The organism is Streptomyces cellostaticus (assembly GCF_023630175.1).
Lineage (GTDB): Bacteria > Actinomycetota > Actinomycetes > Streptomycetales > Streptomycetaceae > Streptomyces > Streptomyces cellostaticus_A.
The window spans coordinates 288,358-345,482 of the sequence record NZ_JALLIN010000001.1; the positions used below are offsets into that span (position 1 = coordinate 288,358).

The 57,125-nt window shown below is 71.5% G+C and carries 49 protein-coding genes and 3 pseudogenes (2 of these 52 only partly in view); 24 read left to right on the forward strand and 28 right to left on the reverse strand.

Annotation, left to right across the window (positions count from 1 at the left end; all coding sequences use genetic code 11):
• Both MXD57_RS00775 and MXD57_RS00780 read right to left on the reverse strand, forming a co-directional pair.
• A protein-coding gene (locus MXD57_RS00775; protein ID WP_250399334.1) for an SDR family NAD(P)-dependent oxidoreductase crosses the window boundary here: on the reverse strand, positions 1–366 show its start. 603 nt of this gene lie to the left of the window's left edge; 366 of the gene's 969 nt are visible here — the first part of the coding sequence; its start codon is at positions 364–366; the stop codon falls past the left edge of the window.
• 679 nt (positions 367–1,045) lie between these two features.
• A complete protein-coding gene (locus tag MXD57_RS00780; RefSeq protein ID WP_250399264.1) occupies positions 1,046–1,654 on the reverse strand; it encodes an NAD(P)H-dependent oxidoreductase in 609 nt (202 codons plus the stop codon).
• Positions 1,655–1,786: 132 nt separating this feature from the next.
• On the opposite strand from MXD57_RS00780, the gene MXD57_RS00785 reads away from it, so the two are divergent.
• Positions 1,787–2,206, forward strand: coding sequence for a winged helix-turn-helix transcriptional regulator (locus tag MXD57_RS00785; protein WP_250399265.1), 420 nt, complete (start codon positions 1,787–1,789; stop codon positions 2,204–2,206).
• Positions 2,207–2,762: 556 nt separating this feature from the next.
• Here the strand turns inward: MXD57_RS00785 and MXD57_RS00790 are convergent.
• The gene (locus MXD57_RS00790) at positions 2,763–4,178 is read right to left on the reverse strand and encodes an MFS transporter (protein WP_250399266.1); all 1,416 of its coding nucleotides are present in this window, start codon (positions 4,176–4,178) and stop codon (positions 2,763–2,765) included.
• Between the two features lie 237 nt (positions 4,179–4,415).
• Between MXD57_RS00790 and MXD57_RS00795 the strand changes: the two genes are divergently transcribed.
• Together MXD57_RS00795 and MXD57_RS00800 are read left to right on the forward strand one after the other, a co-directional pair.
• The gene (locus MXD57_RS00795) at positions 4,416–4,769 is read left to right on the forward strand and encodes an ArsR/SmtB family transcription factor (protein WP_250399267.1); all 354 of its coding nucleotides are present in this window, start codon (positions 4,416–4,418) and stop codon (positions 4,767–4,769) included.
• A gap of 305 nt (positions 4,770–5,074) precedes the next feature.
• Positions 5,075–5,412, forward strand: a pseudogene (locus tag MXD57_RS00800) (DUF1348 family protein); the annotation flags it as partial.
• 130 nt (positions 5,413–5,542) lie between these two features.
• On the opposite strand, the gene MXD57_RS00805 reads toward MXD57_RS00800, so the two are convergent.
• The 3 genes and pseudogenes from MXD57_RS00805 to MXD57_RS00820 all read right to left on the reverse strand — a co-directional run bounded on the left by MXD57_RS00805 (position 5,543) and on the right by MXD57_RS00820 (position 9,029).
• Positions 5,543–7,045 (reverse strand): MFS transporter, encoded by a 1,503-nt coding sequence (locus MXD57_RS00805; protein WP_250399268.1) that lies wholly within the window; start codon positions 7,043–7,045, stop codon positions 5,543–5,545.
• A gap of 525 nt (positions 7,046–7,570) precedes the next feature.
• A pseudogene (locus MXD57_RS00815) lies at positions 7,571–7,666 on the reverse strand (IS481 family transposase); the annotation flags it as partial.
• Positions 7,667–7,862: 196 nt separating this feature from the next.
• Positions 7,863–9,029, reverse strand: a complete 1,167-nt coding sequence (locus MXD57_RS00820; RefSeq protein ID WP_250399269.1) for a GDSL-type esterase/lipase family protein — start codon at positions 9,027–9,029, stop codon at positions 7,863–7,865.
• 558 nt (positions 9,030–9,587) lie between these two features.
• On the opposite strand from MXD57_RS00820, the gene MXD57_RS00825 reads away from it, so the two are divergent.
• From MXD57_RS00825 to MXD57_RS00865, 9 genes are all read left to right on the forward strand, one after another.
• Positions 9,588–10,640 (forward strand): AfsR/SARP family transcriptional regulator, encoded by a 1,053-nt coding sequence (locus MXD57_RS00825; RefSeq protein WP_250399270.1) that lies wholly within the window; start codon positions 9,588–9,590, stop codon positions 10,638–10,640.
• Positions 10,641–10,677: 37 nt separating this feature from the next.
• On the forward strand, positions 10,678–12,969 hold the full coding sequence (locus MXD57_RS00830) for a TOMM precursor leader peptide-binding protein (RefSeq protein ID WP_250399271.1): 2,292 nt from the start codon (positions 10,678–10,680) through the stop codon (positions 12,967–12,969).
• Complete coding sequence (locus MXD57_RS00835; RefSeq protein ID WP_374114634.1) at positions 12,959–14,905, forward strand: TOMM precursor leader peptide-binding protein; 1,947 nt, start codon at positions 12,959–12,961, stop codon at positions 14,903–14,905. Before MXD57_RS00830 ends, MXD57_RS00835 begins: the two co-directional genes overlap by 11 nt.
• Positions 14,906–14,981: 76 nt before the next feature.
• Positions 14,982–16,568 carry a SagB family peptide dehydrogenase gene (locus tag MXD57_RS00840; protein ID WP_250399272.1) on the forward strand — a complete coding sequence of 529 codons (1,587 nt, stop codon included), beginning with the start codon at positions 14,982–14,984 and terminating at the stop codon, positions 16,566–16,568.
• An 89-nt stretch (positions 16,569–16,657) separates the two neighbouring features.
• Positions 16,658–19,441 carry a lantibiotic dehydratase gene (locus MXD57_RS00845; RefSeq protein WP_250399273.1) on the forward strand — a complete coding sequence of 928 codons (2,784 nt, stop codon included), beginning with the start codon at positions 16,658–16,660 and terminating at the stop codon, positions 19,439–19,441.
• Positions 19,438–20,598: a lantibiotic dehydratase C-terminal domain-containing protein gene (locus MXD57_RS00850; protein ID WP_250399274.1), complete on the forward strand. Its 1,161-nt coding sequence runs from the start codon at positions 19,438–19,440 to the stop codon at positions 20,596–20,598. Before MXD57_RS00845 ends, MXD57_RS00850 begins: the two co-directional genes overlap by 4 nt.
• Positions 20,599–22,154: 1,556 nt before the next feature.
• Positions 22,155–23,111 carry an ABC transporter ATP-binding protein gene (locus MXD57_RS00855; RefSeq protein ID WP_250399336.1) on the forward strand — a complete coding sequence of 319 codons (957 nt, stop codon included), beginning with the start codon at positions 22,155–22,157 and terminating at the stop codon, positions 23,109–23,111.
• Positions 23,108–23,860, forward strand: coding sequence for an ABC transporter permease (locus tag MXD57_RS00860; protein ID WP_250399275.1), 753 nt, complete (start codon positions 23,108–23,110; stop codon positions 23,858–23,860). The genes MXD57_RS00855 and MXD57_RS00860 overlap by 4 nt, the downstream gene beginning before the upstream one ends.
• Positions 23,857–25,815: a TOMM precursor leader peptide-binding protein gene (locus MXD57_RS00865; protein WP_250399276.1), complete on the forward strand. Its 1,959-nt coding sequence runs from the start codon at positions 23,857–23,859 to the stop codon at positions 25,813–25,815. Before MXD57_RS00860 ends, MXD57_RS00865 begins: the two co-directional genes overlap by 4 nt.
• A gap of 89 nt (positions 25,816–25,904) precedes the next feature.
• Here the strand turns inward: MXD57_RS00865 and MXD57_RS00870 are convergent, their stop codons facing one another.
• Positions 25,905–26,078, reverse strand: a complete 174-nt coding sequence (locus tag MXD57_RS00870; RefSeq protein WP_250399277.1) for a thiazolylpeptide-type bacteriocin — start codon at positions 26,076–26,078, stop codon at positions 25,905–25,907.
• A gap of 195 nt (positions 26,079–26,273) precedes the next feature.
• Here MXD57_RS00870 and MXD57_RS00875 point away from each other — a divergent pair, with 195 nt between their 5' ends.
• The gene (locus MXD57_RS00875) at positions 26,274–27,611 is read left to right on the forward strand and encodes an amidohydrolase (protein ID WP_250399278.1); all 1,338 of its coding nucleotides are present in this window, start codon (positions 26,274–26,276) and stop codon (positions 27,609–27,611) included.
• Between the two features lie 38 nt (positions 27,612–27,649).
• Here the strand turns inward: MXD57_RS00875 and MXD57_RS00880 are convergent.
• A pseudogene (locus tag MXD57_RS00880) lies at positions 27,650–28,076 on the reverse strand (ISKra4 family transposase); the annotation flags it as partial.
• A gap of 32 nt (positions 28,077–28,108) precedes the next feature.
• Between MXD57_RS00880 and MXD57_RS00885 the strand changes: the two are divergent.
• Positions 28,109–28,393 carry a hypothetical protein gene (locus tag MXD57_RS00885; RefSeq protein ID WP_250399279.1) on the forward strand — a complete coding sequence of 95 codons (285 nt, stop codon included), beginning with the start codon at positions 28,109–28,111 and terminating at the stop codon, positions 28,391–28,393.
• A gap of 265 nt (positions 28,394–28,658) precedes the next feature.
• On the opposite strand, the gene MXD57_RS00890 is transcribed toward MXD57_RS00885, so the two are convergent.
• The 4 genes from MXD57_RS00890 to MXD57_RS00905 all read right to left on the reverse strand — a co-directional run bounded on the left by MXD57_RS00890 (position 28,659) and on the right by MXD57_RS00905 (position 30,775).
• A complete protein-coding gene (locus MXD57_RS00890; protein ID WP_250399280.1) occupies positions 28,659–29,051 on the reverse strand; it encodes a type II toxin-antitoxin system death-on-curing family toxin in 393 nt (130 codons plus the stop codon).
• Positions 29,048–29,242: a ribbon-helix-helix protein, CopG family gene (locus MXD57_RS00895; protein WP_250399281.1), complete on the reverse strand. Its 195-nt coding sequence runs from the start codon at positions 29,240–29,242 to the stop codon at positions 29,048–29,050. The genes MXD57_RS00890 and MXD57_RS00895 overlap by 4 nt, the downstream gene beginning before the upstream one ends.
• Positions 29,243–29,724: 482 nt before the next feature.
• Complete coding sequence (locus tag MXD57_RS00900) at positions 29,725–30,477, reverse strand: hypothetical protein (RefSeq protein WP_250399282.1); 753 nt, start codon at positions 30,475–30,477, stop codon at positions 29,725–29,727.
• 13 nt (positions 30,478–30,490) lie between these two features.
• The gene (locus MXD57_RS00905; protein ID WP_250399283.1) at positions 30,491–30,775 is read right to left on the reverse strand and encodes a hypothetical protein; all 285 of its coding nucleotides are present in this window, start codon (positions 30,773–30,775) and stop codon (positions 30,491–30,493) included.
• Positions 30,776–31,420: 645 nt separating this feature from the next.
• Here MXD57_RS00905 and MXD57_RS00910 point away from each other — a divergent pair.
• Both MXD57_RS00910 and MXD57_RS00915 read left to right on the forward strand, forming a co-directional pair.
• On the forward strand, positions 31,421–31,813 hold the full coding sequence (locus MXD57_RS00910) for a hypothetical protein (protein ID WP_250399284.1): 393 nt from the start codon (positions 31,421–31,423) through the stop codon (positions 31,811–31,813).
• A gap of 5 nt (positions 31,814–31,818) precedes the next feature.
• Entirely contained in the window at positions 31,819–32,487 is a 669-nt protein-coding gene (locus MXD57_RS00915) for a nucleotidyl transferase AbiEii/AbiGii toxin family protein (RefSeq protein ID WP_250399285.1), read from the forward strand.
• Positions 32,488–32,609: 122 nt separating this feature from the next.
• On the opposite strand, the gene MXD57_RS00920 is transcribed toward MXD57_RS00915, so the two are convergent.
• From MXD57_RS00920 to MXD57_RS00930, 3 genes are all read right to left on the reverse strand, one after another.
• Positions 32,610–33,485, reverse strand: a complete 876-nt coding sequence (locus MXD57_RS00920) for a hypothetical protein (protein WP_250399286.1) — start codon at positions 33,483–33,485, stop codon at positions 32,610–32,612.
• Between the two features lie 630 nt (positions 33,486–34,115).
• Complete coding sequence (locus MXD57_RS00925; RefSeq protein WP_250399287.1) at positions 34,116–35,444, reverse strand: class I SAM-dependent RNA methyltransferase; 1,329 nt, start codon at positions 35,442–35,444, stop codon at positions 34,116–34,118.
• A 123-nt stretch (positions 35,445–35,567) separates the two neighbouring features.
• Positions 35,568–37,616: an APC family permease gene (locus MXD57_RS00930; RefSeq protein ID WP_250399288.1), complete on the reverse strand. Its 2,049-nt coding sequence runs from the start codon at positions 37,614–37,616 to the stop codon at positions 35,568–35,570.
• 161 nt (positions 37,617–37,777) lie between these two features.
• Here MXD57_RS00930 and MXD57_RS31425 point away from each other — a divergent pair, with 161 nt between their 5' ends.
• The 3 genes from MXD57_RS31425 to MXD57_RS00940 all read left to right on the forward strand — a co-directional run bounded on the left by MXD57_RS31425 (position 37,778) and on the right by MXD57_RS00940 (position 39,367).
• Entirely contained in the window at positions 37,778–37,900 is a 123-nt protein-coding gene (locus tag MXD57_RS31425) for a hypothetical protein (RefSeq protein WP_284504892.1), read from the forward strand.
• A gap of 127 nt (positions 37,901–38,027) precedes the next feature.
• Positions 38,028–38,699, forward strand: a complete 672-nt coding sequence (locus MXD57_RS00935) for a potassium channel family protein (protein ID WP_250399289.1) — start codon at positions 38,028–38,030, stop codon at positions 38,697–38,699.
• Entirely contained in the window at positions 38,699–39,367 is a 669-nt protein-coding gene (locus MXD57_RS00940; protein WP_250399290.1) for a potassium channel family protein, read from the forward strand. Before MXD57_RS00935 ends, MXD57_RS00940 begins: the two co-directional genes overlap by 1 nt.
• A gap of 128 nt (positions 39,368–39,495) precedes the next feature.
• On the opposite strand, the gene MXD57_RS00945 is transcribed toward MXD57_RS00940, so the two are convergent.
• The 7 genes from MXD57_RS00945 to MXD57_RS00975 form a co-directional block, all read right to left on the reverse strand.
• Entirely contained in the window at positions 39,496–40,257 is a 762-nt protein-coding gene (locus MXD57_RS00945) for a DUF3159 domain-containing protein (protein ID WP_250399291.1), read from the reverse strand.
• Positions 40,258–40,260: 3 nt separating this feature from the next.
• Positions 40,261–40,659: an OB-fold nucleic acid binding domain-containing protein gene (locus MXD57_RS00950; RefSeq protein ID WP_250399292.1), complete on the reverse strand. Its 399-nt coding sequence runs from the start codon at positions 40,657–40,659 to the stop codon at positions 40,261–40,263.
• Between the two features lie 117 nt (positions 40,660–40,776).
• Positions 40,777–41,466, reverse strand: coding sequence for a response regulator (locus MXD57_RS00955; protein ID WP_250399293.1), 690 nt, complete (start codon positions 41,464–41,466; stop codon positions 40,777–40,779).
• A complete protein-coding gene (locus tag MXD57_RS00960) occupies positions 41,463–44,009 on the reverse strand; it encodes a sensor histidine kinase (RefSeq protein WP_250399294.1) in 2,547 nt (848 codons plus the stop codon). Before MXD57_RS00960 ends, MXD57_RS00955 begins: the two co-directional genes overlap by 4 nt.
• A gap of 398 nt (positions 44,010–44,407) precedes the next feature.
• A complete protein-coding gene (locus MXD57_RS00965; RefSeq protein ID WP_250399295.1) occupies positions 44,408–45,169 on the reverse strand; it encodes a DUF3710 domain-containing protein in 762 nt (253 codons plus the stop codon).
• Between the two features lies 1 nt (position 45,170).
• A complete protein-coding gene (gene dut, locus MXD57_RS00970) occupies positions 45,171–45,722 on the reverse strand; it encodes a dUTP diphosphatase (RefSeq protein WP_250399296.1) in 552 nt (183 codons plus the stop codon).
• Positions 45,719–46,303, reverse strand: a complete 585-nt coding sequence (locus MXD57_RS00975; protein WP_250399297.1) for a PaaI family thioesterase — start codon at positions 46,301–46,303, stop codon at positions 45,719–45,721. Before MXD57_RS00975 ends, dut begins: the two co-directional genes overlap by 4 nt.
• 57 nt (positions 46,304–46,360) lie before the next feature.
• On the opposite strand from MXD57_RS00975, the gene MXD57_RS00980 reads away from it, so the two are divergent.
• Positions 46,361–46,825, forward strand: a complete 465-nt coding sequence (locus MXD57_RS00980; protein ID WP_250399298.1) for a DUF3093 domain-containing protein — start codon at positions 46,361–46,363, stop codon at positions 46,823–46,825.
• Between the two features lie 5 nt (positions 46,826–46,830).
• Here MXD57_RS00980 and MXD57_RS00985 read toward each other — a convergent pair whose 3' ends face one another.
• The 4 genes from MXD57_RS00985 to MXD57_RS01000 all read right to left on the reverse strand — a co-directional run bounded on the left by MXD57_RS00985 (position 46,831) and on the right by MXD57_RS01000 (position 50,355).
• The gene (locus MXD57_RS00985; RefSeq protein ID WP_250399299.1) at positions 46,831–47,748 is read right to left on the reverse strand and encodes a hypothetical protein; all 918 of its coding nucleotides are present in this window, start codon (positions 47,746–47,748) and stop codon (positions 46,831–46,833) included.
• Positions 47,749–47,761: 13 nt separating this feature from the next.
• The gene (locus MXD57_RS00990; RefSeq protein WP_005481602.1) at positions 47,762–48,058 is read right to left on the reverse strand and encodes a DUF4193 domain-containing protein; all 297 of its coding nucleotides are present in this window, start codon (positions 48,056–48,058) and stop codon (positions 47,762–47,764) included.
• Positions 48,059–48,450: 392 nt separating this feature from the next.
• Positions 48,451–49,695 carry a sensor histidine kinase gene (locus tag MXD57_RS00995; RefSeq protein WP_250399300.1) on the reverse strand — a complete coding sequence of 415 codons (1,245 nt, stop codon included), beginning with the start codon at positions 49,693–49,695 and terminating at the stop codon, positions 48,451–48,453.
• Between the two features lie 6 nt (positions 49,696–49,701).
• Positions 49,702–50,355, reverse strand: a complete 654-nt coding sequence (locus MXD57_RS01000; protein ID WP_003993508.1) for a response regulator transcription factor — start codon at positions 50,353–50,355, stop codon at positions 49,702–49,704.
• A gap of 425 nt (positions 50,356–50,780) precedes the next feature.
• Here MXD57_RS01000 and MXD57_RS01005 point away from each other — a divergent pair, with 425 nt between their 5' ends.
• Positions 50,781–50,957, forward strand: a complete 177-nt coding sequence (locus tag MXD57_RS01005; RefSeq protein ID WP_250399301.1) for a hypothetical protein — start codon at positions 50,781–50,783, stop codon at positions 50,955–50,957.
• 136 nt (positions 50,958–51,093) lie between these two features.
• Here MXD57_RS01005 and MXD57_RS01010 read toward each other — a convergent pair whose 3' ends face one another.
• Both MXD57_RS01010 and MXD57_RS01015 read right to left on the reverse strand, forming a co-directional pair.
• Positions 51,094–51,909, reverse strand: a complete 816-nt coding sequence (locus tag MXD57_RS01010; protein ID WP_250399302.1) for an inositol monophosphatase family protein — start codon at positions 51,907–51,909, stop codon at positions 51,094–51,096.
• 344 nt (positions 51,910–52,253) lie between these two features.
• Positions 52,254–53,384, reverse strand: a complete 1,131-nt coding sequence (locus MXD57_RS01015; RefSeq protein WP_250399303.1) for a ferrochelatase — start codon at positions 53,382–53,384, stop codon at positions 52,254–52,256.
• Between the two features lie 195 nt (positions 53,385–53,579).
• Here MXD57_RS01015 and MXD57_RS01020 point away from each other — a divergent pair, with 195 nt between their 5' ends.
• The 3 genes from MXD57_RS01020 to sepH all read left to right on the forward strand — a co-directional run.
• Positions 53,580–54,818 (forward strand): MFS transporter, encoded by a 1,239-nt coding sequence (locus MXD57_RS01020; protein WP_250399304.1) that lies wholly within the window; start codon positions 53,580–53,582, stop codon positions 54,816–54,818.
• A complete protein-coding gene (locus MXD57_RS01025; protein WP_250399305.1) occupies positions 54,778–56,097 on the forward strand; it encodes a D-arabinono-1,4-lactone oxidase in 1,320 nt (439 codons plus the stop codon). Before MXD57_RS01020 ends, MXD57_RS01025 begins: the two co-directional genes overlap by 41 nt.
• A 403-nt stretch (positions 56,098–56,500) precedes the next feature.
• On the forward strand, positions 56,501–57,125 hold the 5' portion of the coding sequence (gene sepH, locus MXD57_RS01030) for a septation protein SepH (protein ID WP_250399306.1). Its footprint extends 419 nt past the window's final position; the window shows 625 of its 1,044 coding nt (coding positions 1–625); its start codon is at positions 56,501–56,503; the stop codon falls past the right edge of the window.

Sequence of the window (57,125 nt, forward strand, 5' to 3'; positions counted from 1 at the left end):
GGGACCGACCCGGGTTTCGGGGCACGCCATGATGCCGGCGCTGTTGATCAGCATGTCCAGCGCCCGGCCGGAGGCGAGAAGGCGTTCGGCGAACGCATGGACGCTTTCGAGGTCGGAAAGGTCGAGTTCCTCAACCTCGACACCGTGGAGGGCGGCGACCGCCTCTCGTGCCGATGCCTGCCTCCGCGCCGGAACGATGACATGCGCTCCTGCCTTGACCAGTGCCCGGGTGGTCGCCAGGCCGATACCGGAGTAGCCACCCGTGACGAGGGCGAGTTGACCGCCGAGGTCCATCCCCGCCAACACGTCGTCGGCCGTGCTTCGCGAGCCGAAGCCCGACTGGATCTTGTGTTGTGGAGTGCTCATGTCTCTTATACTAGAAATCGGCGTGCATGCCGCGACCAGGGCGCGCTGACGGACGCCGTCGGATGACGGCGTCTGCGACGAATTCACCGGCGGACGGCTGGATGTCACTTTGCTCTTCCTTTCTCCAGCCGGTCGGAAGTCCGTGAACCTCAGACCGGTCATGTGGGCTGTGCTTCGTGCCCCGCACCCCCAGCCGACCTTCACCTCGCTCATGCGGGCGGAAGGCCGGACGGAGGCGCCGTCGTGAAGCGGGCCCTGCGGATCGACTCCGGATAGTGACGCCGTGCGGGCCTTGCGCAACAGCGCAAGCCTCCACCGGTTGCTGTGCGTGGGCCGCTGCCACCAGCGCCGCAGCCACGGGAGACATCCGCCGACGTGGACCCGACGATCGGTGATCGACATGGCATCGCACTGGAGCACGCAGGGATACCGGGATCCGGCGGGCGGTCCCACGCGACGGATCCCGCGACCTGCGCGGCGACATCCGTCAGAGCCCCACCATCCGGTACTGCGAGGTGCCCCTCCGGCACTTCACGCCGCCCCGGGTCAGAGCCGCTGCGTGGTAAGGAAGACCGCGGCGCACGTCGCGCCGGGAGCCCCGAGGCGTCGAGCGCGTCCGGCCTCGGGGTTCCGGCGCTCGACGCGGGCCGGCCCTTGCGCCACGGGGCTCGGCAGGACGTCAGGCAGCCGGCGCCGCGGCGGCGGCGAACACCGTATTCAGGTGAGCGTCCCAGTTGGCCAGGTCGGAGTCCGTCTCAGGGTTCTTCATCACGTCGAAGGCAGCGAACGTCGGCAGCGGCGAGAGGCCTACGAATCGCGCGTTCAGGTGCATGGGGAAGAGCATGTCATCGACCGAAGCACCCCGGAAGAACGGCTCCTGGGCGTCGTCGAACGCCTCACGCGGAGCGTTGAACGTCACCGACATCATGTAGCGCCCGTTGGTGAGTGATCCCCCGGTTCCGTAGTTGGCCTTGGGATTCTCAGCGACACGACCGTCGTTGGCACACATGCGGCCGTCCAAACCCGCGGTGTAGACCTCGTCGATGTACTTCTTGAACGACCAGGGCACGCCCATCCAGTTCACGGGGAACTGCATGATCACGTTGTCGGCCCATTGGTGGCGCGCCACTTCGGCCTCGACGTCGTACCCCTTGGCCACCTCGGTCACCTGTATCCGATGACCGAGCTCCTGCAACTGAGCAACGGCTCGTTCAACGAAGGCACTGTTCAGCCCACCCTCGGAGAAGTCGTAAGGCTGGTGCCCATTGATGATCAGGGTCTTCTGCACGGTTCAATCCTTATTGCGGCTTCGTTTCACCCGAACCCCGGGCTGGCCCGGGACCGGCAAGTACCAACCGTGCGACACGCGGAAACGAAACGCAACCAGTATACTTTTTGTAACCTGAGAGGTGGTGTGATCATGGGAGCAACGATCGAGCATGACGAGCGAGGCAGGGCGAGGGTTCACGACCCCTGTCTCAGCCCCTGCCCCATCGAACTGGGCATGCGGATCCTGGGGGGCAAGTGGACGGGATCGATCCTGTGGCACCTCAAGGACGGGCCGGTGCGCTTCAACGACCTGTCGCGCATGCTCGACGGCGCCAGCAAGAAGATGATCTCCGAGAGGCTTCGGCAACTCGAGAGCCGGGGGTTGATCACACGTGAGGTGAAGGACACCGCGCCGGTGTCGGTCCACTACGAGATCACGCCGTTCGGCCGCAGTGCCCTGGGGTTCCTTGACGAACTGCGCCGCTGGTCGGAAACCTTGCCGGAATCTCTAGCCGAGGTAGCGAGATCGGGCTTCATTTCGCCTGAGCAACCCGCTGCCCCAGGAGCTTGAGCCACTGAGCGTGGATAGCTGCCGAGAGGCAGCACCGCGACCTGCGCGCCTCATGGACAGGGCGGCGAAAGCGCCACCGGCGCCTTCGCCGTCCCACCTGCTCCGGCGCCCCCTTCCACCGACCTGCCACGTCGGGCGACGGACGGGCGCGGTGCGTCCAGGGTTCACGCTGTGCTCGGATACGACGCCATGCGGAAGCAGCCCTGGGCGCACGACCCGTCCGGTGGCTGCGGCCACCTTCCCACCACCGACGCCACCCCTTCAGGAGTGGCGTGATCGGACAAGAAATGCCGACAGGACGTGTCATCGCGGTGCGCATGCCACCTCGCACACCGCCGCACGCTCCACGACGGCACCGCGAAGCCGCAGCGCCTCGTGAGTTCGCCGAGAAGGCGCCGGGTGACAGCACTTCTCTCGCCGCGGACCTGCTGGCGGACGGCTTCTAGAGGTACTCGGCCATGAGGTGGGTTACTCGCGTCGGCAGTTGATCAAGAGAAGGCCTCCGGGCGGGGTGGAGATGCATGGAGGACCACCAAGCGCGTGCGGCCCGTGGACTTCACCGTGGGCCACGAGCGGGACTCAGTGAGCACGCGTCGGTGCTGGCGGTCGCAGGGGCTCGGGCCGGTAGCGCATCGCCGCTCGGCGCCGGTGCCGGATAGGAATACGGCCGACGCAATCCGAAAGCGCTCAGCGCCGCGTTGATCGCGAGGGCTCCGACGGCCGCGACCAGGGCAGAGCGCAGCCCGGAGAGGAAGCGGTCGGAGGACGCCTCGCCGACCAGCAGGCCCATCACGGCGACCCCGATCAGCCCGCCCAACTGCCGTGATGCGTTGAGGACACCTGAGGCGATGCCGGCGTTGGCCGGGTCCACGGAGCCGAGCATGGCGTTCGTCATGGGTGGGACGACCAGGCCGATGCCGAATCCCGCGACGGCGAACTGAGCAGCGATCTGTGCATACGCTCCCGAGCCGAGGACCGGCACGGTGGCCAGGTAGCCGACGGCGGCGAGGGTGTTGCCGGTGATCAGCACAGTACGGGCGCTGTAGCGCTTGATCAGCGGGCCGCAGGACAGGTTCGCGATCATGATGGCGGCCGTCATCGGCAGGAATGCCAGGCCCGCGACGATGGGCGAGTAGTCCCAGGCCTGCTGGAAGAAGAGGCTGAAGACGAAGATCAGGCCGTAGAAGGCGAAGTTGAGCAGCACACCGATGAGCGAGGTGGCACTGAAGGCCCTCCGCCGAAACAGGTGCAGGGGAAGCATCGCATCGCGGCTGCGGCGCTCTACGGCGATGAAACCGACAAGCGTGACCACGAAGATGGCGAGGCAGGTCAGAACAGTGACCGAGATCCACCCCTGGGCGTTGGCCTCGACGATGCCGCCTGTGAAGGCGCACAGACCGACCACGGCGAGAAGTTGGCCGGGGAGGTCGAGCGAACGACGCACGACAGCATCACGGGCGGGGGCGGGCCGAGCACAGGCCCGTATGAGCACGATACCGAGGACTGCGATCGGGACGTTGACGTAAAAGATCGAGCGCCAGCCGAACGAGTCCACCAGGAGCCCGCCCACGACCGGGCCGAGCGCGAGCGCGAGTCCGCCAGCCGCGGCCCACAGGCTCACGGCGCGGGTGCGCTCGGCGGAGGCGGGAAAGTTACTGTTCACGATGGACAGGGACGACGGCACGATCAGTGCGGCGCCGACCCCCTGGATCACGCGTGCGGCGATGAGAGCGACGAGCGAGGCGGCTGCTCCACAGGCCAGCGAGGTCACGGCGAAGAGCGCGAATCCCATCATGAAGATCTGCTTGGGGTCATAGCGGTCACCCATGGCGCCGGCAGTCAGGAGGAAGGCTGCGAAGGTGAGGGCGTAGCCGTTGATCACCCATTCCAGCCCCGACAGGTTGCCGCCGAGGTCCGCGGTGAGAGTCTTGGCGGCGACGTTCACAACACTGACGTCCAGGATGACCACCACGAAGCCGAGGCAGGCTGCGAGTAGCGTCGGGCCCGGTCGGGCCTTGTGGGCTCGAGTCTGTGCCACAGGTCTTCCCTTCAGGCGTACCGGCGGGGGCGGGAGCGGGGCGATGGGTCACCGGCTCGAATAGACTGTTCGACGATGGGCGAAGAGTCCGAGTGTACGTAAGCCATCGAACACTTTGCAATCCGTGCACCACGCACACGGGCCGAGCGAGTCGAGACGGAGCGACCAGCCATGGCGGCACAGACCCAACGGCAGCCCACCGCGAGCTACCGCACCCCGCCAGTCCACATGGACCCTGGCGAGGTTGCCCTGGAGACGGCACTGCTGGCCCTCGCCGACCCCGTGCGCCAGATTCTGGTGCGGGAGCTGGCGCAGGCCGGTGACTGGGAGCGGCAGTGCGGCAGCTTCGACGTGCCGGTCACGAAGGCGACTCTCAGCAAACACTTCGCAGTGCTGCGTGAGGCTGGGCTGCTGGAGCAGCGGGACGCCGGGGCGAAACGACTCAACCGGCTTCGGAGAGCCGAATTCGACGCCCGCTTCCCCGGCCTGCTAGATCTTGTTCTCCGTCACGAGGGCGCCTCATAGATGCGTTGATCACGCCGGGTGTATCGATCACGAGGGTTGCCGACAACGCCGAGGCCTCGATCACGGCGAAGAGCTGCGGTGTGTGGAGGCGACGCTCGGTCGGACGGGGCCGGCGGTCCACCAGGACGAAGCGGGCCGACGGCACCCCGGGGCCGGCACCACCCCACCGGGGACGGTCCGCCCCGCCGGCATCCGTGCGGTGCGGCACCGCCGGACGGTCGTCGGCGGCCGCCGGGGATCAAGGCGCTCCGACCGGCGCCGCGACGGCTGCGCGGGCGTCGTCGGCCGGGGCCGGGTCGCCGCTGATGCCAGTCGTCACGACGGCTCCAGATCGCCCGCCGTTCACGCGGGAGACCGCGCTGCGGAAGGTCCAGGCGACTGAGAACGCATGGAACACCCGCGGCCCCGGCGGCTGACATCCGCGTGCACCCGGACTCGACGCGGCGGAACCGGGACGTGTTCATCGGCGGCCGTGCGGAGATCGTCGCCTTCCTGATGCAGAAGTGGTGCGCGAACCGGACCACGCGCTGCGCAGGAGCCTCTGGGGGTTCCACGAGAACCGGATCGCTGTCCGATTCCAGCACGAGTGGCACGATGCGGGGGCAGAAGGTGGCGCAGTCACGGCAACGAGCTGTCGGAGTTCGCCGTGGGCCCGGGCGGCGCAGCGCCCTCCGAGGCCGCCGCGCTCATGCAGGACACCGCGCCCGCCGCCTCCGGCCGGCTCCCGCTGCCGCACGCCGCCAAGGGAGCGCGGCCCCGGGTGCGGCCGCCCCCTACCGGCGCGCCCCGCGGCGTGGCAGCGGCACGAGAGCCAGTCCCGCCACGATGAGCGGCAGGAAGCTGACCAGCAGCATGGTGAGTTGCAGCGCCTGGGTGAAGTCCAGACCGAGGTGGAGTCCGGAAGCCTGACGGAGCAGGTTCGGATCGTAGACGCTGCCGCCGACGTTCTGTGCCATCGCACTGCTTACGGCATCCACGGTCTGCTGCGCCTCGTTCACGGACAGATCGCGTGACTGCGCGTCCGCCAGCCAGCTCCGCTGGAAGAAGGAGTTGAAGAGCAGGAGGTAGACGGTGGGCCCGAGTGCCGAGCCGGTCATCCCGAAGGCCATCTGCACGGAGGCCACCGTGCCGGACCGCCCCGGCGGTGCCTGGGCGAGGACCGTCTCGGACACCGCTGTGGAGGTGACCAACGCCCCCAGGTTGGTCAGCCATGTGGCCAGTACGAGCAGCCACAGCGCCATCGTGGGGCTGACGGTGCCGGCCAGCAGCAGACCGCTCGCCGCCATCGCGAGCAGACCGGTGACCATCACCGGCCGGGGACTGTGCTTCCCGACCAGGCGCCCGGCCATGATCACGGCGCCGGCGACGAGAAGCGTGCCGGGCAGGTACAACAGGCCGATCTTCTCGGGGGACAGCCTCAGCACCACACTGCCGAACTGCCCCAGAACCAGGCTGAGCCCGACCCCCAGGAAGTTCAGAGTGAGGGCCGCCGCCAGGGCCACACTGAACGGTGCGCTGCGGAACAGCGCCAGATCCAGCGCGGGTTGGGCGGTGCGGCGGGCATGCAGCACGTAGAGCACGACGGCGACCGCACTGATCACCAGCGGTACCCAGGTCTGGGGCCGGGAGACGCCGTTCTGCGCCGCGGCGAGACCGACGACCAAGGTCAGCAGGGCCGCTCCGATCAGGCTGACACCGGTCACGTCCACGGGGCGCCCCTGCTGGGCGGGGGTCGGCGGCACATACCGGGCCGTCAGCCACAGCGAGACCAGGGCGAGCGCAGGGGCGATCAGGAACAGGAACCGCCAGCCGACGGCCGCCACCGCCCAGCCCGTGAACGCGGGGATCACCCCGCACAGGACCATCTCGACGCCCATCAGGACACCGATGGCCGCCGGCCGTTGCTCCTCGGTCACCGACACCTTCAGCAGGGCCAGCGACACACCCAGCAGCATGGTCATCCCCAGCCCGTCCAGGAACCGCATCGCCAGCAGGAATCCGTAGCCGGGGGAGAACGCGGAGAGCACGTTGACGACCGTGACGACCACCAGTCCCCGCATCAGCAGCCGCTTGAGTCCCACGGTGTCCGCGAGGCTGCCCGCGGCGAGGACGGAAGCGGCCATCACCAGCGTCGCGGCTCCGCTCAGCAGCCCGACGGCCTGGGGCGGCACCTGCAGCGCCCGGTCCACCTGGGCCAGGTTCAGGCTGAGGACCAATGGGTCGACCACCGTGACGGTGAAGGCGAGGGAGAGCCCGAGGACGATCGCCAGAGGCATTCCCCTGGCAGGCGGCCCGACCGCCGGCACGGCAGTACCGCCACTGCTTCCACGTCCCATGCCGGTCGACGCTAGCCGGGTGGCAGCGGACCGTCCGGCTTGCCCGGTCCAACACGCGCGGAAGCCAGACGATCGGGTCAGCGGGGAAACCGGCCCAGCCGCCCGGCCCCGGGCTCCGGGACTGCACCGTGCGCAAGTCGGACCGCTCCGGACGGGCCCGGAAGCGTACGGAGCTCGTGCGGGTCGAGGGGCGGGTGGTGGCGAGTGGGAGGTCGAAGCGGGTGTGTGTTCGTGGCGCGTGACGACTGCGGCGGCGTCGGTGCGGGCCGTGCACCCTTGCCCTGACGTCTCATCAGAACAAGCGTCAAATGAGCGTCAGCCCATGAACAGAGACTTCCCGTCCTCACCGCCCCCCCCTGCTGCCCCACCTCGCATACCCGCTGCTGGCTCTTGGCTGCCGTCGCTGAGGCCCGCGCCGGGCTTGCCGAGGGCGGCATCCCGATCGGCGCCGCGGTGCGCGGAGCTGTTGCGGCCGCCCTGGGCCCTGCCGTGGACCTTGTGTCCGCCGCCGTCGGGGATGTTGCCCAGCTTCTTGATGTCGACGTGGATCAGTTCGCCGGGCCGTCGACTCCTCGGCCACGGCGTCGACTCATCCGGCCGGGCGGCCGGTACGCCACTGGTACCGCACCGGCACTCCGTGAGCTCCTGACGCCCTGCCGCGGTGAGTTCACCCGAACGGCCGTCACCGCGTTCGACCTTGGTCCGGCGATGGCCATGGGAGCATCTCCTGTTCATGACCATGCGTCCGCGAGAGGCTTCAGGTGACGGTGGTCAGGTACATACCCGTCGCGTCGCGGCCAGGGGTGTTGTGGCAGGCGTAGTTTCCGGACGCCTGCGCGTAGATCAGCGTGAGACAGCTACCCAGGGCGCGCTGGGCGTAGTAGTTCGGGTGGAACGACTCCTGGGCGGTCCCTTGCAGCGCGCCACTGACCAGGAAACGTGCCCACTCGCTGGTCGCCGCCGAGGGCCCCTGTCCCGGTGTCGCCAGTCGGGACGTCTTCGAACAGACCTCGCGACCTTGCAGCATGTCCTGCAGGTCGAGGAACTGGACCTGTTCCGCCTTGGCCACGGCCTTCAGCCGGGCGGAGAACTCGGGGACGAACGTGTCGCGCGCCCAGTCTGCGTCCGCGTTCCAGAACGGGCAGCCACCGGTGGTCACCCGGGTCCAGCCGCTCTGCGAGTAGCGGTTCTCGGAACTGCGGGGGATCGGCGAGGGTGCCGACTGCAGGACGATGCGGTAGTCGGCCGTGGAGTAGCCGGCGGCGGACATCACCGCACGGATCTCCTCGATCGACTTGGTGACTCCGGTCATCGCGGCGCCCATGCGGCCTGCCACGGCTCTCTGCTGGTCGTCGTGGCAGTAGGAGTACCAGACGATGTAGTCCTCGGCACAGGTAGCGATGACGTCGGCGAAGCCCAGGTCGTTGCCGCCGATCGAGAGAGTGATCAGCTTGACCCGGTCGTTCGCGGCGACCTTGGCCAGCTGGTCGGCTTGCGGCGCCTCCCCTTTCAGGGGTTGTCCGCCCCGCGCGGACCGGAAGACGTTGGCCGTGGTGGCACCGGAGCAGGCCAGGTTGACCTGCACATCACCGATTCCGGTGATGCTGTTCACCTCGGCGGAGTCGGAGCGGTCGCACCCGCTGGAGTAGGTGTTCCCGTACACGAGGGCCGGGTCGTAGCGGCCGGCGGTGTAGGCGCGGTCAGTACCGCTGCGGCTGCCGGTCTGCGTGTTGCTGTTGCCCCGCCACCGGCCGGCCTCTCCGGAGATGTAGCTGTCCCCCATCGACACCACGGCGACGGGCCCGCCCCCCGGGCTCGCGTGTGCGGGGCCGGCGCCGGCGGCGAGCAGGCCCGTGACGGTCAGGAAGGCTGTGACGAAGGCGGCGGCAGGCCGCCAGGGTCTGAGACGGAATGTGGGCACCATGAGACTCCTGAATCGCAGCCGTGCCGAGCACGGAGGTGGGCATGGGCGACGAGCACGCCGAGGAAGATGAACGCCGGCCGAGCGCCAGGGGAATGTGGCACGCGCCGCTTAGTTACCGCAAGGTAGCTGCAGTCACTTTCTTGCCCTCTCAACGAACCGCCGGCCCCCGTGCGGCTCTCCTCGCTGCGCGGACTCCTTGGCGGCCCCACACGCTCTCCCCTCGACACAGGCGCGCCCGGAATGCCGCGTGGAGGCAGGTGACCTGGCCGCACCGACTGCTGGTGGCGGCACGGGGAGCGGCCGATCGCGCGGCCTGCGGTCGGTGGCGTGCTTGAGGCAATCGGGGTGAAGCCCTGTCCGGGCGCATGCGCGGTGGCCCTCCGCGCCGACCCGTGGCTCCACAAGTAGCCATCAGCTTCGCGCCGACCTCTGGACGGCGAGGCCCGACCGATTCTAAGTTCACCCTCGAAGGTTGACTTGTGCATGACCAAAGCCTGAGTGTGAGCCGGGCACTGGTCGAGCACAACCGTTGGTGCAGGCTCCCCAACACGAGAGGCTGTGGTGAAGACCGAGGCCCAGGCGCCCGACGGCGCCGCTCCCGAGCCGTTAACCGCCACCGTGCTGCCCGCTCGCCCCCGGTTCCTGGTGCTGGGCCTGTTGGCCATCACCGACGGCCGCGAGACCGTCGTGCTCCAGCCCTCCAAGCCGACGTCGCTGCTCGCCGCCCTGCTCCTGCACCCCGGTGCGGTCGTCTCCGTCGAGCTGCTGCAGCGTGCGGTCTGGGGGAACCGGCCGCCGGCCGGGGGGAGGTCGGCACTGCACACATGCGTGCTGCGGCTGCGCCGGCTCTTCGCGAAGTACGGCGTCGCCGACCACGCCATCGAGGCCGTACCCGGGGGCTACCGGCTGGACGCGGACGCCGACACGCTCGACCTGCTCCGGTTCCGCGGTCTGCTGGCCAGGGCCTGCGCCAGCGACGATCCGAAGTCCGCGCTGTGCCTGGCGCGGGCCGCGCTGCGGCTGTGGAAGGGGCCACTGCTCGCCAACGTCCGCTCCGACGAACTACATCGCGACCACGTCCCGCGCCTGGCGGAGGAACGCCTCCTCGCCGTCGAGCGGGTGTTCGACGGCGAATTACGGCTGGGGCGGCACCGGGAGATGATCGCCGAGGCCCGCGAGGCGGTCCATGCCGACCCCGGGCACGAAGGGCTCTCCGCCCTGCTGATCAAGGCACTGTACCGCTCCGGGCGGCGTGCCGAAGCGCTCGCCGAGTACGGCCGGATCCACAGCCACCTCGGCAAGGAGCTCGGCCTGGAGCCCGGGCCGCTGCTGCGCGGGCTCCAGCTGGCCGTCCTGCGAGGCGAGCCGCCCGGCGAGCCACCGGCGTCTCCCGAAGCCGTCCCGCCGCCCGGGCTTGGCAGGGCCTCTCCCCCGGCTCCGGGCGCGCTGATCCTGCGCCGCCTGGTCGAGGCCGGGCTGCTGGAGGAGGAGACCTCCGGCAGGTACCGGGTCCACGACCTGCTACGGCTCTTCGTCCAGGCGGCCGGCACCAGCCTTGCCGTCTCCGCGCCGCCCGGCCCGACCGAAGTCCCCCCGTCGCCCGCCGGTTGAAGGTCCCCCTGCCTGTCCCCCGGAGGATTCACACGCCATGGCCCACGCACCCTCGTCCGACGAGGAGATCGCACAGTCACGTCCCCGGATACGCAGGGATGTTCTCTTCACCCAGACCCCGAACGGTGTGCTGTTCCACAACGCCCACGGGGGGTTCAACGTCGTCACCCAGTCCGCCTACCGCTTCGCCACGCTGGTCGTGCCTCACCTCAACGGTGAGCGGAGGGTCGAGGAACTGTGCGCCGGCCTCGGGGAAATGCACCGCGACATGGTGGTCCGACTCGTGCGCGCGCTCTACGCGCGTGGTTTCGCCCGGGACGTCAAGTCCAGACCGGCGGCCGACGTGCTTCCCCCACAGATCACCGCGCGTTTCGCCCACCAGCTCGGCTACCTCGACCACTACGCGGACGAGGCGCCGGTACGGTTCCTGCGCTTCCGCTCCACCCCGGTCGCCGTGCTCGGCGGCGATGCGCTGGCCCGGTGGGCCGCGCTCGGGCTCCTCCGCAACGGCTGCGCCACCGTGGCCGTCACCGAACAGGCCCCGTCGCAGGGCGTGCTCAGCCGCGAACTGCACGGCGTGGAAGGCACCACCGAGCTCGACGCCGAGGCCGCCGACCTCGCGGCGGCCGACTGCTCCGCGCGCCTTGCCCGACTGCCGCGTCCGGCCGACGGGAGGTACGGCTGGGCCGACCTCGAGGGGTGGGACACCGTCCTGGTCACCGGTGTGGAGGGGCCCCGCCAGATGCTCCGGCTGCTCGCCGAGGGCGTGCCCGCCGGACGGCGGCTGCTCGGCGCCTGGACGTTCGGCAACCGCGCCGTGGTCGGACCGGTGATGACCGCCGGCACACCCGGCTGCTGGTGCTGCGCCGCACTGCGGCTCGGCGCGGCGGCCGACGCCGCCGACAGTGCGGCGCTCTGGGCCTCGACGGGCCCTGCCGCACCGCTCGGCGTGCCCACGCCCGCCCTCGCCGGCCCACTGGCCGGGATGCTCGGCAACCTCCTGGGCTTCGAGGTGTTCCGCCTGGTCACCGAGGCCCTGCCGGCCGAGACTCTCAACCAGGTCGTCGTCCAGGACCTCGACTCCCTCGACGTACTGACCGAACCGCTGCTGCCACACCCTCGCTGCCCGTTCTGCGGCACCGAGGACACGGGTGCGACCGGCGACGCCACGCCCGGCGGTGACCTCCTGCGCACGCCTCACAGCGACGACCGACCCGCCGCTCTCCCCTCCGACGGCACCGCCGACGAGGACGCAGGCAGGGCCGCTATCACCGCGCTGGAGCGGCGCGATGTGCTCGTGCGCGAGGCGGCCGGCGTGTTCACCGCGTACGCCGACGACGATTGGGAGCAGACGCCGCTGAAGGTCGGCACCGTCCGTCTGGGCATCGCCCCGGGCCAGGTGCGCCGGGTGTCCGCCGCCGACGTCCATCACGTGGCCGGTGCGCGCCTGGAAGCCCTCTTCCGTGCCGCCGAGGTCTACGCCGAGCACGTGGTACCGCCCCCGGTGCTGGACGCCGACGCGCTGGAGAGGGCCGTCGGCACGTGGCGGCGGGTCGCACCGGCCGAGTTCGCCGTGTCCAGTGGACTGGCCGTGACCGCCGACCGGATCACCCACTGGAGCGCGGCCACTTCCCTGGTGGACGGAGGGAGGGTGCTGGTGCCCGCCGGAGCCGTCCGCACCCTCGGCGGCTGGAACGACCAGGGCCTGTTCGAACGGACCTCGGCCGGCACCGGCGCCGCCGGCAGCCCGCGCGGCGCGCTCGCCCGTGCCCTGCGCACCGCCCTCACGCTTGACGCGCTGCGCGGTGCGGTCCGTCGCACGGCCTCGGTGACCGTCGTGGACCCGGCCTCGCTCACCGGAGATCCCGCACTCCTCTTCCTGCTTCGTTCGGCGAAGAACCTGGGTGTCACGCCGGAGATCCTCGACCTGACGGCAGCGGGCGGCGGGCACGGTCTGCCGGTCGCGATGGCGCGTCTGACCGACGCGGCGACGGGCGGGGTGCGCTGGGCCGCCGGCAGCGGACTGCGCCCGCGCGAGGCCGTGCTGGAGGCGCTGCGCGACCTCCTCGGCACCGAGCAACTGCGCCGGGCCGGTGCGGAACCCGACACCGGCGACCCGCTCTGGGCCGACCTGGAGGCCGCGACCCTGGTCGCCTCCGATGTCGTACCGCTGCCGGAGGCCGCGACCGGTTGGGCTGCCGTACTGGACCGTCTTGCCGCGGCGGGCCGGGACGCGTTCGCGGTACCGGTGGCCGCTACCGACCTCGCCGTCGGCCAGATCCACACGGCGCGGGTCCTGCTGACCGGCGAGGCGTGTCGTGCCCGCTGAGACCGTCACGGCGCCACGATCCCGCTCCGGTGCGCGGGGCCCGTGGGACGCGGTGTGCGCCGATCTCACCGCCGGCCTGACAACCGCCCTTGCGGGCCGGTATCCGGCAGCGCCGCCTGCCGTGGTGGTCCCGCTCGGCGTCCGGGACGAACTGGCCGCCGAACCCCGGGAGTACGCGCCGGGTGCCGCACCGGTCGGCCTCTACGGGCACCACGCGGTGGTCGGCCCCGTCGCCTTGCCCGGCACACCCGGGTGTCCGCAGTGTCTGGCCCGCCGCTGGCAGGCCGTGCGTGCCGGGTTCCTGCGGGAAGCCCTGGAACGGGGCGGCGAGACCCGCGCCACCGGGACGCCGCCGTGGCGGGTCGGCTTCGGGGTGGACGCCCTCGCGGCCCTCGTGGCCGAGGCGGGCCGGCGGCCCCGCGCCGAACGCGGCCGCCCGTGGGTCTGGCTGCTGGACCTGGAAACCCTGCGTGTCGCCCGGTACCCGCTGGTGCCCGACGGCGAGTGCCCGACCTGCGCGGTGCTGCCCGAGGACACCGCGGAGGCCGCCCGGATCGTCCTGGAACGCAAGCCCGAGCACGCCCCGGGCAGCTTCCGGCTGCGTCCGCCGGGCGCGTACGACCTGCCGCTGGAGGCGTTCGCCAATCCCGTGACCGGGATGCTCGGGCCGTCCGTCGTCCCCGACCTGGCGTCCGCATCGACCTCCTCCGTGGTGGGCGCGTTCACCACTCGTTCCGGTGCCTACCTGCGGGAGTGCTACTGGGGCGGGCACACCGGCGCCTACGGTGCGAGCACACGGGTCGGGCTGCTGGAGGGGCTGGAGCGGTACGCCGGGATGCGGGCTCGGGCGAAGCGGACGGTGATCACGGCTGCCCTCGACGAGTTGGGCGACACGGCGGTCGACCCGCGTGTCACCGGCCTGTATTCCGACGCCTTCCACGCCTCCGAGACGGACGCGCCGCGCTTCGCACCGGACCGGCCGGTGGACTGGGTGTGGGGGTGGTCGCTGCGCGACTCCCGGCCGGTCCTCGTACCGGAGATCGTGGCGTACTACCACGCCCCGGGCGGCGCCCGGCAGCGCTTCGTGCAGGAGAGCTCCAACGGCTGTGCCTCCGGCGGCAGTCCGGTGGAGGCCGTGCACCACGGGCTGATGGAGGCCGTAGAGCGCGACGCGTTCCTGCTGGCCTGGTTCGGGCGGGCCCGGCTGCCCGAGATCGACCCGGCGAGCAGCACCACACCGGCGACGCGGGCCATGGTCGACCGGCTGGCGATGTACGGCTACCGGGCCCGGTTCTTCGACACCCGCATCACCTTCCCCGTGCCGGTGGTGACCGCCGTCGCCGAACGGATCGACGGGGGGCCGGGCTCGCTCTGCTTCGGCGCGGGTGCCTCGCTCGACCCGGAGGCCGCGCTCGCGGCGGGCCTGTGCGAGATCGCCACCGACTGCGTCAATCTGCGCCGCCGCACCGACCGCGAGGAGGGCAGACTGCGCCGTATGGCACGCGACTTCGGCGAGGTGCAGGTGCTGCATGACCACCCACTGCTGTACGGGTTGCCCGAGATGCGCCGGTACGCCGACTTCCTGCTGCACGGCCGGGACGACGCGGAGCGGGTGCCGCTCGCCGCGCTCGCACCGGGTGCCGCGGCGTTGCATCCCTCCTGCGCTCTGCGGGACAAAGTGGAGGCCTGCGTCACCGCCGTCGCCGAGCGCGGCTTCGACGTGGTGGTGGTCGACCAGACAGCGTACGAGCAGCGCGCCCTGGGTCTGTACACGGTGAAGGTCCTGGTGCCCGGTCTGATCCCGATCGACTTCGGCTGGCGCCGGCAGCGCGGCCCGCTGATGCCCCGCGTCCGCACGGCGCTGCGCGAGGCCGGGCTCCGCGACGACGACCTGTCCCCGGAGGACCTCAACCCGGCCCCCCATCCCTTCCCCTGACGATCCGTACCAGCCACCCGGGCGCCGGGTCCCGAGCGGCCGGCGTCCACCAGAGGAGCACAAGAAGGGAGTGATCATGGGATTCGCCCATGAGTACGCGACCGCGGTGATGCGGCGGGGCAGGAACCCCATGGAGCCGGCCGACTTCGTCCCCGACTGGGCCGACCGCCCCCGCAAGGGCAAGTTCTTCCCCGGTGCCCCGTCCTTCCCGCTGCCCGACGGCGGCTGCGCCGACGATGCGACGCTCGGCCGGGGTCTGTTCGGGGAGCGCGGCACCGGGGCGTTCACCCTGCCGCTGCTCGGCGCGATGCTCCGCGACTCCTACGGCCTCACCGGCCGCCGCCTCGCCGTGCAGGCCAACAGCGACCTGGGCTCGCTGCCGTTCCACGCCCAGGCGAACTGGTCCCGCGGTACCGCGTCCGGTGGCGGCCTGTACCCGATCGGCATTCACTGGGCGAGCGGCGCCGGTGGTCCCCTCACACCGGGGGTCTACCACTACGACACCCCCCACCACCGTCTCGACCGGCTGCTGTCGGGAGACGTCACGGGTGAAGTCCGGGCCTGCCTGAAGGACTTGCCCGGAGCAGCCGAAACCGACCAGTTCCTGGTACTGGGAGTGACCTTCTGGCAGAACTCCTTCAAATACAACAGCTTCGGCTACCACGCCATCACCATGGACATCGGCGCCCTGCTGCAGACCTGGCGGATGTGGTCCCGGGCGCACGGCATCCATCTGGGCAGCGCCCTCTGGTTCGACGAGCCCCGGCTCGGCCGGCTGCTCGGGCTGGACCCGGAGGAGGAAGGAGTGTTCGCCGTCGTACCGTTGCCCTGGTCGGGGACCGCCCCCGTGCCCCCGCCCTCGGCCCCCGGTACACGCGTTCGCCGCACCCCCGCCGAGAAGTCCCGCCGGGTCCGGTTCTTCCCGACCCTGCGCCGTGTGCACGAGGCCACACTGGAGGGCGCCGCCGACCGGCCCGCCGCGCACACCCTCGACCCCGCCCTGGCCCTTCCCGCGGGTCCGGGCGACCGTGTGCCACTGCCCGCGCCCGACTCGCTGAACATCCCCGTGCGGCGGGCCCTGCGTGAACGCCGCAGCAGCTTCGGCCGGTTCACCGCCCACGTACCGCTCGACGCCGCCCGGCTCGCCGCCGCGCTCGCCGCGGCCGTCGCCGCCAGCACCCTGGACAGCGACACCGAGACGTCCGGCGGAGCGCCCCTCACCCGGCTCTTCGTCTTCGTCAACCACGTGGACGGCGTCCCCGCGGGTCTGTACGTCCACGACCGGGACACGGGCGAGCTGGTGCTGGTGAAGGCCGGCAGTTTCGGCCTCTTCCTCCAGGAGAACTACTTCCTGGCGAACTACAACCTGGAGCAGGCGGCCGCCGTTCTGGTGCCGGTGGCCCGTACACACGCCGTACTGGACGCGGTCGGCGATCGCGGCTACCGCCTGGTCAACGCCTCGGTGGGCGCCACCGCCCAGGCCGTGTACACCGCCGCGTCCGCCACCAGGACGGGGTGCGGGGTCGCGCTGGGCTTCGACTGCGTCTCCTACGCGGAGCAGTTCGCGGTGGGCGAGCAGGACGAGGTCCCGCTTCTGATCATGATGATCGGCAACGAGCGGCCCCACCCGGCCGACTACCGCTACGAGATCGTCGCCCCATGACCCGGAGTCCTCGTCCCCTCCCCGGCACGCCCGGAAGCCGGGCGCACGCTCCCCGGTTCGCGGCGCGCCCCACACGAAAGGCGCACGGCATGCGTCCGGCCTCCGGCACCACGCAGGGAACCCCCGACACGGCCGACGCGCCCATGACCCTGCATCATCGCTTCATGCTGCGCGTCGCCGGGCTGCCGGTCGGCATCGTCGAGGCGCTGCGCGCGCCCGAGGCCGCCGACTGGGCCGCGCGTACCGCCGCCGAGGAAGACCGGCTCCGCGCGCTCGGCGCCCGGCTGAGCGACCCGCTCTCGCACGCGGTCGGCGCCGCGGCCGACCCGGCGCTGCGGCGCCGTCTGCTCACCCTGCGCCGGCAGGTGTTCAACAACCGGCTGCCCGGCGACCTCGACGCGGCCCGCGCTCTTGCGGCCGGACTCGTCGGCGGTACCGGAGCGGATCTCACCGCATGGCTCGACGCCCGCGTCCGCTGGGCGCAGCTGCGGACCGAGGGCGACACCGTGCTCCGGGGGTCGCTCGCCCGGACCCGGGCGGCCCTGCGCGATATCGCGCGTGACGACCGCCTGCGCCAGGGCCTGTTGCTGGCCTCGCCGACTCTGGAGGAGCGGCTCGACGCGTACGCCTCCGCCCCGGCCGCCACACCCGGAAAGCGCGCTCGCAAGATGGAGCGCTCGCTGCTGTCCTACCTCTACCGCACGGCCTGCAAGACGAGCCCGTTCAGCACACTCACCGGCATCGCCCTCGGCACGTTCGAGGCGGCCGGGCCAGCCGACGGACCGGCGCCGACCGTGGTGGACGACGACTGGAGGGGCCATCCCCGTCTGAACGTCGTCGTCCTCACCCGCCTCGCCGACCTCATCGCCGCCGACCCGGTGCGCCGCGCGGATCTCCCAGTCAGCCTCTCGTCCGGCTGGAAGCTCGACGAGGACCGCGTCCGCTACGTCCAGCGGGCTGTCGCCGCCGGCGACGACAGCGCACCGGTCAGCTTCGACGCCGCCCAGGACCGCCTGTTCTTCCTGCGCCGCCAGGGTGCCCTGGACGGGATGCTGGCACTGCTGCGGGACCACGAGGGCACACTGCGCCACGGCGACCTGGCCCGCTGGCTGGCCACCGCGACCGGCGCCGGGGTCGAGGAGGCCGGGCAGTACCTCTCCGCCCTGCGCGACCTCGGCATGCTGCAATTGCCCAGCCTCGCCACGAGCGTGCACGGCGGTGACCCGCTGGGCGCCTTCCAGCGGTCGCTGCGCGCGGTACACCGCCCCTGGGCGGACGAGATCGCCGCACGCCTGGACAGCCCGGCCGACGCCCTGGCCCGCTACCCCGGGTCGGACGCCCCCACCCGGCGTGCCCTGCTGGCCTCGCTCCGCGCCGACCTGCTCTCCCTGCAGGCCGGCCTCGGCGCAGAACGTCCGCTGCTGCCGCAGACGTTGCTCTACGAGGACGTGTCCGCCGGGACCACCACCGCCGACCTGGGTGAGTGGGCCGCACTGGCCGCCGGACCACTGCTCTCGATCGGTCGTGTGCTGCCGGCGTTCGACGTGGCGCTGCCCCAGCGACTCACCCTCAAGGGCTTCTTCCTCGCCCGCTTCGGGCGCGGCGGACGCTGCCCGGACCTGCTGCGGCTGCTCCACGACTTCCACGAGGACATCTTCCGCCAGTACCTCCAGTTCACCGCCGCGCGCGACGGGTTCCTGCCCGACGGCAGCCATGCCCCCGAGGAGAACTGGCTCGGCATGGCCGAGATCACGGCCGTCGACCGGGCCCGCGCGACACTCACCGCCCGAGTGTGCGCCGCCTGGGCCCAACTTCCTTCCGACGCAGTTGAGTTCGTGCTGGACAACGCCACGGTGGACGCCGTAGCCGAGCAACTCGAGGGCGCCGCACCCGGCTTCCGGCCGCAGAGCCACTTCCTCCAGCTGGCCCGCCGCGAGGGCGATCCGCTGGTCGTCCTCAACAACTCCTACGGCGGGCTCTGTTTCCCCTTCACTCGCTTCACCCACTGCTTCGACACGGCGACGGACGGCCAGGACGGCGGGCCGGGCCTGACCGGCGCCCTGCGCGAGGAACTGCGCCGGGTGCTGCCGCCTGGTGCGGTCTTCGCCGAGGTGACCGCCGGTGCCGCGACGACCAATCTGAACCTCCACGGCCGGCTGACCGACTACGAGATCGTCTGTCCCGGCGAGAGCAGCACCGCGCCCGAGGAGGCCCGTCTCCATCTGGACGATCTCTGCGCCGTGCACGACGAGGACACCGACCGGTTGCTGTTGCGCTCCCGGCGCCTGGACGTCGAGGTCGTACCGCTGTACCTCGGCTACCTCGTGCCCATGGTGCTGCCCGAGATCCCGCGTACCCTGCTGCTGTTCTCGCCGACTGCCCGCTCGGTACTGGACGTGTGGCGCGGGGTACCCACCGGACCGGGTGACGCGGGCGTCACCCGCCGCCCCCGGGTCCGCCACCACTCCCTGGTCCTCCAGCGGCGCTCCTGGACGGCCACTTACGGCGGCCTGCCGCAGCACGCCCCCGGGACCGGCGACGCCGACCGGTACCTCGCCTGGCACCGCTGGCGCACCCGGCACGGCCTGCCTGCCCGAGTGTTCGCCACTGTGCACGGGGAGGCCGAAGACAGCGCGGCGCACGGCTGGTCCGGCCTTTCCAAGCCCCAGTACGTCGACTTCGACAGCCCGCTCTCGCTCACCGCTCTCGAAGGGCTCCTGGCCGGCAAAAGCGCCCGCACGGTCTTCGAGGAGATGCTCCCCGGCGAGAACGAGCTGCACGTCACCTCCCCCCGCGGCCGGCATGTCGCCGAATTCGCCGTCGAACTGCTGCCCGGCCCGGCCGTCCCACCCGAAGAGGAAGGAACCCGATGACCACGCCTTCCGTACCCTCCGCCAGCTCCGTCGCGGCGGGTGCGCCCGGCGACGGCACGCCCGGCGATTGGCTGGCCGTGCACGTCTTCTACGCGGCCGGCACCCGACCACTGCTGCTGCGATGCGTCAAACCGCTCGTCGACGCGCTGAGGACAGAGGGCCTGCTCGCCGGGTACTTCTTCATCAACTACTGGTTGGAGGGCCCCCACCTGCGGCTGCGCCTCAAACCGGCCAGGGCCGCCGACGCGCCTGCCGTGCGCGAACGGGCGCACGCCGCGCTCACCGCCTTCCTGCGTGAGCGTCCGGCGCTGTACGAGGTCAAGGACGGCTTCTTCGCCGACCTCTACGAGACCCTGTTCACCCTGGAGTTCGGCGACCAGGAGCACTCCGAGTTACTCGGGCCCGACGGGCGGATGCTGCTGCGACCCAACAACACCTTCGAGGACCGCCCTTACGAACCGGAGTACGGCAAGTACGGCGGCCCGGCCGGGATCTCGCTCGCCGAGTGGCACTTCCAGCACTCCAGCGACCTGGTCATCGAGGCGGCACACAGCATGAACCTCCACCTGCGCACTGTACTCCTCGGGCTGTCCGCCCAGCTGATGATGGTCATGTCCGCCACCTTTCTCGTCGGCGACGAACCTCTGCTGGCCTTCCTCGACCGCTACCACGCCTTCTGGAACAGGGCGTTCAGTACCACCACCTACACCTCCGCCGACGGGTACGACCGCGCCTACACCAGCATGGGCACGAGCCTGCCGGAGCGCTTCCAGCGCATCCGGGAGGCCTTGGCCGCGGACGACCCCGGCCGACTCCCGGGGTTCCTGCGCGGCTGGGCCGAGCACTGCGCCGAACTCCGCGATCGGGTAGCCGAGTTGGCGCGCGGGCGTCAACTGCACTTCCGTTCCTGGGACGGCACCCGTGACATCTGTCGCACGGACCCCACGCAGGCCCTGCCCATGCTCCTCTCGCCGTACATGCACATGACCAACAACCGGCTGAGCATGACCGTCCGCGACGAGGCGTTCCTGTCGTACGTCCTCGCGCGGGCCCTCCGCGAGGCGGGAGCTGGAGGCGAACGCGCCGGGGAAGGCGCACCCCGCGGAGGAAGCGGTCCTGAACCGCGGCGCGACGGCGCTCGGGAGGGCGAGGAGTGATGGCCGGCACCTTCCTCGACGCGCGGCCGCGTATGCGCGCCGATCTCGTACCCGGGCCCAGCCTGGTGCGCGGGACGGCCCGCATCCACCTGCTCAAGGATCCCCGCACCGGGCGGCGCCTGGAACTCGGGCCCAAGGAGCACTTCCTCGTCACGCGTCTGGACGGCACACGCAGTCTGACCGAGATCGGCCGGGACTACGCGGGTGCGTTCGGTGCCCGGCTCGGCGAGGCCCAGTGGAGCCGGCTGCTGCGGCTGCTGGCCGCCCGAGGCCTCCTCGACGGCACCCCTTTGCCGGCCGCCGGACCGGTCGCCGCGCCGGAGCGGCCGCCGGGAGGGATCCTCGCCGGACGAACCCGGATGGTCGCAGACGCGCCCGCCCTCATGGACCGGCTGCACCGGGCGACCGCTCCCGCCCGGCGGCCCGTGGTCCTGGCCGCCCTCGTCGCCCTGGCCGCCGCGGTGCTCATCGCCGTCGCCGTCCAGGCGGGTCCCCTGCGGCGGCAGACCGCGGAGACGGCCGGGCAGCCGGTGCTACTGTTCGCCGTCGGCTGCGTCCTGTGGTGCAGCCTCGCCCTGCACGAGTTCGCCCATGGCCTGTTCGCGCGCGCGTGGGGTGGCCGGGTCGAAGAGATCGGGCTGCGCTGGATCCTCGGCGCGACATACCTGTACTGCGTGGTGGAGGACGTCCAATTCCTGGGCAGCCGTGCCCGCAAGGTCGCGACCGCCTGCGCCGGGTCCTTCGCCAACCTCCTCTTCCTCGTGCCGTTCTACCCGGTGTGGGCACTGCTCCCGTCCGGCGCCCAGGCCCGGGCCCCGCTCGGCGCCCTGCTGTTCCTCGGCACCGTCTGCGCCGTCGCCAACCTGCTGCCGCTGCCGCCCCTGGACGGCTACAAGGCTCTCGGCCATGCCCTCGGTGTCACTCACCTCTCCCACAGCAGCCGGACCTTCACGGCTCTCGCCGCGCGCGCCCTGTTGCGCCGTGGTCCGGGCATCGGCGCGTACGGGGGGCGGCTGCGGCTCGTGTACGGCGGTTTCGCTCTGCTCACGGCGGTGCAGAGCGCCGCACTCCTCGCGCTGTGCGGGGCTGCGCTGCGTGTCGCGCTGCCGGACGACCTGGCGGTCCTGGCCTGGTCGCTGCCGCCCGCGCTACTCGTCGCCGTCCTGCTGCTGTGGGGTCTGGGCAGGCTCGGCCGCTCCCTGCGTGACCATCACCGCCCGCGTCCCGACCCGGCTGAGGCCGAAGACGAACCGGCGCCCGACGCTGTCGGGAGGACCGGCGGGTTCGGGCCCAGGACAGCCGGGGCCGACGACGAGCAGGGACCTCGTACGGCGAGAACCCGCCATCAGACGCGGCCCAGGACAGCGGGGGGCGACGGCGAAGCGGCGCCCCCCGCGGCCGAAGCCCGCGGCGGCGCGGTGCCTCTTGCCGCCGGCCACGAACCAGAGCCCGCGCCGCCGCGCGTCGGCCGCACCGCAGCGCCCCCCGAACGCCCGTCCGGCCACGCGGCTTCGGCTGACGCCGCGACCGCTCCGCACCACCCGTGGAAAGGCGAGATGAGCACACCTGACAGCACGACCGGGACCCGCACCGAACGCCCCGTGACCGCGCCGGCCATCGTCCTGGACGGCGTCACCAAGCGGTACGGGGAGTTGATCGCCCTGGACGGCGTGTCCCTCGACGTCCGGCACGGCGAGTTCTTCGGCATCCTCGGCCCCAACGGTGCCGGCAAGACCACGCTGGTGGAGATCGTCGCGGGCATGCGGGAGGCCGACTCCGGCTCCGTCAGCGTGTTCGGGCAGAGTCCCTGGCCGCGGCGGACGGCGCTGCTGGCCCGGATCGGCGTACAGACCCAGGCGTCGGCGTTCTTCGCCCGGCTGACCGCCGGGGAGCACCTGCGCACGGTCGCCGCGCTCTACGGAATGGACTCGGCCACCGCACGGACGGCGCTGGAAGGGGTCGGTCTGGCCGAGAAGGAGAACGCCCGGGTCGATCACCTCTCAGGAGGCCAGCGCCAGCGTCTCGCCGTGGCCACCGCGCTGCTGCACGAGCCCGAGCTGATCTTCCTGGACGAGCCGACCGCGGCCCTCGACCCGGAGGCCCGGCACGAACTGTGGGATCTGCTGCGCGCTTTGCGTGCGCGGGGCCGCACCATCGTGTACACCACCCACTACCTGGACGAGGCCGAAACGTTGTGCGACCGGGTGGCGATCATCTCCGGCGGCCGGGTCGCGGCCCTCGACACGCCTCGCAACCTCATCCGCTCCCTCGCCGCCCCGGCCCGGCTGCTCGTCCCGGCCGACCGGATGGCCCGCGAGTCCGCGCTCGCGCTGGACGGGGTGGACCGTGCCGCGGTCGAGGGCGACGACCTCGTCATCGAGACGACCGCACCCAACCGGGTCCTCGTCGCACTCGGCGACCTCGTGGACATCGGCTCGGTCACGGTCCGCACCCCCTCCCTCGAAGACGCCTACCTGACGCTGACCGGCACCGGATCGGAGCACCACCGTTGAGCGCCTACTCCGCACTGACCAGGGCCACCTACGCAGCGAGCGTGCGCGACAAGACGACCCTGTTCTTCACCTTCGCCTTCCCGCTCGCCTTCCTCGTCATGTTCGGACTCATCTTCCACGGCCAGCACGTCGAAGGCGGGCTGGCGTCCATCAACTACATCGCCCCGGGTGTGCTGTCCTGGGGTGTGGGCAACGCGGCCGTCTTCTCCGTCGGCTTCGCCCTGATGCAGTGGCGCCGTGACGACCTGCTCCGCCTCGTCTGGCGCACACCGACCCCGCTGCGCACCCTGCTGGCCTCCCGTTGGACAATCGCGCTGGCCGTAGCCGGCGCGCAGACACTGCTGTTCATCTCCGTCGCTCTGCTGCCCTTCTTCGGCCTGCGACTGGACGGCCCCTGGTGGGCGGCGCTTCCGCTGCTGGTCCTAGGGGTCACCGCCTTCCTCGCCCTGGGGCTGGTGGTCGGCAGCCTCGCCGACACTCCGGAGGCGGTCGCGGCCATCGCCAACCTCCTCATGGTTCCGATGGCGTTCCTGTCCGGTTCGTTCTTTCCCGACGACCTGATGCCGGGCTGGCTGCGCACGGCCGCCAAGGTGCTGCCCCTGCACTACCTCAACGAAGGACTGACCGACGCCATGGGCGGCCGCGGGGACCTCGGTGACATCGCGCTGGACTGTGCGGGACTCACCGTCTTCGTTCTGCTCTTCGGGCTGGCCGCCACCCGCACCTTCCGCTGGAGCAACCGGACATGACCCCCGTCACCGCTCCCACCCGGGCGACATGGCCCCTTGAGGCGGCCCGCGCCGAGCTCCAGGCCCGCCTGGCCACGCGCGCCGCACGCGACGGCCTCGCGGCGCCGGCCGTCTCCCGTATCGGCGACGCCAACGTCCTCGGCGAGGCCGTACGGCAGTCCGTGCCCGCGAACGCGGCGGCCGTGCACCTCACCGCCCAGGCCGTGCTGTTCGGCCCGTGGGGAAGCACTCCTGACAGCGGTTCGGCCTGTGGTGTCTGTCTCGCCATGCGCCGCCAGCGCCTGCGCACCCGCACCGAACGCGACGCGCTGGAGACGGGCACCGAGACCGTGGCGGCCGGCCGTTGGCCCGTGCTGCCCGACCACACCGTCGACGCCGTGTGGTCCCTGCACCGACTCATCTCCTGTGGCGCCGCCCGGCACTCGGGGCAGGGAGCCGACGCGGCTCTGCCCCAGGTCACCGAACTGGACCTGGAGACGCTGCGCGTGCGTACGTTCCCGCTGGTGCCTGAGCCGATGTGCCCGCACTGCCGTCCGTTCACCGAGGAGACCGCCCGGCGGGCCGCCGAGCAGGCCACCCCCGGGCCCGCCGTCAGCCGTCCCAAGCCGGACCCCGGCGTCTACCGGTTGCGCTCCCCCGGCGACTACCCGCTGCCGGTGAAGGGGCTGGCCAATCCGGTGTGCGGGGTGCTCGGCGGCGGAACGTGGCTCGACGTCACCTCACCCACGACCGCGCCGGTCGCCGGCAGCGTCTTCATGCGAGGACACGCCGGACTCACCGACGTGACGTGGAGCGGACAGGCCAACTCCTTCGCCCGAAGCCGCGACCTGGCGTTCCTCGAGGGACTGGAGCGCTACGCGGGCACCCACCGCCGGCACCGGGCCCCGGTGATCACCGCGTCCCTCGACGAACTGGGCGACCGCGCCCTGGATCCACGGGCCTGCGGGCTCTATGGCCCCCGTACGTACGCCGAGGACCCGATGGTCGAGCCCTTCGACCCGGCCCGCCCACTGCCCTGGGTCACCGGTTGGTCGCTGCGCGACGACCGTCAGGTGCTGGTCCCGGCAAGGCTCGTGTACTACAGCGCGGGCACCCGTGAGGACAACTTCGTCTTCGAGTGCTCCAACGGCTGCGCAACCGGAGGCACGTGGGAGGAGGCGGTCTTCTTCGGCCTCCTCGAACTGGTCGAACGGGACGCGTTCCTGCTCGGCTGGTACGGCGACCTGCCCCTGCCGGAGATCGACCTGGACTCGGTGGCCGGGCCCGAGGTGCGGGCCATGGTGGCGCGGGCCGCGCTCCAGGGCTACGACGTTCATGTCTTCGACAACCGGGTGGACCTGCCGGTGCCCGTCGTCACCGGCTGCGCGGTCCGCCGTGACGACGGACCCGGCACCCTGGCTTTCGCGGCCTGCGCGTCGTTCGTCCCGGAGACGGCCGTAGAGTCCGCGATCTGCGAGATCCTCACCTACATCCCGCACCTGCCCCGTCAGGTCGCCGAGAGATCCGCCGAACTCATCGCCATGTCCCGGGACTTCGATCTGGTCACGCGACTGCCCGACCATGCCGCGCTGTACGGCCTCCCGGCCATGCGCCGGCATGCCCGCAGTTACCTCGTGCCGGCTCGGGTCATCCCCCTGGAGGAGCTGTTCGCCGGGTGGGAGGGGCGAAGACCGCGCACCCGCGACCTCCGCGACGACCTGCTGCTCCTGCGCGACCTGCTCGGCAGCGCGGGACACGACGTCATCGCCGTCGACCAGACCACGCCCGAGCAGCGGCAGATGGGACTGCGGACGGTGGCCACGCTCGCCCCCGGGATGCTGCCGATCGACTTCGGCTGGCTGCGCCAGCGGGCGCTGCACATGTCTCGTCTGCGGACGGCTCCGTACCGGGCCGGAATGGTGCCGGCGCCGCTGGGCGAGGAGCAGCTGCGGCGCGTGCCGCATCCGTTCCCGTGACCGGACGGGATACGCAATCAGTGGCCCGCGCGGGTCCGGCGGTCCGCGACGCGCCGATCCGCCCCGGGGACCGCCGGACCCGGCTGACGTCAGGCGGTGCAGGAGGTCGTGCTGGTGGTGCTGGAGCAGGTGCTGGTGGACGAGCAGCTGGTGGACGAGCCGAGCATGACCTCGCTGGCGTCCGAGTAGTCGGTGATCTCGAAGGTCTCCGACTCGAGATCCAGGATCTCCTGGGCAAGCGAGGCGAGGACGTTGTCAGCCATTGCGGCTCCTTCTGGGTCAGGGGACCTGCCGCAGGACGCACGGTCCCGGTCAATGCACCGGTCGGAGGCCAACGCCTCCCCGGTACCTCCCTCTTTCTACTCGACCGCACGGTCAACGCCCTTGCTGCCCGCTGTCACCTCGCTGACACCCCCTCAGCCGACCCGAGTCCCCGACACAGCCGAGGAGTGCCCCTCGTGAACAGCCACCGCGACAGACCATGCGCCGCCCTGGACGACCCTTCCCGCGGCCCGCTGCCGGGCCTGACCACCCTGCTGTCGCCCGCCACCGAGCTGTACCTCGACCTGCACCGGCACCCCGAACTCTCCGGCGCCGAAGTCCGTACGGCCGCCCGCTTCGCGGACTGGCTCGAAGCGGACGGATTCCGCGTCCTGCGCGGCGTCGGCGGTCACGGCGTCGCCGCGGAACTGCGCAACGGCGACGGCCCGACCGTACTCCTGCGCGCCGAACTCGACGCGCTGCCCGTGGCCGAGGACACCGACGTCCCCTACGCGAGCACGGCCACGGGTGCCGGCCCCGACGGACGGCTCGTCCCCGTCATGCACGCCTGCGGCCACGACGCGCACGTGGCCTGCGCGGCGGCGGCCGCCCGCTGGCTCGCCGAGCGGCGCGACCGCTGGCGGGGCACCCTCGTGATGGTGGGCCAGCCTGCCGAGGAGACCCTCAGCGGTGCAAGGGCCATGCTGGAGGAAGGCCTGTACGACCGGGTCACCCCGCCGGACGTGGTGCTCGCGCAGCACACCGCGCCCTTCCCTGCGGGGATGGTGGCGCACGCCGACGGCCCGGTACTGGCCGGCAGCCTCTCTCTGGAGGTCCTCTTCGAGGGCGACGGCGGCCACGCGGCCACCCCGCACCTGACCACCGACCCCTTGCTCGCAGCCGCCGGCACGGCCCTCCGGCTGCCCGCCGTGGCGGCCCGCGAGACCGACCCCGCCGAACGGCTGGTCGTGACCGCCTCCTCGCTCCGGACCGGGGACGCGGCGCACACCGGCAACGTGATCGCCACCAGTGCCCGACTGCGGGTCACCGTGCGCGCCTTCTCGGAAGCGGGCCTCGACCGCGCCGGTGCCGCCGTCGCCCGCGTGGCCCGCGCCGAGGCCGCTGCCGCCGCCCTGCCGCCGCGCGTCACCCTCGCCCAGCTCTCCCGCTCCGGTGTCACCGTCTCGGACCCGGACGTCACCGCCGCCGTCCGAGCAGCACATCGGGCGGCCTTCGGCGCCACCCGCGTCAGCGGCTGGCCCGCCACCACGGCCACCGAGGACTTCCCCCTCCTGACCGCCGCGGGCGCCCGCCTCCACGGCCATTCCGGCATCCGCGCCGCCTACTGGATGCTCGGTACCGTCGGCCCCGCGCAGTGGGCGGCCGCGACCGGAACCGGGGCCGCCGAGAAGTTCCGCAGCCTGCCCGGCAACCACTCACCCCGCTACTTGCCCAGCGTCCGCCTCACCCTGCAAACCGGAACGGCAGCACTCGTTACGGCGGCGCTGGCTCGACTGGGGCCGGCGCATGGCTGAGGTGGCTGCGTCGGCGCCCGACGCGCTTGCCGACAGGCGACCCACGGCCGCAGATGGTCCGGGGCACGGGCCTCGGCCTGGTCGAAGGCGTCGGAGATCACCTGCCCAGATGACCGGACCAGTGAGGCGGTGCACCACTCGTTCTCGGCCCGCGGTCCCGGGCGGGCGGGACGTTCGCCGCTTCGGCCGCCGGGCGGGTGGATGACGTCGTGCGGACGTCTGGGAGCGGGACGTGTATCGAAGACGCGGGCCACCGTCGCTCCACCTCCGGTTCGGCTTCCCGCCCGGCGCAAGCCGGCCGCGATGACCGACCGCCGCTTTCGCGGCGGCCCGGCGGGTGGCCTCCCGCAGGGCTTCAGGCCGCATGACCACGCCCTTGCCGTCCGCCTGGATCACCAGCGGCACCATGCGGCTGCACGGGATCGGGATCCGGGTCCGGTAGAAGCCGTCGACATCGACCACTGCCCCTCGGTCTGCTGGTCGGCGCGGCCATCGGCGTGTTCTGGGGCGCCCAGGGGGCGGCACTGGCCGGGGTCTGGGGCGGCGTCGTCGTCGGGGTGACGGTCGGCATCGGTCCGGCCGTCCGGTGCGGGGTGGTGCCCAACCTCGCCGTCGCGACCGCCCTCACCGCCGTGCAGCTCGCCCGGAGCGTGGGCACCCCGGTGCGCCTGATGGCATTCTTGAAGGACGCGCACGACAACAACCTGCTGCGGGCGACCGGACCCGTGTACCAGTTCCGGCACTCCCGGCTCCGGGAACGCCCGGCCGGGCGACCGAGGTGATCAGCCGGGAGCCGCGTCCCCGACCGGCTCCATGCTTCGCCGGGCCATCGGCCGTGCGACCAGCCGGACGCACGGTCTCTGGAAAGGGCGGGACAGTCCGCCTGGGCAAAGAACACGGAGGCGGCTAGCCCGTCGGCCCCGCGTCATCGGCATACAGAGCCTGAAGACTTTCACCGACCTCTTCGCCCGGAGCCAGGGCACCGACGCCGACGAGACGGTCATGGAGACCGCCCTCGCCAGTCGTACGGATCCCATCGGTCGAACGTCAAATGACGGGGAACCAGGCCGACAGACGCTTGGCAATGGCCGGTACATCGATGTTGTCCTGCGCGACTTCCTCCACGAACGGGCCGGCAACGGAGACGGGCGGCGGGACGGTACTGGCGCTCACGCCGTTGAACCGCAGGAAAACACGCATGGCGAGCCAGGCGGTGCGCTTGTTGCCATCGATCAGCGCGTGATTGCGGGCGACGGAGTGCAGCAGTGCTGCAGCCTTCTCGTGCGGCGTGGGATACAACTCGGCTCCGAACACGTTCGTCCGGGGTCGCTCGATCGCCGACACCAGAAGGCCCATGTCACGCACGCTGTGCTCGGTACCGTTGACCGTGCGGGCGATGGCCAGGATCTCGTCGATCTGGAGGTAGCGCACGTCCGTCACTTCAGATAGTCCAGGATCTCCGCATCGCTGTCCATGAGCTCGGCCAGGACGTCATCGACCTTCAGCTCGGCCCGGTCCTGGGCGTCACGGATGGCCTCAATGGCAAGTTCCTGCTTGCTGCGGCCCTCCCGACGAGCCCGCTCGGTGAGCTTCGCGTCAAGGTCGGCGGGGAGTCGAAGTGTCATCGCCATACAGAGATGATACCAGGCCGGTATCAAATGGCTCGGTCGGGACGCGCTCCCGGCTCCGCGGAGCGTGGGACCAGGCGGCCGTGCGCATCGCTACCGCGGAGGCCCGTGGAGGCTTCCGTTTCGAGCGTCATTCGAGCGTCAAGAATCCCGCAAGAGCCACTTGAAGGCGTCGCCTTTGCAAGCGCCCCGCTCACGAACTAGCAGGTCAGGCACCCTTGCCCGCAGGCTCCAGAATCGCCACGCACTCCACGTGATGCGTCATCGAAATCACGTCGCGGAAGCCGAGTGTTGCGTAACCGCAGGTCAGCGCAGGTTTCGGCCCCCTGGAGCGGCCTGGCGTTCACCCAAAGCGTCAAACGAGCGTCACGACGATACCCATCAGCGTTTCCGCCGAGCCGAACTGGACGGACAGCGACCACGGCCTCCTGGCCACCACGTCTTGCTCGCAGACAACCGCTGGGAGAACCGTCACGGCTCCCAGGTCACCGATTCCCGTAGTCCTCCACCAGGGTGCCGATGAGCGAGAGGAGGGCGTCGGCGCGGCGCCGGTCCTCGCGCTGGGCGCGCAGGGCCTCGTCGGCGGCCCGCAGGCGGGCCAGGGCGGCCGGCTCCTCGTCCTCCACGTCGTAGATCACCGGCTCAGTGACCAGGTCCAGGCACTCGGTGAACAGCCGTCGGGTGGCGTCGGACGGCTCATCGGGATCGGGCATGTCGAACGAGCTGGTCAGGTAGCGCGCCGGATCAGTGAGGCTCCACCCGACGACTGCGCCGTGCTGGACGAGGAGCGCCACGTCGGGGGCGATGCCGATGCGTGCCTCCAGCGGCTCGTCCAGCACATCGAGGTCGCGCAGGCAGGTCAGCACGGCATCCCCGGGAGCGCGGCACAGCACCGTGCACATCTCGTGCCGGAAGTCCCGGACCTGGTCCGCCCGGAGCCCGCCCGGGCGTACCGCAGGTCTGCGGGGGAGGCGGGCGGAGTCCTCGGCAGAGGCGACAACTTCCGGCATCCGGAACTCGGCCCCGACGAGTTGTCGGCCGGCCCGGTCGAACCGGAGGACGTCAGGAGCGTCCCACAGCTGGTCCTGGCTGCCGAACGTGTCCGCAAGGAATCTCTCCCGTCCCACCACGTCCGCGTACTGTGCCACGCGCACGGAGGTGCCCGTCAGGCGGGGGGTGATGTGCAGCGGTTCGTCCGTCACGGTCACGCACCAGTCGCCGTCGAGCGTCAGTTTCATCGTCCTCGCTGCCTCATCTGATCTGCACCGCTGGAGCCCGATAGCCACCCTTGGTGGGAATGCTGCCGTTCACGATGTCCTCGTGTGTCACCGGCACACCGGGGTCTGTGACTTTGCCGCCGAGTGCCTCGGCCCCGGATTTGCCCTTGATGCCCGACGGACCGTAGGCCGTGATGGCCTGGCCCTGGGTGTTGCCGGGCCCGTCGACCACGACGATGTCCTCGCCCTGCCGGAAGGTGAGTCTTTCGCCCGTGCCCGTCGACTGGTACACCGCGTCCGGATTCTTCAGGATCTCCATGACCCGTTCATCAGTGAAGCCGTGCCTGGTGTCCCCGTGGTAATCGAGGTGCTTCTTGAACTCGCCGTTCTGCGCCCTCTCGATGACGTCGGATACCCCGGCAACCACGGAGCCGTGTCAGCAGGACCACACGGCCACCTCGAACGACACCCGCCTGATGTGATGGGTCTTCAGAACGAGCGTCACACGAGCGTCAACAACCCGACGAACGCGTGGCCGTGCGAATTGCCACCGTCGGCGTGCCCACCTGAAACCGCAGGTCAGGCGGGTATTACAGATGAGCCCCGTGCTTCACTTGTTGGACCAGCGGAAACAGGTCAAGCGGACGACGGACACCACGAAACCGCAGGTCAGCCGCCCTACTTCACCGGCTCCAGAATCGCCACGCACTCCACGTGATGCGTCATCGGAAAGGTGTCGGCCGGAGGGAGTCTCGGAAAGGCCAGGTCAGGACCTATTTCTCAGCTCGCGACCCTGCGTACGGGCGGCCAGAGCGTCAAACGAGCGTCACGACCGAGAGTCCATTCCTCCTCTTCGGGCAGAACAGGCTGCCACGACCAGCTCCCCTCCACGAGCCCGCTCCCGCTCACTCCGGACGCAAGCTCGCCCATCCCGCGCCACCTCTCCGGCCGCCATAATGGAGGCATGTCCTCCAGCCCACAGCCCCCCGCACACACGCCGAGCGACCTCTCGGGCGCGGTCGCCGAGGACCTCGCGCTGTACCGGGAGAAGTTCCGCCGTCGTCTGCCGGAGTCGCTGGACGAGTTGCGCGGGCCGACCCACGGTGTAGTGGATCTGCCGCTGCACATGGCCTGGTCCGGGATGACCTCATACGACCTGGGCAAGCCGCGTCAGCGCATGGGCCTGTACCGCACCGTCCTGCACGAGGGCCTGCACGACGACCTGCCCCGCTACCTCAACCAGGACCTGTTCCTCCAGCTGTGGCCAGTGCTGCGCACCCTCGTCGGCCGCACCGTCCGCGCCGTATGGGAAGACGCCTTCCCCCAGCTCGCCCCGCGCACCCGGGCGGCCGCGTGACGGACATGCCTGAGCTGCACGCGCGGCTCCTGGCGGATGTGATCGCGCTCGGCTCCCCATATCCGCTGGTTCTCACCGGTGGATATGCCGTGCGGGCGCACCGTCTCGTGAACCGCCCCAGCCAGGATCTTGACGTCGCCACCGAGAATCCGGCGCCCATGGCCGACATCGCCGCCACGGTCCGCGCCGGCCTGGAAGCCCGCGGCTGGAAGGTGCAGGCGCTGGAGACCGCTCCGCTGTCCGCCCGCTTCACCGTGGCCGATCCGACCACCGGGCAGGAATGCGAAGTCGACATTCTCAAGGAGATCTTCTGGCGACCGGCCGCCCAGAGCGCGTACGGGCCCGTCCTCGCGGAGGAGGACGTGATCGGGACCAAGGTCCGCGCTCTCGCCGACCGCGGAGCGCCCCGCGACCTGATCGACGTGTTCGCAGCCTCCCGTCGCTGGACCAGAGCCGAACTCGAGGAGTTCGGCCGCCGCCATGCCCGCGGCCGCTTCGAGCGCGAGGATCTGCAGTCGAACCCCACGGGCGCCGAGTGGACCGACGACGAAGCCTTTGCCGCCTACGGGCTCGATGACGCCACCATCACCGCGCTCCGTGCTTGGGCTGTGGAGTGGGCCGACGACCTCGCGGCCCGTCTCCTCGAAGAGGCCGATAATCCGGACATCGACTGATCACGTCCAAATGAGGGCTCGCGGTGAGACCGCAGGGCGTGTGCGCTGAAATCTGCCGTACCGTACAGTGCCAGGGTGGTCACCATGAGTGCCCACGGATGCGGGGTGCCCGCCGGGGCCGGCTACAGGTGCAGTCCCACATGGTTCACGATGAACCGCTTCTCCTCGGAGTCGAGGGCGAAGTAGATGCGTCCGACCTCATTGGGCGAGACGGCATCCCGGACCTTGATGTGTGACAGTCCGTCCCAACGTTTTCCGTTGAACATGAAGTAGCGCTTGTCCTTGTCCTTGCTGAGTTTCTCGTCGTTGGGCGCAACCTGCTCGTGGGCCCGGCGGACGGCCTGTGCGGTCACGTAGTTCAGGGTCACCACCTGAGCCAGGCCCGCGAGTTGTCCCGACGCATCGGCCGCCGCGCTCCATCCCGCCTGGTCCCTGGGGTGCATCAGGAGAATGGGGAGGCGCGTGCGCAGCGCCAGCACGTCGAGGAGTACGTCAGCGTGACTCTCCTCCCGGATCCTCTCGTATCGCCCCGTGGCGAGCTGGCTCAGCACCCGCACCTCAAGTTGCTCGTCGCCGAGCACCGCCCGCAACAGGTTGGGGCGCTTGAGCGGCGGATCCTGCACCGGCGCTATCCAGCCGTCGGGGATCTCCCTCCCCATGACGATCCTGAGCCCGCCGCCTTCTCCCGACTGGGAGACCGTGACCCGGGTGACAAACTGGGCCGGTCCCGTAGACAGCGGCTGGTGGATGGTCATGCGCAGGGCGCGAGTGAGTTCGTCGCCCGCCACGGTCCAGCTCACTGCGCGGTCACCATGGCCGGTAATCTTGCCGGCGAGCACCGCCCGGCCATCCCTGTCGAGTTCGGTCGCCGACGGTGCTGGTACACGTCCGCGGTGGCCAAGCCAGTCGGCGAGATGCCCGCGAAGGCTCTCATAGACGTGGCCCGGCTGCTCCTGGGCGGACCGGATGTCGAAACTGACGGCATACAGCGCCTGCACGGCGGCTCCCCTCACCCCCGATGCCCTGCGCGACGACCGTTTCCCCCTCGAAAGCGGTCAGGGCACCGCTCGGAGAGCAACCGTAATACCGCCGCGCCCAGGTCCGTAATGCCCTGGGCGGGGCTTCGGGGCCGACCGGTCCGGTCAATCGAACGTCAGAACTGCTGGCCCCGACAGCCAGATGGAACGGGGAGCCGTCGTGCACTCCGCCCGGACCGTCTTACCGGACCGGGGCGGTGGCGTACGCACAGTCGGCGGCAAACGCATCGACCAAGAGCAGCCTGCGGCCATTCGCCCTCGTCCGGATCGGGAGCCGGTCGCGGCAGCCGGGTGGGGCTGCATTACATCGATCTTGGTTGCGCCCTCTCCGCCGAGTGAAGCCCGCTCAACCGGTTCCCAATGCGGCCGCGCTAGAGGAGTCGCACAACCGCCCGGACGCAACTTGCTGATCTGACGGGGCTTCAGAACGAGCGTCAGCAGCCCGAGAACCGCGCGGACACGACTTGCACCGCCGCCGCTACTCCCGCCTGAGTCCGCAGGCCGGGCGGCCTTCACGGACGATCTCCACCGTTCACCCGTTGGACGCACGGAAACAGGTCGAGCAACCCGCCTGGACAACAAAAGCGCAGGTCAGGACCCCTTGCCCACAGGCTCCAGAATCGCCACGCACTCCACGTGATGCGTCATCGGAAACAGGTCGAACGCCCGCAGCGTCCGCACCCGGTACCCCCCGTCCCGGAAGTACCCCAGGTCGCGGGCGAGGGCGGCCGGGTCGCAGGCCACGTAGGCGATGCGGCGGGCGCCGAGGGAGGTGAGCTGTTCGACGGTCCGGCGGCCGGCGCCGGCGCGGGGCGGGTCGAGGACGATCAGGTCGACCTCGGTGATGCCGGTGCGCGGGAGGACCGACTCGACCTTGCCCTGCTCGACGCGGACCCGCGGGAAGTCCGCCAGGTTGTGCCGCGCGTCCTCCACCGCCCGCTTGCCGGACTCGATGCCGAGGACCGCGCCCTTCTCGCCGAGGCGGTCGGCCAGGGCGCCGGCGAACAGGCCCACGCCGCAGTAGAGGTCCAGGGCCATCTCGCCCTTGCGGGGCAGCAGGCCCTGCATGACGGCCTTGACGAGGGTGTCGGCGGCCTTCGGGTGGACCTGCCAGAAGCCGCCGCTGCCGACGCGGTACGTGTGGTCGTCGGCGCGCTCGCGCACGAACGCGCGGCCGTGGACCCGGTGGATGCCGCCGTCCTTCTCGTCCACGCGCATCACGGAGACGGGCCGGTCGAGCTCGACCAGGGGCAGCCGGGCGCCGGGCCGCGGCTCAAGGATCACCATGCGGTCCTGGGAACCGGTCGCGGCGATCGCCTCGACGGAGGCCATGCCCGCCCAGTCCCGGTCCTCGATGCCGAGCTCGCTGACGCCGGGCGCGGCGATCATGCAGTGGTCGATCGGCTCGACCTCGTGGGAGCGGTGGCGGCGCAGTCCGGCGTTGCCGTCCGCGTCGACCGCGTACTGGACCCGCGTCCGCCACTGCGGGACCTGGCCGGCGGGCAGCTTGTCGCCCTCGGCCGGCACCACCGTGCCGTCCCAGCCGGCCTCCTCCGGGGTGAGGCCCGCGAGCCGCTGGAGCTGCTCGGCGATCACCTCGCCCTTCAGGCGCCGCTGGGCGCCCGGCTTGGCGTGCTGCCAGTCGCAGCCGCCGCAGCGGCCGGGACCGGCGTAGGGGCATGGCGCCTCGATGCGGTCCTTGGACGCTTCGAGGATCTCGACGGCGTCCGCGCGCAGGAAGCGGGCGCCCTCCTCGCCCTCGGTCACCCGGGCCACCACCCGCTCGCCCGGCAGTGTGTGCCGGACGAAGAGCACCTGGCCCTCGGCGGTACGGGCGATGCAGTGGCCGCCGTGGGCGACGGGGCCGATCTCGACCTCGTACTCCTCGCCCACCAGAGACTTCGTCGGTTCTGTCCGCATGGTGGGGTGACTCCAGATCGGGAAGGGGAGGGGCCGCAGCCGGTGGGCCCTGACAACAGCCCACCAGTCTACGGCCTCTCCCCGACGCCTCGGACGGACGCCTCGGACGGACGCCCGGCCGCCTCAGTCCTTGGCGGCCGGCTCCTTCGGGCGTTCCACCGCCGGGCCGCGCCGGACGGCGCCGGGCGCGTTCCAGTCCTGCCGCCTGCGGGCCCGCAGCTTGGCCGCCTCGGACGAGGCGAGCTGGTACGGCACGGAGGTCACCATCACGCCGGGGGTGAAGAGCAGGCGGCCCTTCAGGCGCAGGGCGCTCTGGTTGTGCAGCAGGTGCTCGTACCAGTGGCCGACCACGTACTCGGGGATGATCACGGAGACCGCGTCACGCGGGGACTCCTTGCGCAGGCCCTTGACGTACTCGATGATCGGCCGGGTGATCTCGCGGTACGGCGAGTCGAGGACCTTCAGCGGTACGTCGATGCCGCGCCGCTCCCACTCCTCGCGCAGCGCCTTGGTCTCCGCCGGGTCGACGTTGACGGTGAGCGCCTCCAGGGTGTCCGAGCGCATCAGCTTGGCGTAGGCCATGGCCCGCAGAGTGGGGCGGTGGATCTTGGAGATCAGGACGAGGGAGTGCACCCGGGAGGGGCGCACGCTGTCGTCGCTCGGGCCCTCGGGAGCGGCGATCTCGTCGGCGACGCGGTCGTAGTGCTTACGGATCGCGGTCATCGTCGCGTAGAAGATGCACATGCCCAGCAGGGCGACCCAGGCACCGTGCGTGAACTTGGTGACGAGGACGACGACCAGCACCAGGCCGGTGAAGAAGGCGCCGAAGGCGTTGATCGCGCGGGAGCGGATCATGCGGCTGCGGGCCGACGGGTCCTTCTCGACCGCCAGGTGGCGGTTCCAGTGCCGGACCATGCCGGTCTGGCTGAGTGTGAAGGACACGAACACGCCGACGATGTAGAGCTGGATCAGCCGGGTGGAGTCGGCACCGTAGATGATCACGAGCAGTGCGGCCGCGCCCGCGAGCAGCACGATGCCGTTGGAGAAGGCGAGGCGGTCGCCGCGGGTGTGGAGCTGGCGCGGCAGGTAGCGGTCCTGGGCGAGGATCGAGCCGAGCAGCGGAAAGCCGTTGTACGCCGTGTTCGCCGCCAGGAACAGCACCAGTGCGGTGGCGGCGGCCAGCAGGACGAACAGGAAGCTGCCCTTGCCGAACACCGCCTCTGCGACCTGGGAGATCACCGGGTTCTGGACGTAGCCGGAGCCGACCGGGCTGCCGTTGTGGATCAGGTCCGTGGCCGGGTGCTCGGCCATGCGGACGTTGGTCGCCATCGCGAGGGCGATGATGCCGCAGAACATGGTGACGGCCAGCAGGCCCATCATCGCCAGCGTGGTCGCCGCGTTCTTCGACTTGGGCTTGCGGAAGGCCGGGACGCCGTTGGAGATGGCCTCCACGCCGGTCAGCGCGGCGCAGCCGGAGGAGAAGGCGCGCAGCAGCAGGAAGACGAGGGCGAAACCCGCGAGGCCCTGGTGCTCGGCCCTGATGTGGTAGTCGGCGGTCGGCGCGGACATGGTGTCGCCGAGGACCAGGCCCCGGAACGCACCCCAGGCGATCATGATGAAGACGCCGCCCACGAACACGTAGGTCGGGATCGCGAAGAGCTTGCCCGACTCCTTCACACCACGCAGGTTCATCAGCGTCAGCAGGATGATGACGGCGGTCGCGCAGAACACCTTGTGCTCCACGACGAAGGGGACCGCCGAGCCCAGGTTCTCGATGCCCGAGGCGATGGAGACGGCGACCGTCAGCACGTAGTCGACGAGCAGCGCGCTGGCCACGGTGAGGCCGGCCTTGGGCCCCAGGTTGGTGGTGGCGACCTCGTAGTCGCCGCCGCCGCTCGGATACGCGTGCACGTTCTGCCGGTAGGAGGCGACCACCGTGAACATCAGCACGACGACCGCGACGGCGATCCAGGGGCTGAAGTGGTACGCCGACACGCCCGCGATGGACAGGACCAGCAGGACCTCCCCCGGCGCGTAGGCGACGGAGGACAGCGGGTCGGAGGCGAAGACGGGGAGGGCGATGCGCTTCGGCAGGAGCGTTTCGCCCAGCCGGTCACTGCGCAGTGCGCGCCCGATCAGGATCCGTTTGGGCACGTCGGTCAGTTTGGACACGACAGAGGATCGTAGGCCTTCGAACAGTCAGCCGCCCACCCGGCATCCCGGTTCTGCCTCACGAGTGAAATCGTAAGCGCACCGAACTGCGGATTCCGTGGTCCGCGCGCCCCGCGTGCCTAGATGGCAGATCCCGGCCGTCACCGCACCTCGGAGGTCCCATGCCCGCGACCGCAGAGCTCATCGGGGCCACCGCCGCCCTGGCCGGCCTCGGAATCCTGACCCTGTGCAGCGTGCGCAGCATCACGCGCCGCAGGGGTGCCGCCTTGCGTCCGCGGCGGTGACCGGAACCGGCGGGCCGGGAAACCACCGTACCGGGGGTGCCCACCCCGAACCGCCCGTGTGTAGCTTTGGGCGTCGGTCTGAGACCCTGATGCTCAGCAGTAACTTTTGGACACCGGAAGGACGGTCGTGCACATCGTCATCATGGGCTGCGGGAGAGTGGGTTCCGCTCTCGCCCAGACCCTGGAGCAACAGGGGCACACGGTCGCCGTGATCGACCAGGACCCCACTGCCTTCCGCCGGCTGGGCCCGGGCTTCGGGGGCCGCCGGGTCACCGGCGTCGGCTTCGACCAGGACACCCTGCGCGAGGCGGGCATCGAGGAGGCCGGCGCGTTCGCCGCGGTCTCCAGCGGTGACAACTCCAACATCATCTCCGCGCGCGTGGCCCGCGAGATGTTCGGTGTGGAGAACGTGGCGGCCCGTATCTACGACCCCCGCCGTGCCGAGGTCTACCAGCGTCTGGGCATTCCCACCGTGGCCACGGTCCGCTGGACGGCCGACCAGATGCTGCGCCGGCTGCTTCCCTCGGGCGCGGAGCCGCTGTGGCGCGACCCCACCGGCGGTGTCCAGCTCGCCGAGGTGCACGCCTCCGCCAAGTGGGTCGGCCACAAGATCAGCCGGATGCAGGAGGAGACGGGCGTCCGGGTGGCGTTCCTGACCCGCCTGGGCGAGGCCGTCCTGCCCACCTCGCAGACGGTGCTGCAGGAGGGCGACCTGGTGCACGTGATGATGCGGACGGACGACGTCGATAAGGTCGAGGCGGCGTTCGCCGGGGGCCCGGAAGAGGAGAGCGGTCACTGATGAGGGTCGCCATCGCCGGAGCCGGCGCCGTGGGCCGCTCGATCGCGGGCGAGCTGCTCGAGAACGGCCACGAGGTCCTGCTCATCGACAAGGCCCCGACCGCCATCTCGGTGGAGCGGGTGCCCCAGGCGGAGTGGCTGCTGGCCGACGCCTGCGAGATCACCTCCCTGGACGAGGCGGCGCTGCAGCGCTGCAACGTGGTGATCGCCGCGACCGGTGACGACAAGGTCAACCTGGTCGTCTCACTGCTCGCCAAGACGGAGTACGGCGTTCCGCGCGTCGTCGCCCGGGTGAACAACCCCAAGAACGAGTGGCTGTTCACCGAGGCCTGGGGAGTGGATGTCGCTGTCTCCACCCCGCGCCTGATGTCCGCCCTGGTCGAGGAGGCGGTGAGCGTCGGCGACCTGGTCCGGCTGCTCCGCTTCAGCCACGGCGACGCCAACCTGGTGGAGCTCACCCTGCCGGAGGAGTCGGCCCTGGCCGGCACCCGGGTCGGCGACGTGGAGTGGCCGCAGGACACCTCCCTGGTCACGATCATCCGCGGCACCCGCGTGCTGACCCCGTCCCGGGAGGACTCCCTGGAGCCGGGCGACGAACTCCTCTTCGTGGCCGCCCAGGCCCGTGAGGAGCAGCTCGAGGAGCTGCTGTCGGTCCGGCGGGCGGGCTGACCGCGCTCGACGCACGGGAAACACGGGAAAGGGCGCCCTCGATGTGAGGGCGCCCTTTCTCCTGTCGCGAAGGCCGTGCGGCGGCTTCTCCCGGGTACGCGGGCCGTGCGGCGGCCGTGCCGGCACGCCTACCGGCGGTGCCGGCCGCCGGCGGGCTCGCCGTTCTCCGCGGCCGACGCGGCACGGCGCTCCTTCTCGGCCTGCTCCTCGGCCTCCATCTCGGCGAACACGTCGATCGGCGCGGGCGCCTTCGCCAGGAACACCCAGGTCAGGTAGACCGCCAGCAGGAACGGCGGGATCTTCAGGGCGACCAGTACCCAGCCGAGCTGGGCGGTGTCGGCCCACCAGTACAGCGGGAAGAGAATCGCGCACTTGGCGAGCAGGATCAGGCCCCACGCCCAACTGGCCTTGGCGTAGGCCTTCTTGCGGCCGGGGTTACGGGTCCGCCAGGAGAGGTTCTCCTTGAAGACCGGGCCGAGGATGAGGCCGATCAGCGGCACACCGGCGAGGGTCGTGACGATGTAGGCCAGCGCCAGGCCCAGCGTGTAGAGCATGCCGGGGAGGTAGAAGTCCTTGGCGTTGCCCGTGAACATCGCGAAGACCACGCCGAACGCCACGCCGAAGACGCCGCTGAAGGCGTGCTTGACGGTGTCCTTGCGGGCCAGCCGGACCACGACCAGCACCAGGGACACGGCCAGCGCGGCGATCGCCGAGAGGTGCAGGTCCTTGTTGATCGTGAAGATGGCGACGAAGAGGAGACCGGGCAGCACCGTCTCGACCATGCCGCGGACACCGCCGAACGCCTGGAACAGGGCGGCCTCGGTGACCGCGCGCGCGTCGTCCGCCCGGGTCTGATCGGCGTCTTGGGTCGGCTTGTCGAGGGACGTCACCGGCTACTCCCGTCCAAGGGGTCGCAGTTCGTACTTCGGATTGAACAGCACTCGGCGGCCCCGGCTCATGGAGATCCGGCCGGATGCGATCAGCTTGCGTCCGGGTTCTATCCCCACGATGGAGCGCCTGCCGAGCCACACCACATCCAGGGCGGCGGAGCCGTCGAACAGCTCGGCCTCCAGGGCCGGGACTCCCGCGCGCGGCCGCAGGGTGACCGTGCGCAAGGTACCAGTTACGGTGACGATCTGCCGGTCGTGGCAGTCGCCGATCCGGGTGCAGCCCGCCGTCTCGGCGTCCTCCCGCAGCTCCTCCGACTCCAGGTCCTCCTGCGAGGAGGAAAGCCGGTCGAGCATGCGCCGGAACCGGCCGGCCGGCTTCTGGGAACGAGGAACAGCACTCATACAGGAAGCGTACCGGGGTGCGCCGACACCGCCGTAGCCCAGCTCACTTCCCGAACAAGTGTCCCCTCGCGGGCCCGGTGGAACGGGTCTCCGGGGCCGGCCCCGGACCCCCGCCGCTCACCTCTCGAACCGGTATCCCATACCGGGCTCGGTGATGAAGTGTTCCGGGTGCGACGGGTCGGTCTCCAGTTTGCGCCGAAGCTGGGCCATGTACACGCGGAGGTAGTTGGACTCGGTGCCGTAGGACGGTCCCCACACCTCCTGCAGGAGCTGCTTCTGGCTGACCAGGCGGCCCGTGTTGCGGACCAGGACCTCCAGCAGGTGCCACTCGGTCGGGGTGAGCCGGACGTCCTTGCCCGACCGGTTGACCTTCTTCGCGGTCAGGTCGACGGTGAAGCCCGCGGTCCGCACGGTCGTCACGGCGTCCTCGTCGGGCCCGACCGGCTCGGCCCGGCGCACCGCCGCGCGCAGCCGGGCCAGCAGTTCGTCCATGCCGAAGGGCTTGGTGACGTAGTCGTCGGCGCCCGCGTCCAGTGCCTGGACCTTCTCGTCGGAGGAGTGGCGGGCGGACAGCACCAGGATCGGGACCCGGGTCCGGCCGCGCAGCCCCCGGATGACCTCGACGCCGTCCATGTCCGGCAGGCCCAGGTCCAGCACGACCACGTCGGGGGGACGGGAGGCGGCGACCTCCAAGGCGGTCCGGCCGTCGGGGGCCGCGTCGACCTCGTACTGGCGTGCCTTGAGGTTGATCACGAGGGCGCGCACGATCTGCGGCTCGTCGTCGACCACGAGCACCCGGGTCGTCATAGGGCCTGCCTTTCGGGTTCTGCTGCGTCCTCCTGGGTGTGGAGGGGTTCGGGGGCCGCGCGGAGGCTCAGCACCATGGTGAGCCCGCCGCCCGGAGTGTCCTCGGCGTTCAGGGTGCCTCCCATCGCCTCGGCGAAGCCGCGGGCGACCGCGAGGCCGAGGCCGACCCCGGCACCGCGCGGGGCGTCCCCGTACCGCTGGAAGGGCTCGAATATGCGGTCCTTCGCGTCGTCCGGCACCCCGGGACCGCGGTCCACCACCCGCACCTCGACCCGGTCGGCCATGGCACTGGCGGACACCAGGACGCGTCGGCCGGGGGGACTGTACTTGACGGCGTTCTCGACCAGGTTGGCCACGGCGCGTTCCAGCAGCCCGGGATCGACGGCGACCATGGGCAGGGTCTCGGGGACGTCCAGCTCCACGCCGTCCTCGGGCACGCCGCCCAGGGCCATCGGGACCACCTCGTCCACGTCGATCTCGCGGATGAGCGGGGCCACGGTACCGGTCTGCAGCCGGGACATGTCGAGCAGGTTGCCCACGAGGTGGTCGAGCCGGTCGGCGCCCTCCTCGATGCCGCGGAGCAGTTCCGCCCGGTCCTCCTCGGACCAGTCGACGTCCTCGGAGCGCAGGGAGGACACCGCGGCCTTGATCCCGGCCAGCGGGGTGCGCAGGTCATGGCTGACCGCGGCGAGCAGAGCGGTGCGGATGCGGTTGCCCTCGGCGAGCGCCCGGGCCCGGCCGGCCTCCTCCTGGAGCCGGCTGCGGTCCAGCACGACGGCGGCCTGGGCGGCGAACGCGGCGAGCACCCGGCGGTCCTCGGCGGGCAGCACCCGGCCGGTGAGCGCGAGGGCCATGTGGTCGCCGACCGGCATGTCGACGTCCGCGTCCTCGGGGCGCTCCAGTTCCGGCCCGGAGCCGGCGCGGCCCGCGCAGGTCCACGGCTGGACGTCGCCGGCCCGCTCCAGCAGGACCGCCGATTCCATGGCGAAGGTCTCCCGCACCCGTTCGAGCAGTTCCCCGAGGCCGGTCTCGCCGCGCAGCACGTTGCCGGCGAGGAAGGAGAGGATCTCGGACTCGGCACGCAGCCGGGCGGCCTGGTGGGTGCGCCGGGCGGCGAGGTCGACCACGGAGGCGACCGACATGCCGACGCCGAAGAAGATCGCGATGGCGACGATGTTCCTGGGGTCGGCGATGGTCAGCCGGTACAGGGGCGGGGTGTAGAAGTAGTTCAGCAGCAGGGAGCCGAGGGCGGCCGAGGCTAGGGCGGGCAGCAGGCCGCCGATCAGGGCCGCCGCGACCGTGACGGCCAGGAACAGCAGCATGTCGTTGGCGAGGCCGAGGTCGCCGGCGCTCAGCAGCACCGCGAGGACGGCGGGACCGGCCAGGCCCACCAGCCAGCCCTGGACGATCCGGGCCCGGCCGAGCCGGGCGCCCCGGGCGACGGGCAGCCCGCGGCCCTTGGCGACCTCCTCGTGGGTGACGATGTGCACGTCGAGGTCGGGGCCCGACTCGCGGGCGACGGTGGCGCCGACGCCCGGTCCGAAGACGTACTGCCAGGCCTTCCGGCGGGAGGAGCCGAGCACGATCTGGGTGGCGTTGACGCCCCGCGCGAAGTCCAGCAGGGCCGCGGGTATGTCGTCTCCGACGACGTGGTGGAAGGTGCCGCCCAGATCCTCCACCAGGGTGCGCTGGACGGCCAGCTCCTTCGGGGAGGCCGCGGTCAGGCCGTCGCTGCGGGCGATGTAGACGGCCATCACCTCGCCGCCGGCGCCCTTCTCGGCGAGCCGGGCGGCCCGGCGGATGAGGGTGCAGCCCTCGGGGCCACCGGTCAGCCCGACCACGATCCGTTCCCGGGAGCCCCAGATCCGGGAGACGCGGTGCTCGTTGCGGTACTCGTTCAGGTCCTCGTCGACCCGGTCGGCCACCCACAGCAGGGCCAGTTCGCGCAGGGCGGTCAGGTTGCCGGGCCGGAAGTAGTTGGACAGGGCCGCGTCGACCTCGTCCGGCCGGTAGATGTTGCCGTGCGCCATACGGCGGCGCAGGGCCTGCGGTGACATGTCGACCAGCTCGATCTGGTCGGCCCGGCGCACCATCTCGTCCGGGACCGTCTCGCGCTGCCGCACCCCCGTGATGGACTCGACGACGTCGCCCAGGGACTCCAGGTGCTGGATGTCGACGGTCGTGACGACATCGACGCCGGCGGCGAGCAGTTCCTCGACGTCCTGCCAGCGCTTGGCGTTGCGGGAGCCGGGCACGTTGGTGTGGGCGAGTTCGTCCACGAGGGCGACGGCGGGGGCGCGGCGCAGCACCGCGTCGACGTCCATCTCCTCGACGGTGGTGCCCCGGTGCTCCAGCCGCGCGCGTGGCACCTGCTCCAGGCCGTGCAGCAGCACCTCGGTGCGCGGCCGGTCGTGGGGCTCGGCGAAGGCGACCACGCAGTCGGTGCCCCGCTCGACGCGGCGGTGCGCCTCGGACAGCATCGCGTAGGTCTTCCCCACGCCCGGTGCCGCGCCGAGGTGGATCCGAAGCTTGCCCCGTGCCATGGCCCCATTGTCTTCCGCCGACTGCCGCCTACGCAGCGTCGACCCTACGTCCCGCGATCCGGGCATTGCGGCCAGGATGCCGGTCGAGGTGCCGGTCGAGGCAGGTCCTTGACGCAACCCTGACGGCCCCGACGCAAACCTGACGGCCCCGGGGGCGGGTCAGTGCTCGGCGATCTCCCCGTCGCGCAGCTCCAGCACCCGGTCGGCGCGGTCCAGCGGGTCGGCGTCGTGCGTGGCGACCAGGGCGGTGGCCCTGTCCCCCGTGCCGGGCCGTTCAACGGTCCGGGTCCGGGGCGTCGCCGTGGGTGCGGGCCTCCCGCGTGGGTGAAGCCTCCGCAGGGGGCACGCGTGCGGAAGGGCCGCACCCGGGGGGATGCGGCCCTCTTGACGTTCCGCTCTCAGCGGACCTCGGTGATCTCGGGTCCGCGCTGGAGCTGGCCCATGCCGCCGGAGAAGCGTGAGCCCTCCTCCTGCTGAACGCCCTCGGGGACCATCTGGGCGTCGTTCGGCAGCTTCAGGACGATCGGGTCGCGGGGGGCCATCGGGCCCTCGCCGCGGACCACGACCGTGTCCCGGAAGATCTGCTCCAGCACGCCGGCGGCCTGCGGCTGCACCGCGCCCTGGCCGGAGATCACGCCGCGCAGGAACCAGCGCGGGCCGTCCACACCGATGAACCGGACGACCTGGAACCCGCCGGTGCCGTCCGGGAGCTGGACCGGCACCTGGGCGCGCAGCTCCCAGCCCAGCGGGCCCTCGACCTCGTCGACGATGCCGCCCTGCTGGGTGATGCCGCCCGCGATCTCCTCGCGGACCTCGCCCCAGATGCCCTCGCGCTTGGGCGCGGCGAAGGCCTGGAGCTGGACGGCGCTGTCGCGCAGCACCACGGTCGCCGCGACGATCGCGTCACCCGCGACCTCCACCCGCAGCTCCATGCCGTCGACGCCCGGCACGAAGAGACCGCCGAGGTCGACGCGCCCCTCGGCCGGGTCGCGCACCTCGCTGCTGTCCCACGGCCCGTCGGGCCGGGGCTCGGGCTCCAGCCGGACGCGCTCGCGCTCGGCCTCTTCCTCGTCCGCCTCGGTGTCGACGCTGTCGACGACCTGCTCGGCCTCGCCGGCCGCGTCCTCGGCGGCACCCTTCTTCTTGCGACGTCCGAACACGTCACTGTCCTTCCCGGTCGGATACGACCGAAGCGTATCGATTCCCACCCGTCAGGCCACGCACGGCGGCCTGACCGCTTGTGCCGCTCTCGTCGCCCACCGCGGCATGGCCACCGGTGGACCCGAAGCCCCCCTCGGCCCGCGCCGAGCCGGGAAGTTCCGCCACCTCCTGGAAGCGGACCCTCTCGACCTGCTGGACGACCAGTTGGGCAATCCGGTCGAAGCGCTCGAACCGCACCGACTCGCGCGGGTCGAGATTCACCACGATCACCTTGATCTCCCCACGGTACCCGGCATCAACCGTCCCCGGGGCATTCACGAGGGCGACACCGCAGCGGGCGGCCAGGCCGGAACGGGGGTGCACGAAGGCCGCGTACCCCTCGGGGAGGGAGATCGACACACCCGTGGGCAGCACGGCCCGCTCACCGGGTGCCAGCTCGCGCGCCTCGGTGGTGCGCAGATCGGCCCCGGCGTCGCCCGGGTGCTCGTAGGCGGGCAGCGGCACGTCCGGGTCGACGCGCCGCAGGCGCACCTCCAGCGGAGGTCGGCTCACGGGTTCACCTCGAAGGCGCGGGCCCGCCTGGCCTGGTCCGGGTCGTCCATGGCGGCCCGGATCTCCTCCGTGCGGCCGTGGTCGATGAAGTGGTCCACCTTGACCTCGATGAACAGGGCGTCGGCGCGGACGGCGACCGGCCCCTCGGGGCCGCCGATGCGGCCGGTGGCGGTGGAGTAGATCTTGCGTCCGGCGACGGCGGTGACCTCGGCCTGGAGATGCAGCGTGGTGCCCACCGGCACCGGCCGCGTGAAGTCGGTCTCCAGCCGCCCGGTGACCGCGATGGTCCGCAGCAGCCAGTTCAGCGAGCCGAGCGTCTCGTCGAGGGCGGTGGCCAGCACGCCGCCGTGCGCGAGGCCAGGGGCGCCCTGGTGGGCGGGCTGCACGGTGAACTCGGCGGTCAGTGAGACGCCTTCACCGGCACGCGCCTGCAGGTGCAGCCCGTGCGGTTGCTCACCGCCACACCCGAAACACTGTTCGTAGTGGGCGCCGAGGAGCTCGCCGGGCGCGGGAGCGTCGGGGTGCCGTACCGGTTTCACCGCGTCGGCGGGGGGCTGAAGAGCTGCGGAACTACCACTCACAGGCGCAGACCTTACCCGCGAGTCGGCGTTGTTCCGACACCGTGCCAAGCTTGGCTCATGCAGCTCTCCGCCACCCCCTACGAAGAACGCCTCACCACCCCTCGTTCGTGGTGGCTGATGAGCTTCCTCGTGGGCGTCTCGTTCGCCCTGGTCCTGCTGCCCTTCGGAACCCTGCCGCTGCTCGGCGGCCTGGTCGGCGGTACGGCCGCCGCGGCCGTGGTGGCCAGCGCGTACGGCTCCCCGCGGATCAGGGTGGTGGGCGACTCGCTGATCGCCGGTGAGGCCAGGGTGCCGGTGTCGGCCCTCGGCGACGCGCAGGTCCTCGACCCCGAGGAGGCGCGCGCCTGGCGCACGTACAAGGCCGACACCCGCGCCTTCCTGCTGCTGCGCGCCTACATCCCCACGGCTCTGCGGGTGGAGGTCACGGACCCGGAGGACCCGACGCCGTACCTGTACCTGTCGACGCGGGAGCCGGAGCGCCTGGCGGCCGCGATCGAGGCGGCCCGGCGGACGGCGGCGTAGCGCCCTCAGTCCTCGGGCCCACCGGAGAGCTCGCCGAGTCCGACCGGGTGCTCGGGCTGGTCCAGCGGCGGCAGTGCGGGCAGCTCGTCCCACGGCACCTGGACCTTACGCAGGTCCGCGCGGATCCGTGCGGCGAGTCTTCTGGTGTCCCTGCGGTTCATGACGGCGCCCACCGCGGCGCCCACCATGAACGGCATGAGGTTCGGCAGGTCCCGGAGCATCCGCTTCATGATCTGCTGGCGCAGTTCGCGCTTCATCCGGCCGCCGAGGGCCGCGTCGATGGTGGCCGGCTGGGTCACCTTGATGCCGCGCTCCCCCGCCCAGGAGGACAGGTACGCGGTGCTGCGGGCCCGGAGGTTTCCCGGCGGCCGTACGCCGTAGACCTCGTGCAGTTCGGCGAGGAGCTTCAGCTCGATCGCGGCGACCCCGGTGATCTCGGTCGCCAGCTCGGTCGGCATGGCCGGCGGCACCGGCAGCATCGCCGCCGCCCCGATACCGGCCCCGACCGCCGAGGTACCGGCCGCCGCGCCCGCCACCAGCTTGTCGGCGAGTTCCTCGGGTCCGAGGCCGGGGAACTGGCGGCGCAGTGCCGCGAGGTCGCGTACGGGCACACGCGGGGCGATCTCGAGGATGCGGTCCGCGACGTACGCCAGTCCCGCGCGGGCTCCGCTGCCGCCCCTGCGGGCCCCTTCCCGGGCCAGGTCCCGGGCCTTGCCGCGGGCCACCGCGGCCCGTCGCGCGGCGAGGGGCTGCGGCTCCGGCGCCGTCGGGTGGTCATCCCGGCCGGACGCCGGTTCGAGCGAGGCTCCCGCCGAGGATGAGCCCCGCTCGTCGTCACGCGCGCCGTGCGGGCCGCCGTGCGGCCCCTTGTCCGCTCTCCGCAGGGAGAAGCGGCGCTTCCGTGGAGGGGTCGAGCCGGTCACGGCCGACCCGTCCTCAGTCGCAGTCGCGGCAGATCGGCTGGCCGTTCTTCTCGCGGGCCAGCTGGCTGCGGTGGTGCACCAGGAAGCAGCTCATGCAGGTGAACTCGTCCTGCTGCTTGGGCAGCACCCGGACGGCCAGCTCCTCGTTCGAGAGGTCGGCGCCCGGCAGCTCGAGGCCCTCCGCGGCCTCGAACTCGTCGACGTCCACCGCGGAGGTGGACTTGTCGTTCCGGCGGGCCTTCAGCTCTTCAAGGCTGTCCGAGTCGACGTCGTCGTCGGTCTTGCGTGGAGTGTCGTAATCGGTTGCCATGTCGCTCTCCCCCTCTGGGTGTCTGCGGTGTCTTCAGCGCACGTAACGCGTGAGAGGCCGGACTTGTGCCCGACCTGAGGCGGAGATTTTGCCTCACATCAAGGTCTGTTACTCAATCGACACCCAAGTCGGCCGCTCGCGAGTGATCGGCTTGGATGGCGGTGAGGACCGTACACGGTTCGAATGTCGCACCTCAAAGGCGCCTCACCGTGTACTTCCCGTGATCTAGAGCCCTGAAAACTGGGATTTTCCCGGCTTTCCGCCCCGTGTCATGATCACGCGGAGTACATGGCCGGAAATCCGTCCATGTGATCGATCACACAGGATCAACCACCGAAGGGGGCGGGGAAATTCCGCGTCAAGCGAACAAGCCCCCCGCGTGTCGGATCTCGTCACAGCGGCAGCGTGACCCGCATCACCAGGCCCCCGCCCTCGCGGGGCGTCGCCACGATGTGGCCGCCGTGCGCGCGGGCCACGGACCGGACGATGGACAGGCCGAGGCCCACTCCCTTGTCGCTGCCCGTGCGCTCCGTGCGCAGCCGTCTGAACGGCTCGAAGAGGTTGTCGATCTCGTACGCCGGCACCACGGGACCGGTGTTGGAGACGGTCAGCACCGCCTGCCCGTGCCGCACCTCGGTGGTCACCTCGACCCAGCCGTCCTCGGGCACGTTGTAGCGCACCGCGTTCTGGACGAGGTTCAGCGCGATCCGCTCCAGCAGCACGCCGTTGCCCAGCACCACCGCGGGCTCGCGCTCGCCCCGGAGGGCGACGCCCTTGGCCTCGGCCTCGGCGTTCACCTGGTCGATGGCCTGGCCGGCCACCTCGGCCAGGTCGACCGGCTTGCGCTCGATGATCTGGTTGTCGCTGCGGGCGAGCAGCAGCAGGCCCTCCACGAGCTGCTCGCTGCGCTCGTTGGTGGCCAGCAGCGTCTTGCCGAGCTGCTGGAGCTCCACCGGCGCGTTCGGATCGGACAGATGCACCTCGAGGAGGGTGCGGTTGATCGCGAGCGGCGTGCGCAGCTCGTGGGACGCGTTGCCGACGAAGCGCTGCTGGGCGGTGAAGGCCCGTTCTAGGCGCTCCAGCATCTCGTCGAAGGTGTCCGCGAGTTCCTTGAGCTCGTCGTCCGGGCCGTCCAGCTCGATCCTGCGGGACAGGTCCGAGCCCGCCACCCGGCGTGCGGTGCGCGTGATCCGGCCGAGCGGGGACAGTACGCGGCCCGCCATCGCGTAGCCGAACGCGAAGGCGATCACGGCGAGGCCCAGCAGGGCCAGCAGCGAGCGGCTGAGCAGGTTGTCCAGGGCCGCGTGGCGCTGGCTGTCGGCGCACCGGCTGATCGCGTCGTTGAAGTCGGCGAGCGGGACCTGGTTGGTGATCGCGGGGCAGTTGTCGCTGGAGACCTTCAGCTCCTGGAAGCTGACGATCTTGAACAGCGGTGCGTTGCCGTTGGTGATGGCCTGCGCGGCCAGCAGGTAGATGATCGACAGCAGCAGGATGCCGGCGATCAGGAACATGCCGCCGTACAGCAGTGTGAGGCGTATCCGGATGGTCGGGCGCAGCCACGGGAAGGGGGGCTGCGGCCGCCGGGGGTCCCAGGTGGGCTTCGGGGGCGCCTGGGGCGGCGCGGGGGTGGTGGCCATGGCGGATCAGATCCGGTAGCCGGAGCCGGGGACGGTGACGATCACCGGCGGCTCGCCGAGCTTGCGGCGCAGCGTCATGACGGTCACCCGCACGACGTTGGTGAAGGGGTCGGTGTTCTCGTCCCAGGCCTTCTCCAGGAGCTGCTCGGCCGAGACCACCGCGCCCTCGCTGCGCATGAGCACCTCCAGCACCGCGAACTCCTTGGGCGCGAGCTGGACCTCCTTGCCGTCGCGGAAGACCTCGCGGCGGTTGGGGTCGAGCTTGATGCCGGCCCGCTCCAGGACCGGCGGCAGGGGCACGCTCGTACGGCGTCCGAGGGCCCGTACGCGCGCGATCAGCTCGCTGAAGGCGAACGGCTTGGGGAGATAGTCGTCGGCGCCGATCTCCAGGCCCTCGACGCGGTCGCTGACGTCTCCCGAGGCGGTGAGCATGAGCACGCGCGTGGGCATGCCCAGCTCCACGATCTTGCGGCAGACGTCGTCGCCGTGCACGAGCGGGAGGTCACGGTCGAGGACGACCACGTCGTAGTCGTTGACGCCGATGCGCTCCAGGGCGGCCGCACCGTCGTACACGACGTCGACGGCCATGGCCTCCCGGCGCAGTCCGGTGGCCACCGCATCGGCGAGCAGTTGCTCGTCCTCGACGACGAGTACGCGCACGTCGCTTGTCCTTCCTGTGTCCACCCGCGTAGCGCGCGGTGAGGCGCGCGCGGGCAGGGGTGTCCGTGGGATGTGACCTCCATCCTGCCCTTTTCGGCCATAAGTCGGCTGTAAGGCGGGGGCCGGGACCGAGGGGACCCCGGGCGGCCGGGCGGAGACGCGAGATTTTCTCCGGCGGTCGAGGTTTCCCGGACGGAACGTGGGGGGAGGACGGCATGTACATCCCGCGATCACGCTCTGCATGTGCCGCAGCACCATGCGGTACATCGCGATCCGCCTCCGCATCCGCAGAGTGGGCGTGGGTGTCCGGCACCGTCGCCGCCCGGCCGGGCTGCGCTGGGCACCCGCGGCAGACGTGATCGTTTCCCTCCGAACGGCACACCCCCGTGCCACCCGACCCACGACCCAGGACGAGGGGGCGCAGCATGGACGCATTCACCGCAGGACTTCTGCAGCGCATAAAGACGACCGAGTCCGACCTGTCGCGGGCTCGTGACGAGGGCGACGACTTCCTTGTCGAAGTGGAGCAGGGCGAGCTCGACGACCTGCGCCGCCTCGCCGCCGAGCACGGTGTGGAGGTCGGCGCGTCACGCGTCTGTTAGGCCCGCAGGGCAGGAACGGGGCCCCCGGCGAATCCAGCGCCGGGGGTCCCGCTCGTCCGGCGCCCCCGGTACGACGCCTTCCCCGCTGACGCGGCCCCAAGGGGGAAAGGCCCTCGCCGGTCGTGCCGGGCGCCTGTCAGTCGTGCCAGGCGCCGAAGTCCTCCAGCAGCCGCTGGAGGGGTTCGAAGACGCCCGGGGTGCCCGCGACCGTCAGATCGCCCGTGGGGGGCTCTCCGGGGCGTCCACCGGTCAGCGCGCCCGCCTCCCGGGCGATCAGGTCGCCCGCCGCCACGTCCCAGGCGTGCAGACCGCGCTCGTAGTAGCCGTCCAGCCGGCCGCAGGCCAGGTCGCACAGGTCGACCGCGGCCGAGCCGCCACGCCGGATGTCCCGCAGCAGCGGGATGAGCCGGGCGGCGACCTCGGCCTGGTGGGTGCGGACCCGGGCGACGTAGTTGAAGCCGGTGGAGACCAGCGCCTGGTCCAGCGGGGGCGCGGGACGGCAGGACAGCGCCCGCTCCCCCTCCCACGCGCCCGTGGCCCGGGCTCCGTCACCGCGTACCGCGTGGTACGTCTCGCCGCGCATCGGTGCCGAGACCACCCCGACGACGGTCTCGCCGTCCTGCTCGGCCGCGACGGACACGGCCCAGGTCGGCAGTCCGTAGAGGTAGTTGACCGTGCCGTCGAGCGGGTCGATCACCCAGCGGATGCCGCTGGTGCCCTCGGTGCAGGCCCCCTCCTCGCCGAGGAAGCCGTCCTCGGGTCGCCGTCCCGAGATCAGGTCGGTGATCAGTTTCTCGGCGGCGATGTCCATCTCGGTGACGACGTCGATGGGGCTCGACTTGGTCCTGGCCACCTCGAGGTCGGCGGGCCGTCCGTCGCGCAGCAGCTCGCCGGCCCGGCGGGCGGCCTCCTGGGCCAGTTCGAGCAGTTCCCGGTGGAGGGGGTCGGTCACGGGTCTCCTCAGGCGAGGTCGGGGGTCTTCCGGAGCGGGCCGGCGCCGAGGGACGGCGCCCGGGCCCCGGGACGGTTGGGATGCGGGTGGGGTGCGGTCGTGCGACGGCCCGGCGGAGCGGCGCCGACGCGCCGGGGCTCCCCCGGGCGGGCGAACCCGGCGGGCCCCTCGGCGCGCGGGCGAACCCGACACGACGGGCCGTCCCCCGCGCGGGCGGGGTCCGGCGCGGACGAGCCGGTGGCCGGCGGCGGCGCGGTGGACGCGCGTGCCGGGCCCCGTGTCACCGGCGTGATCCGCTCACGCCCGGTGCCCTGAACGAAGAGACGGGCCGGTGAACCTTCCGGTCACGGCACCGGGGGGCTGTCGGCGCCGGCGGCGGCCGGCTTCGGGGCGCGGGCCGGGCAGCAGCCGACGGGACACAGGTCGTGGCTCGGGCCGAGCGCGCCGAGGGCGCACCGGGTGACCTCCTGCCCGCGCTCCGCCGCGCACCGCTCCAGGACCAGTTCCCGGACGGCCGCCGCGAACCGCGGGTCGGCGCCCACGGTGGCCGAGCGGCGCACCGGCAGGCCCAGCTCCCCGGCCTTGGCCGTGGCCTCGGTGTCGAGGTCGTAGAGGACCTCCATGTGGTCGGAGACGAAGCCGATGGGCGCCATGACGACGGCGGGGACGCCGGCTGCGTGCCGCTCCTCGAGGTGGTCGCAGATGTCCGGCTCCAGCCAGGGGATGTGCGGGGCGCCGGAGCGGGACTGGTAGACGAGCCGCCAGGGATGGTCGACGCCGGTGCGCTCGCGGACGGCGTCGGCGATCGACTGGGCCACGTCCAGGTGCTGCTCGACGTACGCCCCGCCCTCCCCGTGGGCCTCGACCGGGCCGGAGGTGTCGGCGGCGGAGGTCGGGATGGAGTGGGTGGTGAAGGCGATGTGGGCGCCGTCGCGCACGTCCTCGGGGAGGTCGGCGAGGGAGCGCAGCACGCCGTCGATCATGGGCTCGACGAAGCCCGGGTGGTTGAAGTAGTGGCGCAGCTTGTCGACCTCCGGCGCGCGCACGCCCTCGGCCCGGAGCGCGGCCAGCGCGTCGGCGAGGTTCTCCCGGTACTGGCGGCAGCCCGAGTAGGAGGCGTAGGCGCTGGTGGCGAGCACCAGGACGCGGCGGCGGCCGTCGGCCGCCATCTCGCGCAGGGTGTCGGTCAGGTACGGCGCCCAGTTGCGGTTGCCCCAGTAGACCGGCAGGTTCAGGCCGTGCGCGGCGAAGTCCTCCCGCAGGGCCTTCAGCAGGGCCCGGTTCTGGTCGTTGATGGGGCTGACCCCGCCGAACAGGAAGTAGTGCTGCCCGACCTCCTTCAGCCGCTCCTTCGGGATGCCGCGCCCGCGCGTGACGTTCTCCAGGAACGGGACCACGTCGTCGGGGCCTTCGGGGCCGCCGAACGAGAGCAGGAGCAGGGCGTCGTACGGGGTGTGATCGAGCGCGTCTGGCATGACTCGATCCTGCCACCCGGTACCGACAGGAGGGGAACAGCGGGGTGAAGAGTCGGGTTCGAGGTGGTTTCGTCATGATTTTCCGACGGCTTCGCCCGCGGCGCCCCCGACGCTTCGCGAGGGTGCACTTAGGGCTACCTAACTCGTAAGCTGTACCGATCGCATTCGCGCCTTACGAGCCGCCACGGAGTCCACGTGCCCAGCCCCTACCGCGCCCTGTTCGCCGAGCCCGGCACGAAGGCCTTCTCCGCCGCCGGGTTCCTCGGCCGCATGCCGCTGTCGATGATGGGCATCGGCGTGGTCACGATGGTCTCGCAGCTCACCGGCCGCTACGGCCTGGCCGGCGCGCTGTCCGCCACCATCGCGCTGTCCGCCGCCGCGATCGGGCCGCAGATCTCCCGGCTGGTGGACCGGCACGGGCAGCGGCGGGTGCTGCGCCCGGCGACCCTGGTCGCGCTCGCGGCGGCGGCCGGACTGCTGCTCACCGCGCACCTCGGCGGGCCGGACTGGACGCTGTTCGCCTGCGCGGCCGGTATCGGGGCGGTGCCGAGCCTGGGCGCCATGATCCGGTCCCGCTGGGCGGCCCTGTACCGGGGGACTCCGAAGCTGCACACCGCCTACTCGTTCGAGTCGGTGGTCGACGAGGCCTGCTTCGTCTTCGGCCCGATCATCTCCATCGGCCTGTCCACGGCCTGGTTCCCGGAGGCGGGTCCCCTGCTCGCCGCGTGCTTCCTGGCCGCCGGCGTCTTCTGGCTGACCTCCCAGCACGCCACCGAGCCGCCGCCGCACCCGCGCGAGCGGCGGAGCGGCGGCAGCGCGCTGCGCTCGCCCGGGCTCCGGGTGCTGGTGGCCACCTTCGCGGCGACCGGCACGATCTTCGGGGCGATCGACGTGGTCACCGTCGCCTTCGCCGACGAACGCGGCCACAAGGCCGCCGCGAGCGTCGTCCTCGCGCTGTACGCCGCCGGATCCTGCACGGCCGGGGTGGTCTTCGGCCTCATGCGGTTCGCCGGGGCACCGGAGCGCCGCTGGCTCGTGGGCGTGTCGGCCGTGGCCGTGAGTATGATCCCCCTCCTACTGGTCGGAAACCTGCCGCTTCTGGCCGTGGCGCTGTTCGTTGCGGGGCTGGCCATCGCGCCGACGATGATCACGACGATGTCCCTCATCGAGGAGCACGTACCTCGCGCGCAGCTCACCGAGGGCATGACCTGGGTGAGCACCGGCCTCGCGGTCGGGGTCGCGCTCGGCTCGTCCGTGGCCGGCTGGGTGATCGACGCAGCCGGCGCGCGCGCCGGGTACGGGGTTCCGGCCGTGTCCGGGGCCGTCGCGGTCGCGGTCGGTTTCCTCGGGTTCCGCCGGCTCCGCAGGCCGGCCGCGGGTCGGGGAGGCATCGTTGAGCACCACGTCGAGCGCGAGGAACAGCACCTGGCGTAACTGGGGCGGCAACGTCTGCGCCCGTCCCGCGCGGGAGGTCGCGCCGGCCTCGGTGGCGGAACTGGCCGCGGAGGTGCGCCGGGCGGCCGAGGACGGCCTTCGGGTGAAGGCGGTCGGCACCGGGCACTCCTTCACGTCCATAGCCGCGACGGACGGTGTACTGATCCGTCCGTCGCTGCTGACCGGCATACGCGGCATCGACCGGGAGGCCATGACCGTCACGGTGGCGGCGGGCACCCCGCTCAAGAGGCTCAACACGGCCCTGGCGCGCGAGGGCCTGTCGCTCACCAACATGGGCGACATCATGGAGCAGACGGTCTCCGGCGCCACCAGCACCGGCACCCACGGCACCGGCCGCGAGTCGGCCTCGATCTCCGCCCAGATCAGGGGTTTGGAGCTGGTGACGGCCGACGGCTCGGTGCTCACCTGCTCCGAGAAGGAGAACCCGGAGGTCTTCGCGGCCGCCCGCACAGGTCTCGGCGCCCTCGGCGTCGTCACGGCGATCACCTTCGCGGTGGAGCCGCTGTTCCTGCTCACCGCCCGCGAGGAGCCGATGCCCTTCGACCGGGTGATCGCCGAGTTCGATCAACTGTGGGCGGAGAACGAGCACTTCGAGTTCTACTGGTTCCCCCACACCGCCAGCACCAACACCAAGCGCAACAACCGCAGCGCGGGCCCGGAGCGGCCGGTGGGGCGGCTGGCCGGCTGGTTCGAGGACGAGTTCCTCTCCAACGGCGTCTTCCAGGTGGCCCAGTGGGTCGGGCGCGCGGCCCCGGCGGCCGTCCCGGCGATCGCCCGGATCTCCAGCAGGGCGCTGTCCGCGCGGACGTACACGGACATCCCCTACGAGGTCTTCACCTCCCCGCGCCGGGTGCGCTTCCTGGAGATGGAGTACGCCGTCCCGCGAGCGGCCCTCGCGGACACCCTGCGCGAGCTGAAGGCCATGGTCGACCGCTCCGGACTGCGCGTCAGCTTCCCGGTGGAGGTGCGCACCGCGCCCGCCGACGACATCACCCTGTCCACCGCCTCCGGCCGGGACAGCGCGTACATCGCCGTGCACATGTTCCGGGGCACGCCCTACCAGGCCTACTTCACCGCCGCCGAACGCATCTTCACCGCGCACGAGGGCCGGCCGCACTGGGGGAAGGTCCACACCCGGGACGCGGCGTACCTCTCGGGGGTGTACCCGCGCTTCGCCGAGTTCACGGCCCTGCGCGACCGGCTCGACCCGGAACGCCTGTTCCAGAACGACTACTTGCGGAGGATCCTGGGGACGTAGCGATTAGTTCCGTTTCTGGGGATTACGTGAAGTTCGCCACCTCCAAGATCACCGAAACCCGGTGATGAACGGCCAAGTCGTACCCCTTGCGCAAAGATTGGGCAGCGCGCCCATCCACGCACATGGTCCAAATGGAGTACTGTTGCGAGCCCTGGGTCCGGTCTCCCACCAGGGTGTCCGCGACCTCGCAGGACCACCTGGAGGGGGCCAGTTGCACAGGGTGACGGACTTGGTCACTGAGCGTTGCGAACAGGTAACCGTGCCATAACGGCGACCCAGGGCCCGTGCCCGACACGCCGGGCAACTCGGCAAGGTTGTGGCAGGCTGCACCCGGGCAGGCCACACTCGACTAGCGGAAGCAGCGACGCACGTGACGTCGGCAGGCACCACCCGGGAGGTCCCCATGCCCGAACTGCGTGTCGTGGCCGTCTCCAATGACGGCACACGGCTGGTGCTCAAAGCTGCCGACTCGACGGAGTACACGCTGCCGATCGACGAGCGGCTGCGCGCCGCCGTCCGTGGCGACCGGCCCCGTCTCGGTCAGATCGAGATCGAGGTGGAGAGCCATCTCCGCCCCCGTGACATCCAGGCGCGCATACGAGCCGGCGCCACCGCGGAAGAGGTCGCCCAGCTCGCCGGCATCCCGGTCGACCGGGTACGGCGTTTCGAGGGACCGGTGCTGGCCGAGCGGGCCTTCATGGCCGAGCGCGCCCGCAAGACCCCGGTGCGCCGGCCCGGCGAGAACTCCGGCCCGCTGCTCGGTGAGGCCGTCCAGGAGCGGCTGCTGCTGCGCGGCGCCGACAAGGACACCGTGCAGTGGGACTCCTGGCGCCGCGACGACGGCACCTGGGAGGTGCTGCTCGTCTACCGGGTCGCGGGCGAACCGCACTCGGCGAGCTGGACGTACGACCCGCCGCGGCGGCTCGTGCAGGCCGTGGACGAGGAGGCACGCTCGCTGATCGGCGAGTCCGACGACCTCGCCGTGCCGGAGCCGAGCTTCCCGTTCGTCCCGCGCATCGCCCGGCTGC

Bases quoted from the DNA above. Each gene is read 5' to 3' on its own strand.
- MXD57_RS00940 (WP_250399290.1), top strand. From the start codon at position 38,699: ATGAGGGTCGCCATCGCCGGAGCCGGCGCCGTGGGCCGCTCGATCGCG.
- MXD57_RS00915 (WP_250399285.1), top strand. From the start codon at position 31,819: ATGCCTGAGCTGCACGCGCGGCTCCTGGCGGATGTGATCGCGCTCGGC.
- MXD57_RS00905 (WP_250399283.1), bottom strand. From the start codon at position 30,775: ATGGAGATCCTGAAGAATCCGGACGCGGTGTACCAGTCGACGGGCACG.
- MXD57_RS00925 (WP_250399287.1), bottom strand. From the start codon at position 35,444: ATGCGGACAGAACCGACGAAGTCTCTGGTGGGCGAGGAGTACGAGGTC.
- MXD57_RS00900 (WP_250399282.1), bottom strand. From the start codon at position 30,477: ATGAAACTGACGCTCGACGGCGACTGGTGCGTGACCGTGACGGACGAA.
- MXD57_RS00980 (WP_250399298.1), top strand. From the start codon at position 46,361: ATGCAGCTCTCCGCCACCCCCTACGAAGAACGCCTCACCACCCCTCGT.
- MXD57_RS00840 (WP_250399272.1), top strand. From the start codon at position 14,982: ATGGGATTCGCCCATGAGTACGCGACCGCGGTGATGCGGCGGGGCAGG.
- MXD57_RS00870 (WP_250399277.1), bottom strand. From the start codon at position 26,078: ATGGCTGACAACGTCCTCGCCTCGCTTGCCCAGGAGATCCTGGATCTC.
- MXD57_RS00845 (WP_250399273.1), top strand. From the start codon at position 16,658: ATGCGTCCGGCCTCCGGCACCACGCAGGGAACCCCCGACACGGCCGAC.
- MXD57_RS00820 (WP_250399269.1), bottom strand. From the start codon at position 9,029: ATGGTGCCCACATTCCGTCTCAGACCCTGGCGGCCTGCCGCCGCCTTC.
- MXD57_RS00910 (WP_250399284.1), top strand. From the start codon at position 31,421: ATGTCCTCCAGCCCACAGCCCCCCGCACACACGCCGAGCGACCTCTCG.
- MXD57_RS00855 (WP_250399336.1), top strand. From the start codon at position 22,155: ATGAGCACACCTGACAGCACGACCGGGACCCGCACCGAACGCCCCGTG.
- MXD57_RS00995 (WP_250399300.1), bottom strand. From the start codon at position 49,695: ATGGCCACCACCCCCGCGCCGCCCCAGGCGCCCCCGAAGCCCACCTGG.
- MXD57_RS00850 (WP_250399274.1), top strand. From the start codon at position 19,438: ATGACCACGCCTTCCGTACCCTCCGCCAGCTCCGTCGCGGCGGGTGCG.
- MXD57_RS00955 (WP_250399293.1), bottom strand. From the start codon at position 41,466: ATGACGACCCGGGTGCTCGTGGTCGACGACGAGCCGCAGATCGTGCGC.
- MXD57_RS01015 (WP_250399303.1), bottom strand. From the start codon at position 53,384: ATGCCAGACGCGCTCGATCACACCCCGTACGACGCCCTGCTCCTGCTC.
- MXD57_RS00795 (WP_250399267.1), top strand. From the start codon at position 4,416: ATGGCGGCACAGACCCAACGGCAGCCCACCGCGAGCTACCGCACCCCG.
- MXD57_RS01005 (WP_250399301.1), top strand. From the start codon at position 50,781: ATGGACGCATTCACCGCAGGACTTCTGCAGCGCATAAAGACGACCGAG.
- MXD57_RS00990 (WP_005481602.1), bottom strand. From the start codon at position 48,058: ATGGCAACCGATTACGACACTCCACGCAAGACCGACGACGACGTCGAC.
- MXD57_RS00865 (WP_250399276.1), top strand. From the start codon at position 23,857: ATGACCCCCGTCACCGCTCCCACCCGGGCGACATGGCCCCTTGAGGCG.
- MXD57_RS00805 (WP_250399268.1), bottom strand. From the start codon at position 7,045: ATGCCTCTGGCGATCGTCCTCGGGCTCTCCCTCGCCTTCACCGTCACG.
- MXD57_RS00830 (WP_250399271.1), top strand. From the start codon at position 10,678: ATGGCCCACGCACCCTCGTCCGACGAGGAGATCGCACAGTCACGTCCC.
- MXD57_RS00895 (WP_250399281.1), bottom strand. From the start codon at position 29,242: ATGGCGATGACACTTCGACTCCCCGCCGACCTTGACGCGAAGCTCACC.
- MXD57_RS00950 (WP_250399292.1), bottom strand. From the start codon at position 40,659: ATGAGTGCTGTTCCTCGTTCCCAGAAGCCGGCCGGCCGGTTCCGGCGC.
- MXD57_RS00785 (WP_250399265.1), top strand. From the start codon at position 1,787: ATGGGAGCAACGATCGAGCATGACGAGCGAGGCAGGGCGAGGGTTCAC.
- MXD57_RS00960 (WP_250399294.1), bottom strand. From the start codon at position 44,009: ATGGCACGGGGCAAGCTTCGGATCCACCTCGGCGCGGCACCGGGCGTG.
- MXD57_RS31425 (WP_284504892.1), top strand. From the start codon at position 37,778: ATGCCCGCGACCGCAGAGCTCATCGGGGCCACCGCCGCCCTGGCCGGC.